This window comes from Rufibacter sp. XAAS-G3-1, from assembly GCF_013623775.1.
Classification (GTDB): Bacteria; Bacteroidota; Bacteroidia; order Cytophagales; family Hymenobacteraceae; genus Nibribacter.
The window spans coordinates 403,701-449,464 of record NZ_JABFAM010000004.1 but is presented as its reverse complement, the minus strand read 5'-3'; the positions used below and the strand labels follow the sequence as shown (position 1 = coordinate 449,464).

General features: G+C 52.9%; 34 protein-coding genes (1 of these 34 only partly in view). 14 read left to right on the top strand and 20 right to left on the bottom strand.

What is annotated here, in order from left to right; all coding sequences use genetic code 11:
* Positions 1-707: 707 nt before the first annotated feature.
* Positions 708-1,400, bottom strand: a complete 693-nt coding sequence (purQ, locus tag HHO50_RS04350) for a phosphoribosylformylglycinamidine synthase subunit PurQ (RefSeq protein ID WP_181304766.1) — start codon at positions 1,398-1,400, stop codon at positions 708-710.
* Between the two features lie 125 nt (positions 1,401-1,525).
* Here purQ and HHO50_RS04345 point away from each other — a divergent pair, with 125 nt between their 5' ends.
* Together HHO50_RS04345 and HHO50_RS04340 are read left to right on the top strand one after the other, a co-directional pair.
* Positions 1,526-2,407 (top strand): YicC/YloC family endoribonuclease, encoded by an 882-nt coding sequence (locus HHO50_RS04345; protein WP_181304765.1) that lies wholly within the window; start codon positions 1,526-1,528, stop codon positions 2,405-2,407.
* A 53-nt stretch (positions 2,408-2,460) separates the two neighbouring features.
* Positions 2,461-4,572: a T9SS-dependent choice-of-anchor J family protein gene (locus HHO50_RS04340; protein WP_181304764.1), complete on the top strand. Its 2,112-nt coding sequence runs from the start codon at positions 2,461-2,463 to the stop codon at positions 4,570-4,572.
* A 585-nt stretch (positions 4,573-5,157) separates the two neighbouring features.
* Here HHO50_RS04340 and HHO50_RS04335 read toward each other — a convergent pair.
* From HHO50_RS04335 to HHO50_RS21495, 9 genes are all read right to left on the bottom strand, one after another.
* The gene (locus HHO50_RS04335) at positions 5,158-6,429 is read right to left on the bottom strand and encodes a M28 family metallopeptidase (RefSeq protein WP_181304763.1); all 1,272 of its coding nucleotides are present in this window, start codon (positions 6,427-6,429) and stop codon (positions 5,158-5,160) included.
* Between the two features lie 10 nt (positions 6,430-6,439).
* On the bottom strand, positions 6,440-6,838 hold the full coding sequence (locus tag HHO50_RS04330; RefSeq protein WP_181304762.1) for a VanZ family protein: 399 nt from the start codon (positions 6,836-6,838) through the stop codon (positions 6,440-6,442).
* Between the two features lie 11 nt (positions 6,839-6,849).
* Positions 6,850-7,230: a glycine cleavage system protein GcvH gene (gcvH, locus tag HHO50_RS04325; protein WP_181304761.1), complete on the bottom strand. Its 381-nt coding sequence runs from the start codon at positions 7,228-7,230 to the stop codon at positions 6,850-6,852.
* Positions 7,231-7,378: 148 nt separating this feature from the next.
* Complete coding sequence (gene sprA, locus HHO50_RS04320; protein WP_255478587.1) at positions 7,379-14,404, bottom strand: cell surface protein SprA; 7,026 nt, start codon at positions 14,402-14,404, stop codon at positions 7,379-7,381.
* A 144-nt stretch (positions 14,405-14,548) separates the two neighbouring features.
* Positions 14,549-15,145, bottom strand: coding sequence for a Holliday junction branch migration protein RuvA (gene ruvA / locus HHO50_RS04315; RefSeq protein WP_181304759.1), 597 nt, complete (start codon positions 15,143-15,145; stop codon positions 14,549-14,551).
* A gap of 147 nt (positions 15,146-15,292) precedes the next feature.
* A complete protein-coding gene (locus HHO50_RS04310; protein WP_181304758.1) occupies positions 15,293-17,563 on the bottom strand; it encodes an NADP-dependent malic enzyme in 2,271 nt (756 codons plus the stop codon).
* Positions 17,564-17,782: 219 nt separating this feature from the next.
* Positions 17,783-19,351 (bottom strand): lytic transglycosylase domain-containing protein, encoded by a 1,569-nt coding sequence (locus tag HHO50_RS04305; protein WP_181304757.1) that lies wholly within the window; start codon positions 19,349-19,351, stop codon positions 17,783-17,785.
* Positions 19,351-20,787: an Asp-tRNA(Asn)/Glu-tRNA(Gln) amidotransferase subunit GatA gene (gatA, locus tag HHO50_RS04300; RefSeq protein WP_181304756.1), complete on the bottom strand. Its 1,437-nt coding sequence runs from the start codon at positions 20,785-20,787 to the stop codon at positions 19,351-19,353. The genes HHO50_RS04305 and gatA overlap by 1 nt, the downstream gene beginning before the upstream one ends.
* A 3-nt stretch (positions 20,788-20,790) precedes the next feature.
* Positions 20,791-21,171: a twin-arginine translocase TatA/TatE family subunit gene (locus HHO50_RS21495; RefSeq protein ID WP_219921434.1), complete on the bottom strand. Its 381-nt coding sequence runs from the start codon at positions 21,169-21,171 to the stop codon at positions 20,791-20,793.
* Positions 21,172-21,407: 236 nt separating this feature from the next.
* Between HHO50_RS21495 and HHO50_RS04290 the strand changes: the two genes are divergently transcribed.
* From HHO50_RS04290 to HHO50_RS04270, 5 genes are all read left to right on the top strand, one after another.
* The gene (locus HHO50_RS04290; RefSeq protein ID WP_181304755.1) at positions 21,408-22,514 is read left to right on the top strand and encodes an endonuclease/exonuclease/phosphatase family protein; all 1,107 of its coding nucleotides are present in this window, start codon (positions 21,408-21,410) and stop codon (positions 22,512-22,514) included.
* 644 nt (positions 22,515-23,158) lie between these two features.
* Positions 23,159-24,652 (top strand): cysteine--tRNA ligase, encoded by a 1,494-nt coding sequence (cysS, locus tag HHO50_RS04285; RefSeq protein ID WP_181304754.1) that lies wholly within the window; start codon positions 23,159-23,161, stop codon positions 24,650-24,652.
* Entirely contained in the window at positions 24,642-25,649 is a 1,008-nt protein-coding gene (locus tag HHO50_RS04280; protein ID WP_181304753.1) for a M28 family peptidase, read from the top strand. Before cysS ends, HHO50_RS04280 begins: the two co-directional genes overlap by 11 nt.
* A 300-nt stretch (positions 25,650-25,949) precedes the next feature.
* Entirely contained in the window at positions 25,950-26,183 is a 234-nt protein-coding gene (locus tag HHO50_RS04275; RefSeq protein WP_181304752.1) for a DUF433 domain-containing protein, read from the top strand.
* 74 nt (positions 26,184-26,257) lie between these two features.
* On the top strand, positions 26,258-26,434 hold the full coding sequence (locus HHO50_RS04270; protein WP_255478586.1) for a DUF5615 family PIN-like protein: 177 nt from the start codon (positions 26,258-26,260) through the stop codon (positions 26,432-26,434).
* A 113-nt stretch (positions 26,435-26,547) separates the two neighbouring features.
* Here HHO50_RS04270 and HHO50_RS04265 read toward each other — a convergent pair whose 3' ends face one another.
* Positions 26,548-27,459: an LD-carboxypeptidase gene (locus tag HHO50_RS04265; RefSeq protein ID WP_181304751.1), complete on the bottom strand. Its 912-nt coding sequence runs from the start codon at positions 27,457-27,459 to the stop codon at positions 26,548-26,550.
* 155 nt (positions 27,460-27,614) lie between these two features.
* Between HHO50_RS04265 and HHO50_RS04260 the strand changes: the two genes are divergently transcribed.
* Both HHO50_RS04260 and rlmN read left to right on the top strand, forming a co-directional pair.
* Positions 27,615-28,043, top strand: coding sequence for a thioesterase family protein (locus tag HHO50_RS04260; protein ID WP_181304750.1), 429 nt, complete (start codon positions 27,615-27,617; stop codon positions 28,041-28,043).
* Positions 28,044-28,064: 21 nt separating this feature from the next.
* The gene (gene rlmN / locus HHO50_RS04255) at positions 28,065-29,150 is read left to right on the top strand and encodes a 23S rRNA (adenine(2503)-C(2))-methyltransferase RlmN (protein WP_181304749.1); all 1,086 of its coding nucleotides are present in this window, start codon (positions 28,065-28,067) and stop codon (positions 29,148-29,150) included.
* Positions 29,151-29,244: 94 nt separating this feature from the next.
* Here rlmN and mscL read toward each other — a convergent pair whose 3' ends face one another.
* The 3 genes from mscL to HHO50_RS04240 form a co-directional block, all read right to left on the bottom strand.
* Complete coding sequence (mscL, locus tag HHO50_RS04250) at positions 29,245-29,664, bottom strand: large-conductance mechanosensitive channel protein MscL (protein WP_219921433.1); 420 nt, start codon at positions 29,662-29,664, stop codon at positions 29,245-29,247.
* A 202-nt stretch (positions 29,665-29,866) separates the two neighbouring features.
* Complete coding sequence (locus HHO50_RS04245) at positions 29,867-31,405, bottom strand: N-acetylmuramoyl-L-alanine amidase (protein WP_181304748.1); 1,539 nt, start codon at positions 31,403-31,405, stop codon at positions 29,867-29,869.
* Positions 31,406-31,883: 478 nt separating this feature from the next.
* Positions 31,884-35,072: a glycosyl hydrolase gene (locus tag HHO50_RS04240; protein WP_181304747.1), complete on the bottom strand. Its 3,189-nt coding sequence runs from the start codon at positions 35,070-35,072 to the stop codon at positions 31,884-31,886.
* A gap of 364 nt (positions 35,073-35,436) precedes the next feature.
* Between HHO50_RS04240 and HHO50_RS04235 the strand changes: the two genes are divergently transcribed.
* Positions 35,437-36,180, top strand: coding sequence for an AAA family ATPase (locus HHO50_RS04235; protein WP_181304746.1), 744 nt, complete (start codon positions 35,437-35,439; stop codon positions 36,178-36,180).
* Positions 36,181-36,337: 157 nt separating this feature from the next.
* Here HHO50_RS04235 and HHO50_RS04230 read toward each other — a convergent pair whose 3' ends face one another.
* The 6 genes from HHO50_RS04230 to HHO50_RS04205 form a co-directional block, all read right to left on the bottom strand.
* On the bottom strand, positions 36,338-37,063 hold the full coding sequence (locus HHO50_RS04230) for an IS1 family transposase (RefSeq protein ID WP_181304745.1): 726 nt from the start codon (positions 37,061-37,063) through the stop codon (positions 36,338-36,340).
* 154 nt (positions 37,064-37,217) lie between these two features.
* The gene (locus tag HHO50_RS04225; RefSeq protein WP_181304744.1) at positions 37,218-38,465 is read right to left on the bottom strand and encodes a DUF3999 family protein; all 1,248 of its coding nucleotides are present in this window, start codon (positions 38,463-38,465) and stop codon (positions 37,218-37,220) included.
* A complete protein-coding gene (locus HHO50_RS04220) occupies positions 38,455-40,917 on the bottom strand; it encodes a DUF2339 domain-containing protein (RefSeq protein ID WP_181304743.1) in 2,463 nt (820 codons plus the stop codon). Before HHO50_RS04220 ends, HHO50_RS04225 begins: the two co-directional genes overlap by 11 nt.
* A gap of 469 nt (positions 40,918-41,386) precedes the next feature.
* Positions 41,387-41,998 (bottom strand): superoxide dismutase, encoded by a 612-nt coding sequence (locus HHO50_RS04215; RefSeq protein WP_181304742.1) that lies wholly within the window; start codon positions 41,996-41,998, stop codon positions 41,387-41,389.
* Between the two features lie 67 nt (positions 41,999-42,065).
* Positions 42,066-42,512, bottom strand: a complete 447-nt coding sequence (locus HHO50_RS04210; RefSeq protein ID WP_370457520.1) for a nucleoside deaminase — start codon at positions 42,510-42,512, stop codon at positions 42,066-42,068.
* Positions 42,513-42,720: 208 nt separating this feature from the next.
* A complete protein-coding gene (locus HHO50_RS04205; RefSeq protein WP_181304741.1) occupies positions 42,721-43,281 on the bottom strand; it encodes a hypothetical protein in 561 nt (186 codons plus the stop codon).
* A gap of 441 nt (positions 43,282-43,722) precedes the next feature.
* On the opposite strand from HHO50_RS04205, the gene HHO50_RS04200 reads away from it, so the two are divergent.
* The 4 genes from HHO50_RS04200 to nuoD all read left to right on the top strand — a co-directional run.
* Positions 43,723-44,106, top strand: coding sequence for an NADH-quinone oxidoreductase subunit A (locus tag HHO50_RS04200; protein ID WP_181304740.1), 384 nt, complete (start codon positions 43,723-43,725; stop codon positions 44,104-44,106).
* Between the two features lie 104 nt (positions 44,107-44,210).
* Positions 44,211-44,765 carry an NADH-quinone oxidoreductase subunit B gene (locus tag HHO50_RS04195; RefSeq protein ID WP_304621522.1) on the top strand — a complete coding sequence of 185 codons (555 nt, stop codon included), beginning with the start codon at positions 44,211-44,213 and terminating at the stop codon, positions 44,763-44,765.
* Between the two features lie 2 nt (positions 44,766-44,767).
* Positions 44,768-45,274 carry an NADH-quinone oxidoreductase subunit C gene (locus HHO50_RS04190; protein WP_181304739.1) on the top strand — a complete coding sequence of 169 codons (507 nt, stop codon included), beginning with the start codon at positions 44,768-44,770 and terminating at the stop codon, positions 45,272-45,274.
* Positions 45,275-45,346: 72 nt separating this feature from the next.
* Positions 45,347-45,764: the beginning of an NADH dehydrogenase (quinone) subunit D gene (nuoD, locus tag HHO50_RS04185; RefSeq protein WP_181304738.1), read on the top strand. Its footprint extends 797 nt past the window's final position; the window shows 418 of its 1,215 coding nt (coding positions 1-418); its start codon is at positions 45,347-45,349; its stop codon lies beyond the right edge, outside the window.

The window sequence follows — 45,764 nt, the reverse complement described above, 5'->3', positions numbered from 1 at the left end:
CTCCCGAACCTGCCTGCTGCGGAGTTCCTACTCCGCCGTGAACCACGGGCAGGTGTTGCAGAAGAAGGGGAGTGGAACTCCCCAGCAGAGTGCTTCCGGAGTAGGAACTCCGGAAGAGCAGGTGAAACATCTGGCAATATTTGTACCCAACCTTTAGCCTTCTTGTTTTATGTAGAGGCCCTTTTTAACTAATCCAATTCCCGAGTTCACGTTAACTAGGTAACTGGCAGGACACATTCAACGATCTATGTTGTCCTCCTGAAAGGATCTCGGTGGCGAACGGCAATGGCGTTTAGTTACAGCTTTTCTAGTTCGCCCACAAGATCCTTTCAGGAGGACAGGAGAGAAAAAGATATCGTTCTTTTTGTCCATTTACTTGATTCGTTTCTAGGCTGATTTCCTGAAAACGCCTACAAAACAGAACGCCTCCTTTGAACAAAAGGAGGCGTTCTGTTTTGGATAGAGTATATCACATTAGAGCTTGTTTACATTTGAGGTTTGCAGGCGAAAATGGCTAGAGAAAAACGCTTTCGCAGGTTCTTTCTATGGCCGTTTGCAGCGCAAAGATGAAATGTAAACAAGCTCTTACAGTTACTTCTATAAGAAAGCCGTTTATGGCCTACTTTCCAGAAAGGAGGCCATAAACGGCAATGCCTCTCTAAACTAAGAGAGGCATTGCCGTGTAATAGGTTTACCAGAGAAAGATCTTACGCCTGAACCGCCTGCAAGAGAGACTCAAAGATGAGACGGCCATCTGTGTTATTTAATTCTGCGTCAACGGCCCGTTCTGGGTGCGGCATCATGCCGAATACGTTTTTGTTTTTATTGCTTACCCCGGCAATGTTCAGCAGACTGCCGTTGCAGTTGCAGACCTCGGTTACCTGTCCGTTGGCATCGCAGTAGCGGAACATGATCTGGCCGTTGTCTTCCAATTGTTTCAGCGTATCGGCATCGGCGTGGAAACGGCCTTCACCGTGCGCAATGGGAATCTGGTAGGCTTTGCCGGGCTCCAGCAGGGCGGTTGGCAAGGCATCAGTATTTTCTGGGGTGATGTAGACGTTCTGGCAAATGAACTGCTGGCTGGTATTCCGCAGCAGGGCCCCAGGCAACAGGCCGGCTTCGGTCAAAATCTGAAAGCCATTGCAGATGCCCCACACGTACCCGCCAGAATTGGCGAATTTCACCACTTCCTGCATGATAGGGGAGAACCGGGCAATAGCCCCCGAACGCAAATAGTCACCATAGGAGAAACCTCCGGGCAGCACTATGAAATCACAGTTCTGCAAATCATGGTCTTTGTGCCAAAGCCTTACAACTTCCTTTTGGGTGGTGTGTTGCAACGCATCAATGACATCCTGGTCACAGTTGGACCCTGGGAAAACGACAACTCCAAATTTCATAAGGCAAATATATAGAAAATACGCAGGTTATTAAAGGAACGCCCCACAGAAACCGCAGGCGGTAAGATAGGGAGCGAATGGGACTTTTTTCATAGATTTACCTTTTTCCACTTTAATTACGCAGTATGTTATTATCCATGACCGGGTTTGGGTCTGCCCACCTAGAGACCGAAGGCAATACCATTTCCATTGAGCTGAAGTCCCTTAACTCCAAATCCATGGACTTGAGCCTGCGAATACCGCGCAGTCTGTCTGACAAAGAACTGGAAATCAGGAATATGATAGGCAAAAGCCTGGTGCGCGGCAAGGTGAACCTGACCATTGAGGTGGCTAGAAGCAAGACCAGTTCTTCCCGCAGCAGAATCAACACAGAGCTGTTAAAGATCTACTTCAAAGAATTGGAGGCTGCCGCTATTGCGCTGGGCGCGAAATCCCCAGATTTGTTCCGGCTGGCGTTGCACATGCCCGAGGTACTGCAGACCGAAAGCACCGAAGAAAAAGGCGAAGAAATTTCCTGGGAGCAGGTAGCCCCGGTTTTACAGGAAGCCATTGACAAGTTTAACGTATTTAGGGCAGATGAAGGCAAAGCCCTTAGCAATGAAATTGTATCTTACATAGATCGTATTAGGATTTTGTTAGCTGAGGTAGACAAACATGACCCTAGCCGGGTAGAACACATAAAACAGCGCATACAAGGTCATTTAAGTGAAATAAGCGCCTCAGAGGGCTTTAATCAGAACCGCTTTGAGCAGGAGATGATCTACTATATTGAGAAGCTGGACATTGCCGAAGAAAAAGTGAGACTTGTCAATCATTTGCATTATTTTGCAGAAACTGTCTATCTTCCTGAACCAACTGGTAAGAAATTGGCGTTCATCTCGCAGGAAATAGGCCGCGAGATTAACACCATAGGTTCCAAAGCCAATGATGCCACCATTCAACACCTGGTGGTAGAGATGAAAGAGGAACTGGAGAAGATCAAAGAGCAGCTGAACAATATTTTATAAGGGTTCCGTTTTCAGCCTGTTTCCCTGAAAACCACCCCCAAGCGCAGATGCCAATGGCTCTAAGAGTACTCACTGTTTTTTTTATTTTCGCGCTCACCATTAGCCAAGCCATTAGCCAGACCCGGTCTTGCGGTACCATGGAGCATCTGAAGCATTTGGAGCGGGACAGACCTAATCTGCGTGTTCAGTTACAGCAGCAGGCCAAGGCAGCGGGCATCCGCTCCAAAGAGGCAAACGAGCTAAGGGTTTTGGGGAGTGTCATCACCATTCCGGTGGTGGTGCACGTGGTGTACAATACTGCTGAACAGAATATCTCAGAGGAGCAGATCGCGTCACAGATTACAGTCCTGAACAAAGATTTTCGGCGGCTAAACGCCGATGCCAGCAATACGCCCGCCCTGTTCAAAGACGTAGCCGCTGATACAGAGATAGAGTTCAAACTGGCACAGCGCACCCCAGACGGAGAACCCACCAACGGAATTACCCGCACCCAAACCACCCTTCCTGACTTTACCGTGAACGATGCCATGAAGTACGGCGCCACCGGCGGAAAATCGGCTTGGAATACAAGCCAATACCTGAACATCTGGGTGGTGAAATTCAACAAAGAGGAAGAAGTGCTGGGCTATGGGCAGTTCCCCAATACCGGTGCCCCTTCTTCAGACGGCGTAGTGATTGACTATCGGTACTTCGGGACTACCGGAGTGGCGGAGGCACCTTTTAACCAGGGGCGTACCACCACCCATGAAGTGGGCCATTGGCTTAACCTGTTCCATATCTGGGGCGATGAAGCATGCGGCGATGACTATGTAGCAGATACTCCCCCTCAAGAAGCTGAAAACACGGGTTGCCCTACTTTCCCCAAAGCCAGTTGTACCAATGAGGGTGATATGTTCATGAACTACATGGACTACACCAATGATGAATGCATGAACCTGTTCACCAACGGGCAGAAAAATGTGATGGAACAGGCGCTAACCAGATACCGGCCCGGTATTCTTACCTCGCCAGGTAATACGCCGGTGCAGGTGCCTGACCTGGACGCAGCTTTGATGGAGGTTAGTTCCCCGGCAAATGTTCTTTGTGCTACCTCATTCTCACCATCTATTGTGTTACGTAACCGAGGTGCGCAGACGCTTACTTCGGCCCAGATACAGTACAGGATTGACAATGGCCCCACACAAACGTATAACTGGACTGGTTCTGTTGCCTCTTTTCAAAGCACCACGGTTACTATTCCGGGTCTCACGGCTGCTCCCGGGGCGCATACCATTGCCTTTGCCATTACTTCCAGAAACAACACCGGCTCTGACAGTAATACCGCCAACAACACCATCAATGCTTCTTTCCAGGTACAGGGAACAGCCTTGCCTTTGCAGGAAAGCTTTGAAAACGCTACTTTTCCCTCTGCTGGCTGGGCTATCAACAACCCCAATACAGACCTCACCTGGGAGCGCACGACCAAAGCCGCCAAAACGGGCACTGCCTCAGCGGTCATGCGGAACATTGACTACACGGCCAACGGCCTGGTAGACGAACTTGTCTTGCCGCCCCTGGATCTGACTAGCCGCACTATGCCCAAGCTGTCTTTCCAGGTGGCCTACTCCCTGTTGTCTGAAACCAAGTTTTCTGATACGCTGGAAGTCTGGGTTTCTGCTGACTGCGGAAGCACTTACCAACGCATTTACCAGAAGTTTGACCAGGCATTAACCACCGCCACTCCCTACTTCACCACAGAGGAGTTCATCCCCACCGCTTCCCAATGGCGGCTGGAAACGTTAGATCTGGCAAGCTTTTCCACAGCTAAGACAGTGCTTATCAAGTTTCGGCACGTCACTGACTATGAGAACAACCTCTACCTGGATGATGTAAAAGTAGACGGGAATAATCCACTAGGGGCCGAAGAAGAACAAGCCCAACTGGCTGTAAACGTGTCGCCCAATCCTACCGCGGGGCTTATTTCCATCAGTTCCCCGGAGGCAAGTATCTCCAGCATCCAGGTTTGCACCACAGTAGGGAAGGTGCTTCAGGAAATGACGTCTCCCCGCCACGTGCGGAGCCAGCCGTTGCAACTCTCTCTCCAGCACCACGCCAACGGCCTCTACCTCATCAGAATGCAAACCGACAAGGGCGTAGTAGTCCGCAGAGTAATGCTCATGCAATAGTTTTGTTGTAACGATAGCAAGTATAAGGCCCCTGTAGCTTCATATAATGGAAAGTTATCGGGGCCGCTGCCTTTGGGGGATTATTGTTTGAATTCCTGCGTTTCTGTGCCTTCAAAGAGATTGCTGGAGATGTCATACCAACCAGTATTTACCTGCTTCCATTGGTTTTCTGGCGCAAGCGGACACAGGTGGACGCTTGCGCCAGAAAGTACTCTAATGCCAATATCAAATAATTGAGGCGTGTTAGGCCCGCATCTACTAACCGCTCTTCCGGAGTTCCACTCCGGAAGCAACCTGCCGGGGAGTTCCACTCCGCTTCTTTTGCCCGTGGTTCCCGGCGGAGTGGAACTCCGCCGCAGGCAGGTTCGGGAGTAGAACTCCCGAACAGCAAGGCAATGGTATAACAGTAGCAGAGGCAGTTTTATTTGTATTGCCCCTGTTCCCCTGCAAAGGCGTATTCCCCTCCTCAGATGGGCAGGAGTGGATTTACGTTACCAGATACCAAAACTAGACTTTCAAAGTGACTCCCTGCCTTTTTTGAGCCGTTTTTAGAAAAAGAGGGCAAAAACAGTAAGCCAACAGAAACTACAGAGCTTTAATAAACGCCTGTATCAGGGCGGTGACCTCTCTGAATTTGGTAAGCGGTAACGTGTCTGGTTTATCCTGCGGATGGTGGTATTCTGTGGTGGTGCCGCCTAAGGTATAGAAGAAAAAAGAAGGAACGCCTTTCTCAGAGAAAAAGTAATGGTCTGAATTAGCAGCTTTGCCCCGGCTCTTGACGTGGGGAAGGTAGCCGTGCTGTTGGTTCAATTGCTGTAAAAGCGAGAACTGCCTAGGGAAAACGCTGCCGTTCACCACCATCAGGCCTTCTTCGCCGGTGCTCATCAAGTCCAGGTTCAGCAGGAATTTGATTTTGTTCAGCGGGAAGAGGGGGTGTTCTGTATAAAAGTGGGAGCCCACCAAGCCCGCTTCTTCCCCAGCAAAGGCCATAAAAGCAATGGAATAATCAGGTGCGTTCTGGGGTTGGGCATAATAATGGGCCAGTTCCAGCAGCATAGCGGTGCCACTGGCGTTGTCATGGGCACCGGGAAAATAAAGGTCTTTGCCTTGATGTCCTAAGTGGTCATAATGGGCGGTCACTACCACAAAAGAATCTGGCTTGATGTTGCCGGGCACAAAGCCAATCACGTTTTGGCTTCTGTATTGCAACTCCAGCCGGGCATCTACGGCATAAGACACCTTTTTAGCGTTTTTTGGCCAGGATTTCTCCAGAACTTCCAGCACTGGGAACGGCAATTGCTCTCCGCGGACGGTGCCCATCAGTTTTGGGCCCGCTTGTCGTACCAGTAGGGCAGAAACACTCCTTAATTGCGGCTGAAAAGGCTCTGGCAAGGAAAGCAGTTCCTGGAAGTGCCGCTGGTGAACCACCAATACTTTGTTGCGCAGGTTATTGGTCAGGAATTGCTGGGCCACGTCTACGTCTTGCAGTACCAAGGTGTCAATGTCATACACTTTCCCTTCGCCCGCTCCGGCACCGGTAGCACCGTGGGCAATGAAATCAACGCCGGGAACCAGGGCTTTGCCGTCTATCTCTAACTGAAGACGATTTTCCAGAATGTTGATGGGAAGGGTGAATGGTTGCTTATAGGCGGGCGTGAAAGAACGCAAACCAATAGCCGCGTACTGCTTTTGCAGATAGCTGGCGGCCAGGCTGTCTCCTTTAAAAGCATACCCTCGGCCGTGCAGGGCCGGGGCAGAAAGATCAGTAATGGTCTGGCGTACCCGCGTCATGTCCTGGGCTTTGCCCCCAAGGCACAGCAAGAGAAGAACCAGGGAAAGCCAATGGTACCGCGCCATAGAAACGTTTTTAGCCTACTTTTCTGGAATTAGCCCATAAACGGCGGGAAACCAGAGACCACACCAGCAGACCGATCACGCCGCCAACAGAATTGCTGATGGCATCTACCGGGTCTGCTTGGCGCCCGAAGCCCATGGCACCCTGCAGAACCTCCACCAGAGTCCCAAAGAACACCACCAGCAGAAAGGAGGCCGTCATCAGGCGCTTATTCAACTGAACAGAAGGGTCGCGCTGTAAGCCATAGAGCAGGAGCAGCAACTGTACCCCGAAAAGCACGGCGTGCACCAGAGAATCAAAGGTGAGAAAGTCCCATTTAGGGCCGGGAGGTAACGCCTGGGCGGGCAGTAGCGTCAAGATTAGAATGACTACTGCCCACCCCAGCGCTAGTGCATGGTAAGAGAAGCGCACGCAGGAATAGCTTAAGCGCCTACCAGTTCGCGGTACGCGGCGGCAGAAAGCAGTTCGGCTACTTCGCCTTGGTCAGAAACAGACATCTTGATCATCCAGCCATCGCCGTAAGGATCAGCGTTCACCAACTCGGGGCTGCCGTCCAGTTTCTCATTGATTTCCAAAACCTGGCCCGATAACGGGCTGAACAGGTCAGAAACGGTTTTCACGGCTTCTACCGTGCCAAACACTTCATCTTTCGCCACGTCTTTGTCTAAGGTGTCAATGTCTACATACACAATGTCACCCAGTTCGCGCTGCGCGAAATCTGTGATGCCTACGTACGCTACGTCGCCTTCAATCCGGATCCACTCGTGGTCTTTGGTGTATTTCAGCTCCTCAGGGAAGTTCATAAGTGATAAAGTTAAGTTCGGGTCAAAAATACATTCTTTTTAGCACCTGCCGCAAGTCTAGCGCGTGAAACTGTTTCGGGCCTGTTTAAAATCCGTTTTGGGGCTGTTTTAAAGAAATCAGCCCCAAAACGTTTCCCTAATCCTATTATTACTCAGACAAACTGAACCTGAGTTGGATGCCGCCCTCGGTAACGGTGTTCCGGAAGGCGTTGGCGACCTTGGGTTCGTTGATGTTCTGCGTGAAGTAGAACTGCAGGTTCAGGCGCTGGCTTACCACGTAATCTATGGTAGGCCGTATCTGCACTTGCAAAGCCCCGGCGGTGGTCAGGTTGTTCTGGTACTCGCTACCGTTAGCGTCTACGGCAATGGTGCGCTGAATGGTTTCATTGTCCCGAATGGTGAAGTCCAGCCGCATGGTTAGTTCGTTCTCCAACGTCCGCTTACCGCCCATCTTGAACGGAAGCTTGAAGTTGGTGGCGCTATAGCCAATTCCCACTACCACGTCTTTGATGCCATTCTCGGTTACTTGCGCGTTGGTCATGTTCAGTAAGAGGTTGCGCTGGGTTCTGTACTCCATGCGTCCGGTAATTTGGCCTTTGGTACGGAAGTTAATGCCAATGAGCGGTGACATGCTTTCTGTGATGGACACCTGGCTCACAATGTAGTACGGAATCACGTCTCCGGTTCGTTCATCTGCCAGGTTCGGGAAGCCCGCCGGTTTAAAGCTGTAGTCCAGCGCCGTGCTGAAGTTGGCCACCGTGAAGGTTGACTGGTAGGCGTGGTTCAGGGTGAAGGAGCTGAAATACTGCTGGAAGAACGGCAGGGCCGCCAGGCCGTTGTACACCACGTTCCAGTTAGGCAACGGAATGGCGTCAAAGGGCCCCGATGGTTTGGCTTTGTACCCGTTTACATCTTTGCCCTGGTAGGCGCGCATGAACGAAGGAATCAAGACATCCTGCGAGTTCAATTGGTAAACCCCGGGGCCGCCACTGGCCGCATTCAATCTACTGGCGATGGTGGCGCGGTTCCGGATAAAGTTCTCAAACGCAGCTGAACTACTTCCAGACCTAGACTCAAACATGGTTTGCAACGAGATAAAGGAAACGCGGTAAGAACCGGTGGTGAACGGGTTTTGCCGCTGCACTACCAACGCAGAGTCGCGGCGGTAGTACACCTCATCAATCTCAGATTTGTTCATGACCCCGTCTAACGTAATAATGAAGTTTTTGAATGGTTCAATGGTGGCGCGGGCCGTTAAATTCACCGATTTGAGGGAGCTCAAGGGCGTGTTCAGGTACTGGCTGCTATCGGTGTACCAGTTTTCCCGTTCAGCGCGCGCGTAAAGGTCATGTAACTCAAACTGTTTCCCTAACACGAAGTCCAGACCCGGGGCCCCAAAGCCATCGGCTAAGCCGAAGTTTTGGGTGGTAGGTAGGAAGCCCGGGAGCAAAGTGCCCTCCGTTTGCGCATAAGTGAAGTTGATGGAACGCGCCGACATAAGCGCCCGCAGGATTCCTTTGAGCACTTTATTCTCGCGCTGCTGCGTGGAGTCCAGAACGGCGGTGGTGCCAGTGGTCTGCTGCCGGACACCGGGGTTTGGCGACGCTTCATTGGCGGCTTTCAGGATTTTCACTTTGTTGTACAAGCGCACCAAATCCAGTTTCCCGCTCAGGCTGGTTTCTGTGCTGTTTTCAATGGTATTGCCCAATTGCAGCGTGTCATTTCTGCTGAGAGCCGTGGAGGCTGAAGTCCACGTAAAACCGGCCTGATACCGCGCATCCGCCGAAACCCAGTCGGTCAGCGGGAATTTGTCCAGCGGCAAGCGGTACGTGGCGGCTACCACCTGGTTGAAGTTGGTGTTGCGGCCGAAGCGTCTCAGGTTGTGCCAGATTTCCTCGTTCTTCCAACGCAACGTATCTACCTCTTCGTTGATGCGGCCGTTGGGCTCGTCTATGACTGCCCGGTTGGTGGCGGTATAGTCTAAGGTGAGGCTTTTGGTTAAGTCCCACTTCACGTCATAGATACGGTTAAAGAAGAACGCTTTCTGGAAAGTAGGCAGGAAACCGGCCGTATCTGGTAAGCTGTACGGCGAGGTACGGCCTTGCAGGTACGTCTCATTGTACCGGCGGTCCAGGTCTGCTCTAACAGAGATTCTACTAGGCAAGAGCGAGAAGTTGAATTCCTTCAGCCACCGCAGGTACGGCGACTGGAAGGCTTTCACCTGGGCAAAGGGGGTGTAGCTCTTAGGCGCGTTGTTGTAGTTGTAAGCGATGCCGCCATTATAGGTTTTAGAGAAGTTGCGGTCGGTAGAGATGTCGGTGTGCAGCACCTCGGTATAGGCATAGGAGAATGAGAGGTTTTCTATGTCATAGAGGCGGCTCTTCGCCTCTGGATTGGTTTTCTCTTTCCGGACGTTCAATAGGTTGATGCTCTTGGTAGTCGTTTGGCTAACGACTTCCTTGCGGTATCTTTCCTTTTCTGTACCTTCTTCAAACTTCTCTAAGGAGAGGTCTAGTTCAGTGTCACGGTCTAGGGGGTCATAGCGTGGTTCGCTTATGGTGGTTCCGTACTGCACAGACAAAGGGATTACTAACCCTAAGTTGGAAGGAAGCAGTTTCTCTGCGGCTACGTTAGCGGTAATGTCAAACTGACCCGTGGTTTCCCGTGCTCTCTGGGCCGCCCGCTGCTGAATGCCGCCAAAGCCTACGGTGGTATAAGAACCGGTAGCCGTCAGGTTCGCAAAGTCGGCCAGTTTCACGTTGGCGCGGGCGGTGGCTGCCCAACCGGCGGTGCGGTCAAAGTCAGATACGCGCAACTCATTCACCCAAAGCGTAACCGAATGGGCCGCTTTGTCTGGCGTGGCCGGGTTTTCCAGACCAATCATGAGGCTTTGCACATCACTGAAATCTGGGTTACCCACTACTCTGAACACTTTTCCGTCTTCGCGGGATTCGGTGAACACTTGATTCAAGGGGAAGCCGGCCTGGTTTCGCCTTGATTTCAACCGGACAAACTCATCAAACGCCACGTCTATGAAGTTTTGCTCGTTCCAGATCTGGTACGGGTCACGGCTGCCCTGCGGTGTCATTTTCAGCGGAATGGAGAACTCATAGTAGTTCTGCGTAAAGTCAGTACCAATTCTGATGAACGCGTTTACTTCATTGTCCTGGGTTCCGCTGGGGCTCTGGGCGTGCACGTACATTTTCAGGCGCTTGTAGATAAGCATGTCCTGGGTTACGTTCTTGTACACCGCCTTGCTGAAAGAGTCTCTCAGGTTTTCCACGTTCAACTGCAAAGACTGCTCATTCTGGCGGCGGTTGTTGGCCGAGGAGTAATCGCGCTGGCGTTCTACCCCCGGTGGCACCACGTACGGAATAGTACCGGGGTCTACCTCGCCGTTTTCCTCAATACTTACTGAAGAGACACTAAATGCTGAGGCATCAGAATCACAGTCGCCCACGCAGGGAGCGCCGTTAGAGAGAATGGAATTGTACGTACGCCACTGGTTGGACACAAACTGCATCTGCACCATCCGCAAGACCACCGGCTGGGCAAACTGGGTCATGTACATCCGCATGAACCGGATGGACTTAAAGCCCTGCATGTTGTTCACATTGCCAGTAGGCTTTCTTACCGGAATTCGGAACTGGTACCATCTTACTCTATTGCCACCGTTATCTGTGGAATCAACTTTGTCTACAATGTAGTTGTTGCCTACTTCCAGACGGTTGGGCCGCAGGTCAATACTGTATTCATAGTACTGCTCGGTGTCACTGATGACGTTGTCTTTGTTCAGGTCTTCTTTGTCTGGGAAGGCGTTTGAAGAAAGATTGCTGTTGACCGGTGAGTTGCCTTCCATGCCGTTGAAGTTTTTGTAACGACCCAACACCCCCACATTGGCAGCGTCATACGACCCGTCTAAGTGGTGCCGGAAATTATCGGCCGATGGATCTTCCATGGTGCTGTAGATGCCCTGGAAGAAAGCGCGTTCGTCATTGTCATTCAAACCTTCTAACCCTATGTCCTGGTATTGGCGGGAGCCGGGTTCGCTGTCAAAGGCATCGGTCAGGAACTGGTTGCGGGTCACGCGGCCATAAGGCGTTTGCTCGGTGTTCTGGAGGTTGCCGTCTGTTGGCAAGCCGTTCTCAAACTCGTACCGCTGGTCTTTCAGAAGGTCTTCTGAGATGTTCCCTAAGTTGAAGACCAGTTTACCGTTTTCGTCCTGGCTGTTCTGGGCATCGTCTAAACCTGTGATAATGCTCCGGCCCCGGTCACCTTTAATGAAGGGATCCAGCATCCAGAACTCTAGGTACTCAATGTTGGCATTGTCAAAGTTGTTGTCAAAGGAGATCTCCCGGCTGATACCGGCATAGTTAGTACGGGGGTCAATGTTGGGAGTGAAGAAACGGCCATCAGGTTGAACGTTGGGGGTATAGTTGTACTGGCCACGTTCTCTGGGGTAATACGCCAGGTCAAAGGTGTACTCAAATGAGTTATTGGTCTCAGGGTCACGATTAGGAAAAATCTCGCGCCGCTGCACGCCCCGTACATAATGGTTCTCCAGTTCTTCCTTGGAAATGTTGTTGGGGCGCAGCCCGTTGGAGGTGTAGTAAATCTGGTCAATGGTGTACCAGGCCAACTTGGCGCGGTTATAGGCATAGGCCAGCCCAGTGGCACCGTTCACCAACGTGGCCGGAGTGGCCGACAAACGCCAGGCATTGGTATTGAAGCCTCCTAAAGAATAAGGCGTCTTGGCGTTTTCAAAGTCATCTATGTAAGAAACCCCGTCTTCGCCCTCAAAGGCTGTTTTCTGAGGCACCAACTGGGCTATCTCGGCTCCTAAGGTAATGGAAGAAGGCTCCTTGGTTTCTAAGAACGGCAGTTTATCTGTAAGCGTGGTGAGCAAGCGGGAATCACGGCGGTAATTGATGTCAAACCCGTAGATGGTGTTGTTGCTGGGCTCATCGCCAATGTTCACGCGCTGAATGAACGGGCGTTCTCCCTGGTGCAGCACCGTGGCCCCAAGAATCAGGTCATTGTCAACCCTATAATCAAAGCGGGCACCCAGAAGCGTTCTGGGTTGAACACTCAGAATGTCAGCTTTCTCAAAAGTGACACGCAAATTGCTGGCACTGTTCAGGTAGCTGGGGTTGAGGATTTTCACCCGGCCCAAATCATAGAACACCTGGTAATCCTGGCCTTCTACCAGGCGCGTTCCGCCGGAATACACGGCCACCGATCCTTCAGCAATCCTGATACCGGGTAGCGTGATTTCATCTGTACTGGAGGCTTGGTAACGGCCCTGAATGAAGAACTTGTTTTTCTGGGCAAACTGCTGGGCATCGGTCTGGATGGAGTCATACAGTTCCTGGAAAACGTATTTGTTGATATATTGGTCTTCCTGGCCCGGCGTGAAACGGGAGCGGAGGTAAGACCCGAACGGCTCTACCTGCGGGAAGAAGATGCGGCCAGATTCTGGGTCAATGGTGATACCAGATAAAAAGTCAAAGTTACCATCGCGGGGCGGGTCATTGTTGGTGTTCACGTTGTCCAGGTTGAACACCTGGATCAGCGGAATACCTTTCAAGCTGGATTCATCCTGTAAACTGGTCAGGTCTCCGCCGGTGGCATCGTCTTTATAGGCAATGTTCAACTGGAAGTTCTGCCGCTCAATCTGGTTGGCGTTGAGGGCGTAGACGTTTTTCATCATCAAATCCCAGGTAGGCGTGTTCAGCCCGGGATTGGTGCCGCGCAGCAACTTCAGGAAAATCACCTGGTCTTCCGGCACGTTCTGGTAATCTTCCTGTAACTCGCCTACTTTATAGGTACGGCCATTCAAGGTGTACTCAAACGCTACCCCCAACACCTGTTCTGGCAGCAAGGTGGTATTTAGGGAAATATAACCCAATTGCGGGTTGAATTTATACTCATTCTGGTCTAGGCGCCGCGCCCGTACGTGTTCAAAGTCAACGGTTTTCTGCAAACCGAATCCTTCCAGAAAATTGTCTATCTGCGTATTGCTGCGGTTGCCTAGTCTGCCGTAGAGATTGTTCTGGTTGTTACCAGCACCCGAGGTAGTAGGTAAATTGTTGCTGAAGGGTGCTCTGAAAGGATTCGGCTCGCCCAAATCCATCAAAGCCACCACGTTTCTCAGGTTTTGGGTGGCCCGGTTGTCATTAGTGATGTAGACTTCAATACGTCTGATGACAATGCCGGAATTCACCAAAGGCAGACTACGGAGGGCCTGATCATAGCGGTTCCGGAAGAACTGGGCCAGGAAGAAGTGGCGGTCGCGGTCGTAGTCATCGGCACGTAACTCAAAGCGGCGGTTTTGGGCTCCGTTCTGGATATCTACTGCATCAATGCTCCCGCGTTGGTTGGCGGCAATGGCTGTCACCGATAGTTTTCCTAGCTGTAACTGCGCTTTTAACCCGAAGAGGTTCTGCCCACCCGAGATAAGGGAGTTGTTGAGCGGCAAGCTTACGTTACCGGCTTCTATTTTCTGGATGATTTCCTCAGGATAGCCCGTATACTCCAACTTGAGGTTATTCTCAAAGTCGAAGTTGGCTTTGGTGTCCCAGTTGGCCGTGATGCGCATTTTCTCGCCAATGCGGCCGTCAATGTTTAGGGCAATGCTCTGGTCGAACTCAAAATCCCCGATGCTCTGCTGACGCAACGGAATAGCCGGGTTTTCGTTTTTGTTGAAGAGCGCCCCAAACTTTAGCGTAGCCAACCCGTTAGGCCGTATATCTACGGTGTTTCCGCCAAACAAGCGGTCAAACGTACGGCCCCCTATGTCAATGGTAGGAACCAAACGGCGGCTGGGCGCGGCCGGATTCTGCTCGTCCAAACTCGCCGATTTGGCGCGCCAGTAGTCTTTGATGGCTCTCTGCTGTTGGTACCTGGAATATTCCTCAAAGGTCATGGTGCTGGGATCGCGGTAATCATACCCGCCAATCTGCTCTGTGATCTGGTACCGCTTTAAACTGTCATCGGGCACAACGTTGAGCTGCACGTTTTTAGGCAGCGGCAACAAAAGCGGCGACAACGTGGTTCTGTTGGAAAAAGGGTCTCCCCGGCGGTCATCAAAAATAAGTTTTGGACGCCGGGAAGGAATGTAACCCTGGTTTTTTACTGTGTCTTGTACTACTTCTTCATCTTCTCCTTCAGACAACGTCCTGAGTGAGGTACTCACTCCTTTCATGGACAAACTCATAGGCTCGGCCTGAGATAGCCAAGCCATCAACGACACCAACCCTACCGCGGCTGCAAGAATGTGAGGCTTCTTTTTATAAAACACAAATAATGGGGAAGTTACTTAGGAAGACTTCAAGGCAAACTTAATCATTTCTTCAACGGTTAAGGTAGAACCTTCCCGTTTAATGATCGTATCCAGGGTTTTTTCGGCGACATTCTTGGCGAAGCCTAAGGTTACCAGTGCTGATAACGCCTCCTCGCGGGCGGTATTGTGCGCCCCAAATGAGACATTTACCGCATCTGCGCCGGTGCCTAGCCCTTTCCGGAATTTATCGCGCAGTTCCAGAATAATCCGCTGGGCGGTTTTGGCCCCAATGCCTTTCACCTGCTGGATGGTGCGCACATCTTCCCGCACAATGGCCTGCTGCACTTCCTGCACGGTTAAAGAGGAAAGAATCATAAGCCCGGTGTTAGGCCCCACGCCCGAAATGGAAATCAGATGCAGAAACGCGCTTTTCTCGGCCAGGGTGGCAAAACCATACAGCGTGTGCGCATCTTCCTTGATGTGCTGGTGCGTGTACAGACGGCAGCGCTCGCCCTCCGGCAATTGTCCAAAGGTGTTGAGTGAAATACGAAGCTCGTAGCCCACGCCTCCCACGTCAATAATGACAAAAGTTGGATCTTTCTGGGCCAGGCGACCGTCTAGGTATGCAATCATAAAATGGTAAGTGAAATCAGCTTACAAAGATATCCTGTTTTTAGGACGTTTTTTAGAAAACGACCTAAAAACAGGATATGAATTTTAGAGGATAGCCCATAAAGTTGCCTTCGGCGGAAATATGGGTTGTATGTTCGCTCTGTTAGTCTACAGTTTTGCCTTGCAGGTTTGGGCATCTACCACGGCAATGGCTACCATGTTGATGATTTCCCGCACCGAGGAACCTAGCTGTAAAATGTGTACTGGCTTCCGCATGCCCATCAAGATTGGGCCAATGGCCTCGGCCCCGCCGATTTCCTGCAAAAGTTTATAGGCAATGTTACCCGCTGCCAGCCCCGGAAAGATAAGGGTGTTAGCCCCCACGTTGGCCAGTTCACTGAACGGATAGTGTTCGCGCAGCAGATCTGGGCTTAAGGCGGTGTTGGCCTGCATCTCGCCGTCAATGATCAGGTCTGGGTAGCGAAGTTTGGCCAGGCGGGTGGCCTCGCGGGTTTTGGTAGGTACTTGCCCAGAACTAGACCCGAAGTTGGAGTACGAAAGCACCGCCATGCGGGGTTCGCGGTCAAAGAAACGTACGTAACGGGCCGTTAACCCAATGATGTCTACCAGTTCCTCGGCACTGGGCTGCAAGTTCACCGTGGTATCTGCGAAGAAATAAGGTTCTTTTTTGTTCTGGATAATGTACATGCCCGCCACTTTGTTCACGCCTTCCTCTACGCCAATGACGTGCAGCGCCGGCTTGATAGTAGAAGAGTATTCGCGGGTAAGCCCGGAGATAAGAGCATCGGCCTCGCCGGTTTCCACCATCATACAACCAAAGTAGTTGCGGTCACGCACCAGTTTGCGGCAGTCAAACAAGGTCAAGCCTTTGCGTTTGCGTTTCTCATACAGCAAGTGGGCGAACTTCTCGCATTTGGCGTCTTCTTCACGCGGGTCAATGATCACGCTGCCCGTCAAGTCCATGTTAAACTCGGTGATCATTTCCTGGATGCGCGCCCGCTCGCCCAATAGAATAGGGTAGGCCAGCTTCTGCTCCAGAACGGTTTGTGCCGCTTTCAGGATTTTGTAATGATCGGCTTCGGCGAAGACCACCGTTTTAGGATTCTGACGGGCCTGGGTGAGCACGCGGTTCATCAGTTTCTGGTCAATGCCAATGCGGGCCTGCAGTTCCTGATGGTAGCGCTCCCAGTTCTGGATAGGATGGCGCGCCACGCCAGAGTCCATGGCCGCTTTGGCCACCGCCGGACTGATGGTAGTGATCAAACGTGGGTCTAATGGCTTAGGAATCAAGTACGTGCGGCCGAAGGCGATGGAGTTATCGCCGTATGCTTTGTGTACGATGTCCGGCACGCCTTCTTTGGCCAATTCTGCCAGGGCGTACACGGCGGCCAATTTCATGGCTTCGTTGATTTCAGTGGCGCGTACGTCCAAAGCACCTCTGAAGATGTAAGGGAAACCCAGTACGTTGTTCACCTGGTTAGGATGGTCTGAACGGCCGGTGGCCATGATCAGGTCTTGGCGGGTGGCCATGGCGGTTTCATAGGCAATTTCGGGGTCTGGGTTGGCCAGCGCGAAAATGATGGGGTCTTTTGCCATCAATTTCACCAATTCGGGCGCTAAAACGTTACCGGCGCTTAAGCCCACAAACACATCGGCCCCGTCCATAGCCTCGGCCAGCGAGGTGATTTTGCGCATGGTCACAAACTGGGCGCGGTAGATGTCCAGGTCATTGCGCTCTGGGTTGATGATGCCGTCTTTGTCAAACATGACAATGTGGTCAATCTTCACACCCAGTTCCAGGTAGAGCTTGGTGCAGGCAATGGCCGCAGCCCCTGCGCCGTTCACCACCATCTTAATTTTGGAGATGTCTTTGCCCACTACTTCCAAAGCGTTCAACAAAGCCGCGCTGGAGATGATGGCGGTACCGTGCTGGTCATCATGCATGAGCGGAATGTTCATCTGCTCGCGCAGGGCATTCTCAATCTTGAAGCTTTCTGGGGCCTTGATGTCTTCCAGGTTGATGCCACCAAACGTAGGCTCCAGGGATTTTACAATCTGGATGAATTTCTCGGGGTCGGTTTCGTTTATCTCAATGTCAAACACGTCAATTCCCGCGAATTTCTTGAAAAGAACGCCTTTTCCTTCCATCACTGGTTTGGAGGCCTCTGGGCCTATGTTGCCTAAACCTAGTACGGCGGTTCCGTTGGTGATGACGCCTACCAGGTTGCCTTTGGCGGTGTATTTGTAAACGTCGTCTTTGTTGGCGGCTATTTCTTTACAAGGCTCTGCTACGCCCGGCGAGTACGCCAGGGCTAAGTCCATCTGCGTGCTCACCATTTTGGTAGGCACCACCTCTATCTTGCCGGGTTGTCCCTGGCTGTGATAATTCAGCGCGTCTTCCTTGTTTATTTTAATCATGTCCTTTTGGTCGTGTTGTAGTGGTCTATGGGATTCTGCCGCCAAACCAACGCTTGCCTGGCGGTGAATAATTTCAAGTTGCTATCTTTTTTCCAGTTGCGCAAGTAAGCTTCTGGTTTCTATCTTTTCTGTTTTAGGCCTGATTTAAGCAAAACACCTTAAAAACAAATAGCATCCCAAGCCTGAGCCAGAGATGCTATCTTTCTAGTGGGGGCATAATCAGCCTACAATCAGCTTCATGCCGGGTTTTAGGTCGTCGCCTTTCAGTTTGTTCGCTTTCTTGAGTTCCTCCACGCTCACGTTGTTGTAACGCTTAGAAATATTCCAAAGGGTGTCGCCGGGTTGCACGTGGTGTACAGTCTGTGGTTTCTCTACTACTGCCTTTCTCCCTGCGTTTTTCTTTGCAGAAACAGTTGGGATGGAAGCGTTGCTCTTAGGCATACCTTCTGCGTTAGGGCCCGCGTTTTTGCCAGCAGTGGCAGGATAGGCTTCCGCCGAGGCCAGAAGCGTTGTTTCTGAGGCCGGAGCCTCATGCGTGTCTTTCAGTTCTTTGTTTTCTGGTTTGAACATCACCAGCTTTTGGTTTGCCACCAGCATATTCCCCGAAATCTTGTTCCAGGCTTTCAACTGCTCTACCGTTACGTTCTGCTCTTTCGCGATTTTGGAGAGATTGTCGTTGCGGCGCACCGTGTAGAGGATTTTAACAGTGCTGTCCCCAGAGATCGGTTCGGCTTTGGCCAGCAGGGTGTTGGGTGCTTCCTGTAAGGCGGGTAGTTTGGTTCTGGCCGGGGCTCTGTGAGGGGCCACGTAACGGGCCGAGTCCAGGATCGCCATTCTGTTTTCCGCCAGGAAAGGGCGAACATCGGCCGGAATGCGCAACGGGAAGTTGGAAACGTTGGCTGGAATGTGCTTCAGCTTCAGGGCTGGGTTCAAGTTGGCAATCTGGTCTTCGGGCAGGTTCAGTTGCAGCGCCAGCAGTCTCAAGTCTACGGGCTGACTGATGAGCATGGTGTCCACGGCAATAGGCGTCTGCACGTTGGCCGGGTGCAGGTTGTGGTCTTCGGCGTGGTTCAGCGCGTAGACCAGGGCGGTGAAAGAGGGCACATACGCCCGCGTTTCTTTGGGTAAATACGGGTAAATGCCCCAAAACGTCTTTTTGCCTCCTGATCTCGCAATCGCTTTCCTAACGTTGCCCGGGCCGCAGTTGTAGGCCGCCAACGCCATTTCCCAACTCCCGAACATGCGGTACAGCTGTTTCAGGAACTTGCAGGCAGCCTCGGTGGATTTCTCAGGATCCATGCGCTCATCCAGGTAATGGTTTTGCACCAGTCTGAAGTCGTTGGCCGTGGGCGTCATGAACTGCCACAGCCCCACGGCTTTGGCCGAGGAAACCGCTTTGGGCAATAACGCAGACTCCACCACCGCCAGATATTTCAGCTCGTCAGGCATGTTGTGCTTGGCCAGGTACTTCTCAAACATGGGGAAGTACATCGGCTTGCGCTCCAGCACCCGGCGGGTGTATTTCCGGTTCCGGATAGTGAAATAATCAATCAACCCTCTTACCTGCTTGTTAAACTCCAAGGGAATCTCCTGTTCCAGGCAGCTCAAGCGATCCTGGATAAGTTCATCGGTTTCTACCGGAATGAACTCTACGGAGTCTACGGGTGCCTTGAGAGAGTCTTGGAGGGGCATTACTGGTAAATCCTGGACGGTGGCTTGGCGGGCCTGGGCGGCAGAGCCAAGGCCAAGCGAAAGAACAAGGCCAGCAAGAAAGGTAGAGGTGCGCATTAGGCGGTTACGTGTGGTGGATGGTTCATCAGGTGTTTGGAGAAGGCGAAAAGCTGCTCTTCCCCAAAAGCTTTGGTCATCACTTGCACCCCAATCGGTAGCCCTGCGGCGTCATGCCCGATTGGTAACGAAATAGCCGGAATGCCCGCCAAATTCGCCTGTACTGTGTAGATATCCTCCAGGTACATGGCCAGCGGGTCTTTGGTGTTTTCCCCTATCTTGAAAGCCGTGGTAGGGGTGGTAGGTAAAATCAGAAAATCATATTGGCTTAAAAGCTCATCGGTTTTCTCTTTGATGAGGCGGCGTACCTGTTGCGCCTTGGTGTAGTAAGCGTCATAGTAATCAGCAGAAAGCACAAACGTGCCCAGGATAATGCGGCGCTGCACTTCCTTCCCGAAGCCTTCGGAACGGGTTTTCTTGTACATAGAGGCCAAATCTGTCGCGTTCTGGCTCCGGAAACCGTACTTCACCCCGTCGTACCGGCCCAGGTTGGAACTGGCTTCGGCGGTGGTGAGAATATAGTAAGTAGGTACAATATAGTCTAAGAAATGGAATTCTACCGGCTCAACGGTATGGCCGTCAGTCTGTAATTGATCTAGGACACCCTGTACGGCAGTTTTTACCTCATTATTCAGACCCGGGCTCTCAAAAGAGTCACGGATGAACCCGATGCGGGCCGGGCGGTCAAAGGTCAGGTTCTGGCTGTAAGCGGGAACCGGGCGCTGGCTTACGGTGGCGTCAAACTCATCAGACCCGGCCATCACTTCCAAAAGAAGCGCGGCATCTTCCACGCTCTGCGTGATCACGCCAATCTGGTCAAAAGAAGAGGCGTAGGCGATAAGCCCGTAGCGCGAGATGCGGGAATACGTAGGTTTCATGCCCACCACGCCGCAATACGCCGCCGGTTGGCGCACAGAACCACCGGTATCAGACCCGATGGAAGCTAAACAAAGGTCGGCTTGCACGGCCACGGCCGAACCTCCCGAAGAACCGCCCGGTACGCGGGTAGTATCTACTTCATTAAGGGCAGGGCCGAAAGCCGAGTTCTCGTTGGAACCGCCCATGGCAAACTCGTCGCAGTTCTGGCGGCCAATGATGATGGCGTCCTCGGCCAGCAGGCGTTGCACAGCGGTGGCGGTGTACAAAGATTTGAAACCATTCAGGATTTGGCTGGAGGCCTGGAGCGCGTGACCCTCGTAGGCCAACACGTCTTTGATGCCAATCACCATACCGGCCAGTTTGCCGGCGGTACCGGCTTGTAATTTGGCATCCACTTCTTCGGCTTGCCGAAGGGCCTCTTCTTCAAACACCTCCAGAAACGCGTTGAGATGGCGCTTGGTGTGGATGTTCTGGAGGTAACGCTCCACCAGTTGACGGCAAGAGAGTGCGCCTCGGCCTATCTCCTCGCGGATAGCGTCAAGGGAGGTATAACGCATGTATTAAACGTTGGGGTTGTTGGGGGTTGGGTTCGGGTTGACAGGCGCGTTGGTATAAGGCGCATTGTCATTGTTGTAGGGCGCGCCGCCGTTGTTGTACGGGGCGTTGTTGTTATAACTGGGGTTCGGGTTGGTGTAGCCCGGGCCGTTGTTATGAGTGTTTCTGTTCTGGTTTGTATTGGAATACCGGTCATCATTGGCCGAGTTCTCAATATCATTCTTGATCTCTTTGGTGGCGTCTTTGAACTCCCGGATGCCTTTCCCTAAGCCGCGGGCCAGGTCTGGAATACGCTTGGCGCCAAACAGCAGCAGAACGATCACCAATAAAGCGATAATTTCGCCGGTTCCTAAGTTGCCGATGAATAATAGGCTGGATAACAACATAGCAGTACTAATAAGGTGTTAAGAGTGTAAAATTAGGGTATAATTTTCAATTACTAGGTACATCAGGGCAAGTTTAAAACGGAGAGGCGGGTGGGCTATTTTAAAACCCGTGGAATATTAATAATCCGTTTTTGCGCTGTTTTCCTGAAAATGCCCGCAAAGGAGCCAGAACCTACGTTTTTTTAGCGGCTTCCGGTTTTTTGCGTAGGTTTACTACTGCGATTAAATTTTTCTCTGTGCTCCGGAAGATTCTCTTTTTTCTTACGTCTCTCTCTACCCTTTGGCTATTGCTGGGCGTAGCCTGCCAGTACGTGCCACCGCACATTTTCTGGCCCGCCGGGTTTGTGGCCTTGTCCTTGCCAGGTGCCTTGGTGCTGAACGGAGTCTTGTTGTTGCTCTGGCTCTGGCACAAGCCGCTGTGGGCATTGTGGTCGGCCATGCTCATTTTCCTGTTCTGGGGGCAGCACACCCGGTACTTCAACCTGGGTGGCTCAAAAGCGAGTCTGGCCCCCCAGGCGCAGCAAATCAAAGTGCTCAGCTACAACGTGCGGGTATTTAATGTTTACAAGCATTTGCACGAGGCAGACCCAGGCCTGCCGGAAAAAGAAATGCAATGGGTAGCTGAACACCCCGCCGATATTCTCTGCCTTCAGGAGTTCTACCATGATAAAACCGAAAACGCCTATAACAGCCGTAAGCGGATAGGCAAACAGCAGAACCGGGAAATCTACGTTGGGAAAGCCCTCACCAACAGCATTGGCGCTGAGTTTGGCCTGGCTATTTTTTCCAAGTTCCCCATCATTAATAAAGGCACCGTCACCTTTGAGCGCCCCACCAAAAACCAGGTGATTTTTGTGGATGTGAAACTGCCTTCCAAAGATACCCTGCGCGTCTACAACATGCACCTGGAGTCCATGGCCATAGAGGAGAAAGATGTGGCCGAGGCCATCCAAAGCGAAGCAGGTCTTAAAACCAAAGGCCGCAACGTAGCCCGAAGGCTCAAAGGAGGGTTCATTGCCCGCAGCCACCAGGTAGAACGACTGCTAGAGCATATCAAATCCAGCAAACACCCGGTACTGCTCTGCGGCGACTTAAACGACTTGCCTAGTTCCTATACGTACCAGCAATTACGCCGGCACCTGAAAAATGGCTTCGAAGAAGGCGGCAGCGGTTTTGGGTTCACCTACAACGGCAAACTCCCCATCAGAATAGACAACCAATTCTATAGTGACCGCCTGGAACTTCTCCAATTTGACGTTCTTAACCAAATCCAGTTCACCGACCATTTCCCGCTGGAGGCGACCTATGTGTTGAATGCGCCTTCTGCAGAGGAAGGAGATTGATTGTTTTGAGGCTAATTTTTGAGAAACAGGCTAAAAATAGCAGTTGGCGTAGACACTCGTAGGTCTGAAGACACTACGAGGTCTTTTGAGTTGGCGGTATTGCTGAGAGAGACAGCAATGCGTGTGACCGGCAGGTGTAAACATCCCCCTTCGCCCCCTTCAAAGGGGGAGTATCTGCTTTAGTGGGGTAGATACTTAAAAGGTAAAGTTAAGTCAATTCACTCTGCTACTTTCCCCCGTTCCAGTCTTCCCAGAGCGCGCCTCGCTTTTGGCCCTGTTTTGGCGAAACTAAGCGAAAAAGGCTTCCCGGGCTGAAAGGGCAGTGCGAGAGGGGAAGACGGGGCCTCGCGGCCGTGAGCGCATACCGGCAAAGATGAAACAATACAGCACTTGAACCCACGCAACAAGCGCACAAGCCAAGGGAACAGCATAAGGCGTGCACCAACTAATACCTACGCAAAAAGCCGCCACGCCAGCAACAGCAAACGGCATGCACAAAGAGAACTTCCGTTTCAACCCTGTTTTCCAGAAAACAAGCCTAAAACCGCTAAACCCTCCTCATCAGCATAAAAGAAAAAAGCAGCTTATACCCACTAACGCCGTACCGTTACCACAAGTACCAGTAAGTTTTATAATTTTGCCGCATGAACCACCCATTGTCTTTATATAATACGCTCACCCGTACCAAAGAACCGTTTACCCCACTAGAGAGCCCGTTCGTGGGCCTGTACGTCTGCGGGCCTACCGTCTACGGCGATGCGCACTTGGGCCATTCCCGGGCGGGTGTGGTGTTTGACGTGCTTTCCCGGTACCTGCGGTACGTAGGCTACAAAGTGCGTTACGTGCGCAACATCACCGATGTAGGCCATTTGCAGAACGATGCCGACTCGGGCGAAGATAAAATCCAGAAGTTCGCGAAGGCCCACCAACTGGAACCCATGGAGGTGGTACACCATTTCACCAACCGCTACCACGAAGACCTGGCGCAACTGAACGTTATCTCCCCAGACATTGAGCCCCGCGCCTCTGGCCACATCATTGAGCAAATCCAGATGATTGAGGAGATTCTGGAGAATGGCCTGGCCTACGTGTCCCACGGGTCGGTGTACTTTGACGTGCCGGCTTATAACCAGCAGCACAACTACGGAAAACTCTCCGGCCGCGTGATTGAGGATTTGATGACCAACACCCGCGAAGACCTGGAAGGGCAGGAGGAGAAACGCTCACCGCTGGACTTCGCCTTGTGGAAAAAAGCCTCCCCTACGCACATCATGCGCTGGCCTTCGCCCTGGTCAGAGGGTTTCCCGGGCTGGCATTTGGAGTGCTCGGCTATGAGCCGGAAATACCTGGGCACGCAGTTTGACATCCATGGGGGCGGATTGGATCTGATGTTCCCGCACCACGAGTGCGAGATTGCGCAGAGCCAGGCCAGCCACAACCACACCGATGCCGCGCGCTACTGGGTACACAACAACATGATCACCATGAACGGCAAGAAGATGGGCAAGTCGCTGGGCAATTTTATCACCCTCCGCGAGTTATTCACGGGCGAGCATGAGTTGTTGCAGCAAGCGTATTCGCCTATGACGGTGCGGTTCTTCGTGTTGCAGGCGCACTACCGCAGCACCCTGGACTTCAGCAATGAAGCCCTGCAAGCCGCGCGCAAAGGCTACCTCAAAGTAATGAACGGCCTGCGCATTTTAAACCAGTTGACGTATCCGGCCGGGGCCGAAAACCTGGACGCCAAAGCCGAAGAGGAAATCAAGAAACTGACCGCGGAGTTGTTCGTGCCCTTGAACGATGACCTGAACACGGCCAAATCCATTGCGTCACTGTTCAATCTGCTCAAGAAAATCAACAGCATGCATACCGGAGGTTTCAAGCTGGAGACCATTTCCCAAGAGACCTTTGAGCAGATGCGCACCCAGTACCGGGCCTTGGTGTTAGACGTGCTGGGCCTGAAAATAGAACAGACCGCCGATGCCCAATCGCTGCTGGAAGTGGTGCTGGGCTTTTACAAAGAAGCGAAAGAAACCAAAGATTACGGCAAGGTAGATGCCATCAGGGCGCAACTGAAAGGGCAGGGCATTGTGATCAAAGACATGAAAACCGGTATAGACTGGGCTTATGAAGAATAACATGAAAGTTCTGGCTTTAGGCCTGTTCCTCGCCGCCGCGCTGCCCGCCTGCGACAAAAAGACGAACTCAGACACCGCTACCGTTGAGCAACCGGCGGCTGCGGAAACCGTGAACGTGTCGGCGTTCAACGCCGATTCGGCGTACCAGTTTGTCGCCAGGCAGGTATCGTTTGGCCCCCGCGTGCCTAATACGCCCGCGCACCGCGCCTGCGGCGATTATCTTATAGGTAAACTGGAAGGCTACGGCGGTACCCTGCAGGTGCAGTCTTTTACTGCCAAAGCCTATGATGGCACGACGCTTGATCTGCGCAACATCATGGCACAGTTCAACCCCCAAGCCAGCAAGCGCATTTTACTGGCCGCCCACTGGGACACCCGGCACGTCGCCGATAAAGACCCGCAGAACCCCACCACCCCCATAGATGGCGCCAACGACGGAGCCAGCGGGGTGGCCGTTTTGCTGGAGATTGCGCGGCAGTTACAGGCCAACCCGCTGAAAGGTGATGTGGGCGTAGATATCATGCTCTTTGACGGCGAAGACTACGGCCAGCCCGACAATGCCGGAGATTACATTCCTGATACCTGGTGTTTGGGTTCGCAGTACTGGGCTAAGAACCTGCTGCCCAAAGGCTACACCGCCAATTACGGTATTCTGCTGGACATGGTAGGGGCGAAAGGGGCGCGTTTTGCGCGGGAAGAAACCAGCCGGGTCTACGCCGGCGATGTGGTGGAGAAAGTCTGGAAAACCGCCCACCAACTGGGTTACTCAGACTATTTCCCGTTCCAGGATAGCCCCGGCATTACCGATGACCACACCTACGTGATCCAACACGCCAACATCCGGATGGCCGACATTGTGGCCTATGACCCTTCCAGCCCAGACGGCTTCTTCGGGCCGTACCACCATAGGCATACTGATAACATGGACATCATTGACCGCAACACTTTGAAAGCCGTGGGCCAGACGGTGTTGCACGTGGTCATGACCGAACAGTAAGAAATAAGAGCTTGTTTACATTTGAGGTTTGCTGGCGAAAACGGCCAGAGAAAGGTTCTGCGGAAGCGTTTTTTGAGCTGCGTAGCAGCGCTACGGGGCGAGAAAAAGGCGAACGCAGGTTCTTTTTATGGCCGTTTGTAGCGCAAAGATGAAATTTAAATAAGCTCTAAGCTGTCAACCGTTTTAAAGCCGTTTTCCGGAAAAGAGCCGGGAAACGGCTTGGTGTTTTTTAAGGCTTCAGGAAAGAATTAGCTGTCTTGCGTATCACCCGTGATGAACTAAGAAAGGAGAGGGCTTTGTATGGAATACCTCACAGACAGAATCACGCTTGATGAAAGCATCTGTAACGGCAAGCCTACCATTAGGGGGAAGCGAATTGCGGTGCAGACCATTCTGGAATTCCCTTCAGCCGGGGAAACGCCCGCGGGAATCCTTCGTCAGTTCCCGTCTCTGGAGAAAGAGGATATCACGGCATGCCTTCAGTTTGCCACAGCCCCAATGAACAGGAATTACGTGCTGAAAACGGTAGCCTAACCTGCCAGACGTGAGCTTGCCTTATTACTTTTCCCTTTGGAAGACGGCAGACTACATCCATCAAAAAGACATCAATGATAACTTGGGCAGACGCCCAAATCTGGCGCTACGCCCAAGAAAACAACCTGACCATTGTCTCAAAAGATGCAGATTCCTCCAGCCGTCTCCTCCTGAGGCAACCGCCGCCAAAAGTGATCCACCTCCGGTACGGGAACATGAAAATGCATGAGTTCTTCCTGGCCACCGTCTAGGTTTGGGAACAGGTGCTAGCCTTAAACCAAACCCATAAACTGGTGAATGTTTTCAGAGATCGCCTGGAAGGAATTAACTAAATCTGTTTTAAGCCCGTTTTCCCAAAAATAACCTAAAAACGAGTTGGGGTATAGTGCAGTGAAACGCTTTCTGCGGTGACCTGCAGCATCGCTTCGCGGCCAACCACCAGCGCCAGGTTACGCTCTACGTGCCCTACGGGGAAATCAAAGCAGATGGGGTAGCCATAGCCTCCGCAGTGCTCCAGAATAATCTGCGGCACATCTCTCCCGAACGGAACGGCCGTGTCCTTCATATCTGAAAATTGACCCACTACCAGCCCAGCTAGTTTCTCCAGTTTTCCCAGGCGGCGCAGATGCACCAGTACGCGGTCTATGTTGTAGTAGTGTTCGCCCACGTCTTCCAGAAACAGAATCTTACCGGTATACTCTACCTCTGACGCCGTGCCCGTAATAGTGTCCAGCAGAATCAGGTTGCCGCCCACCAGTTGGCCGGTGGCAGCACCCAGCACGTTGAGCGGATTGGCCGGAGTGGCGTAGGAAAGCGGTTCCCGGAACAAGATCCGGCGCAGTGATTCATCGGCTTCCCCCGTTTCGGGCTTACCCATGAGCAGGGGCATGGTGCCGTGTACGCTTTCCAGGCCCAGCGTGTGCAAGTGGCAGAGCATGGCGGTGATGTCACTGAACCCAATCACCCACTTCGGGCTTTTCTGGAAGCCGCTGAAATCTATCTGATCCAGGATGCGGGTGGTGCCGTAGCCGCCGCGGGCCGAGAAAACCGCTTTGATTTCGGGATTGTCCAGCATCTGTTGGAAATCGGATCTCCGCAGTTCATCGGCCCCGCCCAAGTAGCCGTCTTCCGCGCCCACGCTTTTGCCCAGCACCACGCGCAATCCCCAGGTTTCCAGTAACCGAACGCCATCCTGAATGTCTTCTAAACTTACTTTTCGGGCTAAACAAACAATGCCAACGGCATCTCCTTTCTGGAGGGCAGGGGGTGTAATCACGGGTAAACTCGGTTTGAAATACAAGCTTCCAAAGTACTCAATATTTTTGAGCGACAACGGTTTTAAGCTTGTTTTTGAGAAATCAGCCTTGAAACGCTCCCGGTGTCTCCGTATACCCTATCTTTCCTTCTCCATTCCTAATTCGTAAATATAAAGTGGCCCGCATCAAGATAGACCTTCCCGCGCATTTCGCTTTCCAGACTGAACTCCCCATCCGTATCACTGATCTCAATTATGGCGGGCACTTGGGCAACGATGCGCTGCTGAGTTTGCTGCATGAGGCCCGCATGCGGTTTCTGCAGACGCACGGCTACTCAGAGATGGATTTTGCCGGGGCGGGGCTGATCATGTCTGATGTGGGCATCGTTTACAAAGGCGAAGGTTTCTACGGCGATGTACTCACCGTGCAGGTACAGGCCACCGAGTTCAGCAAGTACGGCTTTGACCTGGTGTACCGGCTTTCCACCCAAAACGGCAAAGAGATAGCCCACGCCAAAACCGGAATGCTGTGCTTTGATTACCAGTTGCGCAAGCTGAAAACTATTCCGCCGGAAGCGCGGGAGCGTCTGGAAACTAAAGCGTAAGATATTTTGTACCTTTGTAGTATGAGTACCACATTGATCCCAGACATAGAGATTCTGAACCGGCAGGACATCCGGAAACTGTCTTTAGACCAGCTCAAGGCCTGGATGACGGAGCAGGGCGAAAAGCCGTTCCGTGCCAAACAGGTCTACGAATGGGTCTGGAAACTGACGGCCACCTCGTTCGCGGAGATGAACAACATCAGTCTGCCGCTGCGCGAGAAGCTGGAGCGTTCCTTCACCATCAACAGCGTGGCCGTGAACACCAGCCAGCTGAGTTCAGATTATACCATAAAATCCACGTTCCGGCTTTATGACGGAAATATAGTAGAAGGGGTCTTGATTCCGCACCCTAAACGGATGACCGCCTGCGTGAGCAGCCAGGTGGGTTGCTCCTTGACCTGCTCTTTCTGCGCCACCGGCAAGATGGATCGCATTAGAAACCTGAACGCCGACGAGATCTATGACCAGGTGGTGCGCATCAAGGAGCAAACTGAGAGCAACTACAACCGTCCGTTGACCAACATTGTGTACATGGGCATGGGCGAACCGCTCCTGAACTACGCCAACGTGATGAAGAGCATTGAGCGCATCACCGCGCCCGATGGCCTGAACATGGCGGCCCGCCGCATCACGGTCAGTACCGCCGGCATTGCCAAGATGATCAAGAAAATGGCCGATGACGGCATCAAAGCCAACCTGGCCTTGAGCTTGCACGCCGCCAATGACACCAAGCGCAACGAGATCATGCCCATCAACGAGACCAACTCATTGGAAGCCCTGAAAGAAGCGTTGGTCTATTACCATGAGAAAACCGGCCGTAAGGTGACCTATGAGTACATCCTGCTCAGCCACTTCAACGATAACCCCGAGGATGCCCAGGAACTGCTTCAGTTCTCCAAGATCATCCCGTGTAAGGTGAACATCATTGAGTACAACCCCATTGACGGCGGCCAGTTCCAGAAATCAAGCGATGACCGTCTGGAGCCGTTCATGCGCTACCTCGCCGACCGAGGCGTACAGGTGAACGTTCGGCGCAGCCGAGGCAAGGACATTGACGCCGCCTGCGGGCAGTTGGCCATCAAGGATAAGAAAGAAGCTGAAGCATAAAGGTCAACGGCTAGTATAAAACAGAAAGGGCACCGATCATATCGGTGCCCTTTCTGTTTCTGGCCCGTTTTCTGTGAAATAGCCTTAAACCAGTTTACAGCGGTTTGGAGCGCAAGGCATCCCTGATCTCGGTGAGCAGTACTTCTTCTTTGGTGGGCGCGGGCGGAATATCGGGCGAGGCCGCTTTCTTGCGTTTTAGGGAGTTCATCAGTTTGACCACCATGAAAATAGCTACGGCGATGATAAGGAAGTCAATGAGCGTCTGGATGAAGTTACCGTAGTTCAGGGTCACATCGGTCAGTTTGCCGTCGGCGTCCAGCACGCCTTGTTTCAATACCAGTTTCAGGTCTTTGAAGTCCACGCCGCCCAACATGATCCCGATGGGCGGCATGAGGATGTCGTCTACCAGGGAACTCACGATCCTCCCAAAGGCGGCCCCAATCACCACCCCTACGGCCAGATCCACCACGTTGCCCCGCATGGCAAACTCTTTGAACTCTTTGGTCATTGACATAAGGTATTTTTTTAAAGGTTCGGTGAAATAGAGATTAGTGTGTATTCACTACCAGTGTGCTAGCAATCGTGTCGGGCAACCTTTGCCTGCGCGCTCAAAATGCAAGGGTAGTGGTGTTCTCCATAGGAAGCAAAGAGACTTAATTTTAGCTAAATATATAATAAAATCTACATAAGTCAATAAGAAGCACCCTTACGCTCCCTTATTTCCGCTGGCGGGTTTCCTTCAGGAACCGCTCCAGCCCTTTCCTGATCTGCTGGGCCATGTCTTCCTGGAACTGCGGGTTGATGAGACGCTGCTCGTCCTCGGGGTTAGAGGCGAAGGCGGTCTCCACCAGCGCGTTGGGGTATTCGGTGGGGGCGTTGAGGGCGAAGTTGAAGCCGCCGATGTTCCCGAACTCCTTCAAGTCCAGCTCCAGCACTTCTTCATACAACGCCTGCGACAACGGCCGGAACGCCAGGTGGCGGTAATAGGTGCTGGTGCCCTGCACCTCGGGGCGGCCGGACGAATTCACGTGGACGCTTACCAAGATATCGGGCTGCGCTTTTTTCAGCATACGCACCCGTTCCATGGTGTCAAAGGTGACATCGGCCTCGCGGGTCATGAGCACGGTGGCGCCTTTCCGCTGAAGTTCCTGCTGGAGGAGTTTGGCAATCTTGAGCGTGATCTCCTTCTCTGGAATGCCCGTTTTGCCGGTGGCCCCGGTGCTGGTGCCGCCGTGGCCCGCGTCTACGGCAATGGTGAGGTGCTTCAATTTCAGTTTCTCCGGCTGGCGTTTTATCTTGACCACCAAGGATGTGCCCTGATACCCCACACTGTAGCCCCAGGCCTGCGGATGCTTTAAGTCGATAATCATGCGGTACACGTCTGAGGCCACCTGTTGGTACTGCACGTTCTTGACTTCGCGCAGCGTGCGGTGCAGCGTCATCCAGTTGGTGTTGGAGACGGCTCCGTAGATGTCCACGATGATGCGGGATGGATTCACGTCCAGGTACGAGGTATAAGGCAAGCGTTGGCCTACCGCCACCCGTACGTAGTCATATTTGCCGTTGGCATCATCGCCGGTCACGCTCCAAGAGCTGGTGAGGCTCTCGCCGGGGTAGGCGGTGGGGCCTTCCAGTTGCACCTGCTGCACCGGCATGTAGGCGTTGAGGGTATTGGACAGTTTAATCTTATAATCCCGCCCACTCTTGCCGATAATCTGCACGCGCACCAGCGAGTCTAAAAAGCCCATCTTGGCCCCGCCCAACCGGTCTTCGCCCAGGCCATAGTTCATGTACGGCATCTTGCCCTGCGTTAAACCATAGAGAGGCTGGGCCGGGTTAAGGATTGTGACTTTGCTGGCGGTGCCGAAGACGGTGTACGGGTACAGATCGGTGGTGTCATCTACCAGCACCGGCACATTGAGGTTGGGGAGTTTATCGCCGGGCTGCACAACGTAGGTGCCCGCGTATACCCCCGCCTCGCCTTTGTTCTGCGCCGCCGGCAGTTCTGGCAACGGGTGTTTGTTCCAAAGACTCACCTTGAGGCCCGTTCTCGCTTTCACCCGCACATTCAGCCGGTCGCCGGGTTGGAGCCAGAGTTCAGCGTCGGGTTGGGTGCGCACGTATTCCACTTTAAGGGAATCAACCGCCGCGGGCGTAATGGTTCTGGTAGCCGGGGCTGATTTTGCCGGAACGGTCTGCGCCCCGGCCCACTGGGCGAAGAGGCAAAAAAGAAGGAGGAAAGTGAAGGGTTTCATAAGCGGGAAATGGTCTAGCGGCCAAGATAAGGGTTCTGCGATGTTTCTGGCAACAATTTGTCAAAGAGGTTCTGCTGTTTTTAGGCCGATTTCTTGAGAAAGGACTTAAAACAGCAGAACCTCACCCCCAGCCCCGTCTCCCGCGTTTTGGGGCTGTTTTACGGAAAATAGGCCGGAAACGCGGAAATTAAATTCCGGTAGAGACCAGGCACTGCCTTGCCTCGGGCACGCATTGCTTTCTAGGGTTGGTTTTTCCTGCGGGTGCAAGTCTCCTTGCTTCGTCCCAGCGTTTTTGGGCTGTTTTGGGGGAAACAGGCCCAAAACGCGGAAACCTGTGAGGTCTCCAAGACCTCACAGGTTTAGAGTAAACTGGCGCGAGACTTTAGTCTCGTGACCTAGGATGAAGCGAGTCTCCGGACTCGCCGGGAACCATCGGCAGGAGGGCGTAACATTGGTTGGCAAGTTTTAGACCTTTCTTCTACTCCGTCTCTTTCTTTTCCTTCAGCATGATCGCATCCACGTTCTTGCTGCGGATGAGCTGGTTCAGGGCCGGCAGGTCGGTGGCGAAGACTTGGTTGAGTTTCTGTAGTTGGGTATCTATTTGGGCCGTCACTTCCTTCTGGAACGCATACATCTGGTCGGTCGGCCGGAAATCCCCTACGGAGGCTTGGGAGGCCAGGTTTGCCAGTTTGTTGTTCAGCCGGATAGGGTAGTTCAAAGGGTCCTGGCCGCTGCGGTTCTTGGTTTGGTACAGCGTCTCTTCCACCTCGGTCATTTTCTGGTTCATCGCCTTGGCGGCATCCAGCACGTCTTTCATGTCGGCGCGACCTGCAAAACGGGCGGTGACGGCGTTCATCTGGGTACGGGCTTCGCGTATTTTGCTGATGGCGTCGTGCGTCTCGGTGAGTTTGTCGCGCACGCTGAGCAGGAAGGCCTGTTGCGCCTGCAAATCGGCGAGCGGCGTTTGGCTGCGCGGGTCTTGCAGAATCTCGAACTCGGTTTCCTGCGGTTGGCCGTTCACGGTGAGGCGGGCTTGGTAGGTGCCCGGAATGGCTTTAGGGCCTTGCGTGCCGCCGCCCCACAGAATCATGCCCTCAAAGCGCGATGCCTCGGGGTAGGTCATGTTCCAGACAAAGCGGTTCAGGCCGGTTTTCGCCTCCAGTTTGTCGGCGGCTTCTTTGGCGCCGTAGGTGTATTTCTTGATCGGCTTACCGTCTTTCTCCAGAATCTCCAGGGCTATTTTAGAAGTGGTATCTGGGGCGGTAGGCAAATAGAAATGCACCATCACGCCCCCCGGGTGGTTCTGGCCCTCAAACTTGGTATTGGCGGCGTTACTGCCCAAGGTTTTGTAGGTAGGCATGGGTTTGAACAGGTGAAACTTGCTGTCGGCTAACTGAGGCGTTAACTGGTGCAGTAATGTTAAGTCATCCATGATCCAGAAACCCCGGCCCTGGGTGGCAGCAATGAGGTTGTCGTTCTTGATGGTCAAATCGGTGATGGGCACCAACGGAAGGTTCAGGCGGAACGGCTTCCAGGAAGCACCATCGTTGAACGATACGTACATGCCGTACTCGGTGCCGGCGTACAGCAACCCGGCTCTTTTAGGGTCTACACGCACCACACGGGTAAAGTGCGTGGCCGGAATACCGGAGGTGATTTTAGTCCAGGTTTTCCCGTAATCTGCCGTTTTGAACAGCAGCGGCTGGAAATCGCCGGTTTTGTAGAGCGTGGCCGCCATGTATAGCACGCCTTTTTGGGTGGGGTGCGGGTCTACGCTGTTAATCATGCTCCACTCGGGCAGGGCCTTGGGGGTGACGTTGGCCCAGGTTTTGCCCGCATCACGGGTCACGTGTACCAAACCGTCATCAGAACCCGTCCAGATCACACCTTCCTCGGCGGGAGATTCCATGGCCGCGAAGATGGTGCCGTAGTACTCCACGCTGGTATTGTCTTTGGTGATGGGGCCGCCCGATGGGCCTAGTTTGGTTTTGTCGTTGCGCGTCAAATCCGGGCTGATGACTTCCCAACTCTGGCCTTCGTTGGTGGTCACGTGCAGGTGGTTGGACGCGGTATACAGCCGGTTCGCAGTGTGCGGTGAGAAGAAGATGGGGAAGTTCCACTGGAAGCGGTACTTCATGCCCTCGGCGCCATGGCCCATGGGGTTGTCTGGCCACACGTTGATGGTGCGCTCAAAACCGGTTTTATGGTCTAGCCGCCCGATGAAGCCGCCGTAGTTTCCGCCGTACACAATCTCGGGGTCTTTGGGGTTCACGGCAATGTGCGCGCTTTCAGAACCCGCGGTTTCCTCCCAGTCGTGCAGCCCGATGCTGCGGCCGCTGGTGCGGCTGGCAATTCTCACGGCGCTGTTGTCCTGCTGGGCTCCGTAGATGCGGTACGGGAAAGCGTTATCCGTCACTACGCGGTAGAACTGACCCGTAGGCTGGTTGTCAGGCGTGCTCCAGTTCTCACCGCCGTCAAAGCTTACCTGCGCGCCGCCGTCATCGGCCAGAATCATGCGTTTGGGGTCTTCGGGGGCAATCCAGAGGTCGTGGTGGTCTGAATGTGGCGTAGGAATGGATTTGAACGTCTTGCCGCCGTCGGTGGAATAATGGTGGCCTACGTTGAGCACGTACACACCGTCTACGTTCTGCGGGTCGGCGGTGAGGCGGGTGTAGTACCAGGCCCGTTGGCGCAGGCTGCGGTCTTCGTTGACCTTCGTCCAGGTTTCGCCGCCGTTCTCTGAGCGGAACAAACCGCCGTCTTCGGCTTCCACCAAGGCCCACACGCGCTGGTTGTTTACCGGGGAGACGGTGACGCCAATGATGCCCAAGGTGCCTTTTGGCAAGCCGGTGGCGCGGGAGATTTCTTTCCAGGTATCGCCACCGTCGGTGCTTTTCCAGATACCGGAGCCGGGGCCGCCAGAAGAAAGGCTGTACGGCGTGCGTTGTATGCGCCAAGAGGTGGCGTACAGGTTCCGGGGGTTCACCGGATCTATGGTGAGGTCTACCACGCCCACCTCGTTGTTCACGAACAGCACGCGTTCCCAGTTCTTGCCGCCGTCTTTGGAGCGGTACACGCCGCGCATGTCGTTGGGGGCGTAGATGTTGCCCATTGCCGCCGCGTACACCAAATCAGGGTTCTTGGGGTGGATGCGCACGCGCGAGATGTGCTTGGAATCTTTCAGTCCGATGGATTGCCAGGTCTGGCCCGCATCCACGGATTTCCACATGCCAAAACCCGAAGACACGTTGCCGCGCACGGTTTTCTCGCCTTCGCCCACGTAAATCACATTGGGGTCGGCCTCGCTCACGGCCACCGCGCCAATGGAACCCCCGAAGTACTTGTCCGAGATGTTCTCCCAGCTGGAACCACCGTCTTTGGTGCGCCACACGCCGCCACCCGTCGCCCCAAAATAGTAGAGGTTCGGTTTGCCCGGTACGCCGGTCACGGTAGCCGAACGCCCGCCCCGGTACGGCCCAATGGAGCGCCAAGTCATCCCGTTGTACAGTTTTTCGGGATACGGGTCTTGCGCCGCTTTCTTGTTTTTGGCCGTACTGGCTTTCGGCTTTTTCTGGGCCTCAGCGGCGAAGGGCGTTAAAAAGGTCAAGCCGCCCAGCAGCAAGGGAAGGCACTGCCGGAAAAACCGGGTGGAGTAGGGGTGTTGCATGTGGTTCTGTTTGTTAAGGTGGTGTTTGGAAGGTGGCGGGTAAGCTGATGAAAGGTACTAAATAAGCCGAAAAGCGCCTCGTTTTCTGCCTGTTTTCTGGTAAACGGCCCTGAAACGGAAGGTGCGTTTATCCTCTCAAGAAAGGAATATCAAGAAAAGTAAAAATTTATGCCAAGGCTTTTCCCGATGCGCCTGCTCTGCGGCAAACATAGTCGCAGCCTAGGTGAGGACGTTTATGGTTGTATAGAAACACCACCTGCTTTAGCACTGACTTGACCTGAGCCGACGAGGATACCTGTCGGTGACTCAGGTGCTTCTAAATAAAGCCTCTATATTTAAAGAAACTTTATTATCATATTTAATCATGGTCTCAAATGCTTATTTACAGGAATTAAGGTTCAGACAGGATTCTGAAACGAACCCCAATAAATACCCCTTTGATTTGCCGGCTTTCAATAATTTTGACGGGATTAGATTTGGAGATGAGGTAACGTACCTAGTCGGAGAAAATGGCATGGGTAAATCAACTGTTTTAGAGGCCATCGCCCTTTCCTGTGGTTTCAACCCGGAAGGGGGAACAAAAAACTTCAGTTTCTCCACAAGGGCTTCCCATTCCGATCTTTATAAGTATATTCATTTATCTAAAGGTTATAAGCAACCAAAGGATGGGTTCTTCTTACGCAGCGAGAGCTTCTATAATCTAGCGACTCAGATTGAAGAGTTAGACAAAGGCGGCGGCGGGAAACCTATAATTGATTCATACGGAGGCAGGTCACTGCACGAACAGTCCCATGGGGAATCATTCTGGGCTCTTTTCATGAATAGGTTCAGCGGGAATGGGATATATATCTTAGATGAACCTGAGGCTGCCCTTTCACCCACACGGCAGATGGCGATGCTTGTTCGTATGAAAGAACTAATCAGCAATAAATCTCAGTTTATCATTGCCACGCATTCGCCAATCGTTTTAGCATATCCCGGCGCGGTTATCTATGAACTGTCAAGTTCCGGGTTTAAGGAAGTTGCTTATAAGGAGACGGAATTGTATTCCGTCACAAAAGAATTTATTAACAATACCGATAACATGCTGAATATTCTATTGCAATAAGATAGTAGTGAGATGCTTTACTTATTCCGTCGGGAAATCTACAAAAGATGGTGGTAAGCCTACACACTAAGAGCAACTTGGAACTGGTGCGGAAGCGCTGAAAATTGTCAGTGAAGAAATTATAAATACGGCAAGACTTCTATTATAGGTAGTGTGTTTAAAGTAAGGATGGCATTTTTGCCAATTTCTCAAGGTTATAGCTGTAGAGGAAGTATCGTATTGCCAGCCGGTGGTTCTCCCATGACCTGGAGAAGGAGAGTGTCTTCCTCACCAGCCTGGCGCACCTTTGGCGCAGGGTGTTGTTGAGCCGCTCCATCTTCGTGGTCTCCCTCTTTCCCTCCGGCTGGTGCTGCCCTTTTGCGAACACAGCCCCGTAGGCCTCCAGCCCATCCGTGAAAACCAGTGCCTTTTCCCGTAGCTTTTGCGGGATGCTCAGCCACAGGCCCATCGCCCCTTCCGTGTCCCGCTCCCCCAGGTGGAAGCCCACCACCAGCCCCGTGCGCCGCTCCATGGCCAGCCACAGCCACACGGGGCAGTCCTTGGCGCCCACGAAGCCCCACTGCTCGTCGGCCTCCACGCACAGCAGCCCCACCTCCGTCTCCTCCAGCCTGCCCTGTGGCAGACGTTCTGCGGCCCCCTGCCACAGGGCCTTCACGCGCGGCACCAGCCAGCCTACGCTCACCTTGAGCAGGCGGGCTATGGCCCGCAAAGAGAGCCGCTCCAAAAGCAGCCCCCTTAGCAACTCATCGCGGCTGAAGAGCCTTTCCGGCTCACGTTCTACCGCCTGCCTGCGGCAGTGGCGGCACTTGTAGTTCTGCTTTGAGTGGTAGCTCTTGCCGTTTTTCACTATCTTCGGACTATGGCAGTGGGGGCAGGTGGTCATAGGAATAAAGGTTTGGCGATCTCTATTCCTTAACGCCTGCTCCTCATTGCTGATTCCGCAATAAGCCCATCCTTACTTTAAGTAAACTACCCTATTATATAGCAATAAAATAATTATATAATTTACAAAAACGGCCTCGAAACGAAAGATGCGTTTATCCTTTTTTCTCCATGTCGCGCAGCAGGCGCACCGTCATATAGCCTAACCCAACCGCCAGCACGGCAATGGCCGCCCAAATGAGCAGCTTGGAGTTTTGGGCCTGTTTCGGCGTTTTCGGCCCCGAAACGGACTGCAGGTTCTGCACTTGGAGAACAGGAATATCCTGCGGAATGCTGTCCTGGAAGAACTGCAGGTCATAGTCGGGGGCGTTCAGTTTCTCGTTCCCGAAGCGCAGGGTGTAGGTTTGGTGGGGTTCCAGCGCGGCCACCAGGTACCGGTTCAGTTGCAGCACTTGGACGGAGTCAATGGTCAACGGCGGATTGTCGGCGTTCTCAATCTGGATAGTCAATTCCTCTACTTTTTGGCGCGGCAACTCCAGCACGGCGGGCGCGTTGGAATGAAGCAGCAACGGCACAGAAATCTCCTCCATCCGGGCGCGGCGGCGTCTTTTTCTGCGGCGTTCCTGCCCCTTCTGCTTGCCCATAATTACCTGCCCCGACCGGAAGTACAGATGCGGCGCCGAGATGTGGAAAACGATTTGCTCGGGGTACACCGGTTGCCCGAAACGCAGGTGCAGATACGTAGTCTGGTTCTGGGTGCTGTCTACGCGGGTGAGCGATTGGATAGGAATGCGGGTGTACTTGCCGGCCTCTGAATACGTGTCATAGTAACCGGCCTGCAGGATGTTGAGCGGGGCACTGGCAGAGTCGTTCAGTTGAAGCCGGAAATACCGGTAATCGCTTAATGGGAAATCCAGCAACTTGACCTCGGCGGTGCTTCTGGGGTTCCGGATGGCGTACAGCACGTCCTGTTCCTTGAGCACGTACCAATTCTGCTGGTCATCGCTGCCGCTCAGAGAAACCTGTTTCCGGACTTCGGCATTGCCAATCTGGAGGCTGATGTTGTTTATGCGCCTTTTTTCCGGATTGTGCACCAAAAGCTCAGACACGCCGCCCGGCTGACGAGTATAACGCAGGATTTGGTAGGGCTTGAACAAGGTGCGGTACTGTACAGGAGACTCTGTGCGTACCAAATACGGAACCGCTTGCCCCTTGCCTTGGAACAACCGCAGGTCTTCCAGATTAGGTTGTGCGTGGCCCGTGACCTGCGGAGAAAGCAGAATACGGTGGTAGCCCGGCTGCGGCACGGGGCCCAGTTGGGCTTGCCAGGCAAACTCCTGCGCCTGGCTGGGGAGAACGCGCAAAAGCAATCCAACTAAAAGGAACAGCAATTTACGCGTCATCGGAAACAGGGCTAGCATCCACGGGTTTGGTTTCTCCTTCTAATATAAGGTTTTTGAGCTTCTGGTACATAAACGAAATCACCAGTAGCAGGACGCCCAGACAGATAAACGCGGCAATCTTGCCACCCTCCGACATATCCCGCACATCAAACAGGAACAGTTTAAGCAAGGTCAGGAAGAACAAAGTAAGCGAGATGATGCGCAGCGTTTTGATTTTCCGGGACATGCCGAGCATCATGAGCGCAAACGAAATCACGCCCCAGAGAATAGGAAAACCAATCTTCCGGATGTGGCTCATGGAGTTGTACAGCTCGGCGGAAGTGGGGTGCGACTTCAACAGCCAAAGATGCACCAACTCATAGCTCAGCAGAAACACCCCGGCGGCGCTCGCCAGCCACAAACTTATTTTTCCCAGTCTGCTGCCAAACCCGAACTGCTGCTGCACTTTTCTGAGCACCATCGCCAGCAACAGCACCAGCGTGAACAGCGGGAGGTAGTGGGTGAGAAAGGCTGATAAGGTCTCCGTTTGGTTGAACAGATAGCCGTTCCGGAGGTAGCTCGCCGAGGGTTGCAGGTTGGTGAGATACGCCAACAATCCCACCACCGACAGGCCCATGACAATTCTGCCGTAGACAGGATTGGGTAAACGGCCGCTCCACCACAGCAGGCCCAGCAAAAACAGGTAATGGAAGAAGCCCAGTACTTGAATCTGAACATCAACGCTCAGGGTAGAATGAGTCAGTTGGTGCTGTCCTTCCAGCAGCAGCACTAAGTACAGAAAAACCACCAGTAAAATGCCTACCACCGTACGGTACGAGGTCATGAACTTGCCTTGCAGAGAATCGGGGTTTTCGCGGGCTAAAAGCCACCAGGTTCCCGCCAGCGAGGCGACCACTACTACGCCGGTGACAAAAAGCTTGTTCAGGAGCAGTGGCAAACCTTCGCGGGAAATGGAATAATCCAGCCAGTCCATGCTCAGGCTTCCCAGCATCAAAAACAGCACCAGCACCGAGGCGTATTTGATGAGCTGAATGCCGGAACGCTGCGACAACCAGAGCAACAAGACCGCCTCCAGTGCCCAGAACAGCGTGATGTAATTCCCCTCTAACTGGATTGGCGCCGATAAACTCAGGAACGTCAAAACCAACCCAATGAGCAGGTACACCAGATTGCGGTCTACACGGTTGCTGCGATACAGCCCGTACGCAAACACGAAGTTGAAAACGCCTAATAAGATGGTGAACAAGCCCCGGTAACTGCCCCCGGCCACCTGCGACATCACGTACATGCCCACGCCGTAATACAGAAACGTGTTGCTTAACAGCATCAGAATCTCGGGCCCGGTGAATTTCCGGCGCTCCTTCACGTTGTAAATGATGGTCATCCCGAAGAACACCAGGTAAAACAGCGTTGCGAACACCAATGCGCCCACGTACGGCGGATTGACCATGCCCACCACCCGCGTGCCAAACCAACTGCCGAACAGCAGAATGGTAAACCCGTAGGCAATCAGGTTGAGCAGGTTCCACTTCTTGAAGTACGCCAGCACCAGAATGCCTACGTTCAGCAGCAAAATGAACACGAACAACACCACGTAATTGCCTTCGCCGGTACTCACCATGAACGGACTCCCAAACCCGCCAATCAACGCCAGCACCGCCAACTCCATGCGGTCATAGGCCACGGCCAGGAAAATGGTAACCCCCGTAATAGCCGCCATCAACAGAAACGCGACCGTCTGGCTGAAAATCTGGTACTCATGAAACGCAATAGCGATGGTAAAATACAACACCGCCATGCCCCCGCCAATCAGCACCGAACTGAACGCCTTGTACTCCTTCCGTAACCGATGCGCCACGCCCAACAAAGCCCCGCCCGCCAGCAAACCAATGGCTACGCGCCCCACTTCGTTTATCCAGTCCTGGTCAATGGCATACTTCACGAAGAACCCGATGCCCAGCACCAGAATCGCAATCCCCAGTTTGTTGATGAGGTTCTCGCCGATGAACTTCTCCCAATCCAGCTTGCGGGTGAAGATGGAAGGCTTGGCCGGTTCAGACTCCTGGAAAACAGAAGTCTCCTGAGTTGAGGTGAAAGCGGCCACCGGCACCGGTTCTGGAACGGGCGTTAGGGTAGATTGCTCAACTGGTGTTTCAACCAGAACCGGAATAGTTGGCGTGAAAACCGGCGGAGGTGTAGGAACAGGTGGCGCGGAAGGCTGCGCCGAAACTTGGGGCGGTGCCGAGGCAGCCCGGGAATCAGCATCCCTGCGCATCGCGGCGGCGGCATCTACCGGCGGGCGAACGGTGGAGCGGCTGAGTTGTTCGCGCAGGCGGGCCAGTTCCTCCCGTACGTCCTGCAGGTCGCGGCGGTGTTCCAGCAAATGGTTTGAGATTCTGGTGCCAAACCAAAGCGCTAACCCCACCAACACCAAAAGCAGCAATACCTCCATACAAGCCTGTTTAGTCCAGAGGCTATATTACAATTTTATCTTGTAAATAAGTAGGAGGGCTACATTGCTATTGCCAAAGGAAATGGGCCAGAATGCGTTTATTGCCTGTTTTCAAGAAATCAAGGCTGAAACAAAGTATTTATAACGTTGTCAGCTAGCGCGAGCTTGCAGCTCGTGTCCGGACTCATTATTGTTCCTCTTTTTTAAAATAATCAGCAGAAGTATTCCTTGTATACGTGTGGACACGAGCTGCAAGCTCGCGCCAGCGGAAGTTACTTTGGGGCAGTTTCCTGAAAAACGGCTCTGAAACAGATTAATCCACTACTATGGCTAGTATGCGCGGATTCTGCATACTAAAAAGGAACGCTGTTTTAAAGGCGTTTTTAGAGAAACAGGCTCAAAACGAAAGCCACAAAAAAAGGCCTTCCCAATCAGGAAGGCCTTTCATCTTATTGAAATCTTTACTCGCTTAGCCGTTGGCTTGGGCGTAACGGCGGTTCACTTCGTCCCAGTTAATCAGGTTGAAGAACGCCGCGATGTACTCTGGTCTGCGGTTCTGGTATTTCAGATAATAGGCGTGTTCCCACACGTCCAAGCCCAAGATGGGAACGCCACCGCAAGAATCAACACCTTCCATCAAAGGATTGTCCTGGTTCAGGGTAGAGCAGATGGCAACAGAACCACCTTCCACGGCGCAAAGCCAGGCCCAGCCAGACCCGAAACGAGTGGTAGCGGCTTTCGCGAATTCCTCTTTGAAGGCATCATACGACCCGAAGGCTTTGTCAATCGCCTCCGCTACCGGGCCGGTGGGGTTGCCACCCGCGTTAGGGGCAAGGATAGTCCAGAACAGGTTGTGGTTGTAGAATCCGCCGCCGTTGTTGCGGATGGCCGGCGTTTTAGCCGCATCACGCAAGATTTCCTCAATAGACTGATTTTCTTTCTCAGTGCCCTGGATGGCGTTGTTCAGGTTAGTGGTGTACGCCTGGTGGTGCTTGGTATGGTGGATTTCCATGGTCTGACGGTCGATGTGCGGTTCTAGCGCATCGTACGCATACGGAAGTTGCGGAAGTTCAAATGCCATAGTTTTAGGTGTTTTAGGTTAGAAATACAAAGGTTCTGCTATTCATACGGAACGGGCCAAAGATAAACTAAATTCTTTTCGCTCTAAAGAACTCGGTCATCAATTGCGCACACTCATGGGCCAGAATACCGGTGGTCAGTTCGGTCTTGGGGTGCAGCAGGTTCACACCCGTTCTCCGGTAGCCGCGTTTCTCGTCTGCGGTGGCATAGACCACGCGTTTCAACTGCGACCAGTAACTCGCGCCGGCGCACATCACGCAGGGTTCTACGGTTACGTACAGGGTGCAATCGTGCAGGTATTTGTTGCCTAGGTGGTTAGCGGCGGCGGTGAAGGCGAGCATCTCGGCGTGGGCCGTCACGTCGTTCAGTTTCTCGGTTTGGTTGTAGGCGCGCGCGATGATTTTGTTTTGGCAGACCACCACGGCCCCAATGGGAATTTCGCCTTCTTCCAGGGCGTATTGCGCCTGCTTGTAGGCCTCGCGCATAAAATGTTCGTCTGAATGGATGCTGAGCACAGGTTGGGGTTCTATGAAATGGAAACGGGTGGCTCTTTTCTACTGCCACTCGTTCTGCAATGTTACAAATGACCTCACCCCCAGCCCCTCTCCCACGGAGAGGGGAGGCAATGCGATTGCGTTTTTGATTCGTTTTCTGGGAAAGAGGCTCAAAACATGTTAATGGGAACGCTCCCCTCTCCGTGGGAGAGGGGTTGGGGGTGAGGTTTTACTTCACACTGGCGCTGGCCATGATCGCCCGGGCCGTTTCCTGCCACTCTTTCTGCAGTTGTGCCGGGGCATTGAAACTGAAAATCAGCATCTGGTCTTTCTGGAACGTGTACTGGATAAGCGTGTACTTGCGGATGGGGGCCATGTTGCGGGTGCGGCGTTCGTCCCGTACGGTAGACACAAACTCATACACCAGGAAATCGCGGCCGTTGATGGTCTGTTTCTCCTCGCGCAGGAACTGCACCTCGGTGAACATCCGTTGGATAGATGCTTTGTAGAATGGCAGCAGGATGTTGATGTCATCGGCGGGGAACGTGCTGGGGCGTTGGTTCACGCTGATGTCCACGTTGCCGTCGGGGCTGGTGAACACGCCCAGCGGCTTGCGGGCCGCCGGGTATTCGCGGGCGATGCCGTCATCGGGCATCACGTCAAAGTTCTGCGGAATGGACAAGGTCACGTTTTTGGCGACCGTCACCTTCTTCAGTTTAGGCGGGGCAAACGCCAGCAGGAAGGTGAGGGGTAATATAAACGCAAAAAGATAGTTTCTCTTCCTTTTCATAAAAACACGTCTAAAATGGCGTAACAGGCCAATGCAAATTCTGGGCCGTTAAGTCCTGACGGAGGCAAAGGTAACGCCGAGCCCATTGATTTCAAGCGTTGCCTGCATGGAAAAAGCCCAGCTAAAATAACCGGGCTTTTATCAGTGTGAAGAAAACTTACTTAAAAAGCAAGCGGGGGAATGGAGGGACACTTCTCCGCTTGCTAGAGTGTAATTCCAACACTCGTTCCCATTAAGTGTCTAAATTTTATGAAATATTGCAAGAATCACTAATTAATTCTAATTAATTTAAAAATTACAGGTTGCAGACTGTTGATTTTGTAAAATATTCAGAACGGCTGTTCGTTTGTTTAAATAGTGGCTCCAACCAAAAGTGCAAACTTCTTTTTAGTTTGAATCTTAGGTTTAAGTGTCTAATTTTGCACCAAATATCTGTATACTATGGAAACAACAATCCCTGCTCAATATTTGCCCAGTGACTACCTGCCCATCGTGATTCAGTTTCTGGCGGCCCTTGGTTTTGTGGTTTTCGCCATGGTGGTCACCCACAACATTGGCCCCAAACGCAAGAGCGCGGTGAAAAACGCCTCCTGGGAATGCGGCATTGAATCCAAAGGCGATGCCCGGGCCCCCGTCTCTATCAAGTATTTCCTGATCGCCATCCTGTTCGTGCTGTTTGACGTGGAGGTGATTTTCCTCTATCCGTGGGCAGTGAATTTCAGAGCGTTAGGGCTGGATGGTTTCGTCTGGATGCTCATGTTCATGGGACTGCTTCTGACCGGCTTCTTCTACGTGATCAAGAAAGGCGTTCTTAAGTGGGAATAGCATCTGAATTCGCGGGAATACCAGCAAACTTTTACAGGCGATAAGGTGTTCAGGAAGAGGCCGGTTTCTGGCCTGTTTTTCTGAAAACTAAGCGAAAACGACTCATGAGCGATAACAATAGCAATTTAACCATGGTAGACGCCCCAGAAGGGGTTGAAGGAACCGGCTTTTTCGCCACTTCCCTGGAGAAAGTAGTAGGTCTGGCCCGTAAGCACTCTTTGTGGCCGTTGCCGTTTGCTACTTCCTGCTGCGGTATTGAGTACATGGCTACCATGGGCTCGCACTATGATATTTCCCGTTTCGGGTCTGAGCGCCCCAGTTTCTCGCCCCGCCAGGCCGATTTGCTGATGGTGATGGGGACAATTGCCAAGAAAATGGGGCCGGTGGTGAAACAGGTGTATGAGCAGATGGCTGAGCCCCGTTGGGTAATCGCCGTAGGCGCCTGCGCTACCAGCGGTGGTATCTTTGACTCTTACAGCGTGTTGCAAGGCATTGACCGCATTATACCGGTAGACGTGTACGTGCCCGGTTGCCCGCCGCGCCCTGAGCAGATTCTGGATGGTTTGATGCGCATTCAGGATTTAGCCGAGAACGAGTCTATCCGCCGCCGGAACTCCCCGGAATATCAAGCATTACTGGCTTCTTACAACATTAAATAAGCATGGCCGAACTAACCAATGAACTGCTGGTACAAACGCTGCAAGAGAAATTTGGCGACCAGTTGTTTGATATGCATGAGCCTTACGGGCTCGTGACCGTGACCACTACCCGGGAAAACATCATCCCAATGCTACAGGCCTTGTATGATGATGCTTTCCTGCAATTCCAGTTCCTGACCACTTTATGCGGTATCCATTACCCAGATAGCAAAGGGCAGGAATTAGGCGTGATTTACCACCTGCACAGCCTGGTGCACAACGTGCGGCTGCGTATCAAAATCTTCTTCTCGGAAGACGATGCCGTGGTGCCAACGGCCACCAACCTGTACCAAACGGCCAACTGGATGGAGCGTGAAACCTTTGACTTCTACGGCATCCGCTTTGAGGGCCACCCCAACCTTATCCGCATTCTCAATGTGGAGGAGATGGAGGCGTTTCCTATGCGCAAGGAGTTCCCGCTGGAAGACCAGACCCGCGAAGACAAGATCAATACCTTCTTCGGAAGATAAACTTCATAAATGCCCCCGGCTTTGCTCTAGAGACAAGGCCGCCGGCGTTTCTGCTCTCTACTAAGTTCCCACATGGAGTTAGCCAAACAGAATACCCAGATAGTTACCCCAGATTCCTACATGCAGGAGCTAACTACTCTGAATTTAGGACCTACGCACCCTGCCACGCACGGCATCTTCCAGAACATCCTGCAAATGGATGGCGAGAAGATTGTGTCTGGCGTGCCGACGATTGGGTACATCCACCGCGCCTTCGAGAAAATCGCGGAGCGCCGTAACTTTTACCAAATCACCCCGCTTACCGACCGCATGAACTACTGCTCCTCGCCCATCAACAACATGGGCTGGTGGATGACAGTAGAGAAGCTGTTGGGCGTGACCGTTCCCAAACGTGCCGAGTACATCCGGGTAATCGTGATGGAACTGGCCCGTATTGCCGACCACTTGATTTGCAACTCTATCTTGGGTGTGGATACCGGAGCCTTCACGG

Excerpts from the sequence above, each read along its gene's own strand:
- purQ (WP_181304766.1), bottom strand. The coding sequence starts at position 1,400 with ATGAAATTTGGAGTTGTCGTTTTCCCAGGGTCCAACTGTGACCAGGAT.
- HHO50_RS04345 (WP_181304765.1), top strand. The coding sequence starts at position 1,526 with ATGTTATTATCCATGACCGGGTTTGGGTCTGCCCACCTAGAGACCGAA.
- HHO50_RS04340 (WP_181304764.1), top strand. The coding sequence starts at position 2,461 with ATGGCTCTAAGAGTACTCACTGTTTTTTTTATTTTCGCGCTCACCATT.
- HHO50_RS04335 (WP_181304763.1), bottom strand. The coding sequence starts at position 6,429 with ATGGCGCGGTACCATTGGCTTTCCCTGGTTCTTCTCTTGCTGTGCCTT.
- gcvH (WP_181304761.1), bottom strand. The coding sequence starts at position 7,230 with ATGAACTTCCCTGAGGAGCTGAAATACACCAAAGACCACGAGTGGATC.
- ruvA (WP_181304759.1), bottom strand. The coding sequence starts at position 15,145 with ATGATTGCATACCTAGACGGTCGCCTGGCCCAGAAAGATCCAACTTTT.
- HHO50_RS04310 (WP_181304758.1), bottom strand. The coding sequence starts at position 17,563 with ATGATTAAAATAAACAAGGAAGACGCGCTGAATTATCACAGCCAGGGA.
- HHO50_RS04305 (WP_181304757.1), bottom strand. The coding sequence starts at position 19,351 with ATGCGCACCTCTACCTTTCTTGCTGGCCTTGTTCTTTCGCTTGGCCTT.
- gatA (WP_181304756.1), bottom strand. The coding sequence starts at position 20,787 with ATGCGTTATACCTCCCTTGACGCTATCCGCGAGGAGATAGGCCGAGGC.
- HHO50_RS21495 (WP_219921434.1), bottom strand. The coding sequence starts at position 21,171 with ATGTTGTTATCCAGCCTATTATTCATCGGCAACTTAGGAACCGGCGAA.
- cysS (WP_181304754.1), top strand. The coding sequence starts at position 23,159 with ATGAACCACCCATTGTCTTTATATAATACGCTCACCCGTACCAAAGAA.
- HHO50_RS04280 (WP_181304753.1), top strand. The coding sequence starts at position 24,642 with ATGAAGAATAACATGAAAGTTCTGGCTTTAGGCCTGTTCCTCGCCGCC.
- HHO50_RS04275 (WP_181304752.1), top strand. The coding sequence starts at position 25,950 with ATGGAATACCTCACAGACAGAATCACGCTTGATGAAAGCATCTGTAAC.
- HHO50_RS04270 (WP_255478586.1), top strand. The coding sequence starts at position 26,258 with ATGATAACTTGGGCAGACGCCCAAATCTGGCGCTACGCCCAAGAAAAC.
- rlmN (WP_181304749.1), top strand. The coding sequence starts at position 28,065 with ATGAGTACCACATTGATCCCAGACATAGAGATTCTGAACCGGCAGGAC.
- mscL (WP_219921433.1), bottom strand. The coding sequence starts at position 29,664 with ATGTCAATGACCAAAGAGTTCAAAGAGTTTGCCATGCGGGGCAACGTG.
- HHO50_RS04245 (WP_181304748.1), bottom strand. The coding sequence starts at position 31,405 with ATGAAACCCTTCACTTTCCTCCTTCTTTTTTGCCTCTTCGCCCAGTGG.
- HHO50_RS04240 (WP_181304747.1), bottom strand. The coding sequence starts at position 35,072 with ATGCAACACCCCTACTCCACCCGGTTTTTCCGGCAGTGCCTTCCCTTG.
- HHO50_RS04235 (WP_181304746.1), top strand. The coding sequence starts at position 35,437 with ATGGTCTCAAATGCTTATTTACAGGAATTAAGGTTCAGACAGGATTCT.
- HHO50_RS04230 (WP_181304745.1), bottom strand. The coding sequence starts at position 37,063 with ATGACCACCTGCCCCCACTGCCATAGTCCGAAGATAGTGAAAAACGGC.
- HHO50_RS04225 (WP_181304744.1), bottom strand. The coding sequence starts at position 38,465 with ATGACGCGTAAATTGCTGTTCCTTTTAGTTGGATTGCTTTTGCGCGTT.
- HHO50_RS04220 (WP_181304743.1), bottom strand. The coding sequence starts at position 40,917 with ATGGAGGTATTGCTGCTTTTGGTGTTGGTGGGGTTAGCGCTTTGGTTT.
- HHO50_RS04215 (WP_181304742.1), bottom strand. The coding sequence starts at position 41,998 with ATGGCATTTGAACTTCCGCAACTTCCGTATGCGTACGATGCGCTAGAA.
- HHO50_RS04205 (WP_181304741.1), bottom strand. The coding sequence starts at position 43,281 with ATGAAAAGGAAGAGAAACTATCTTTTTGCGTTTATATTACCCCTCACC.
- HHO50_RS04200 (WP_181304740.1), top strand. The coding sequence starts at position 43,723 with ATGGAAACAACAATCCCTGCTCAATATTTGCCCAGTGACTACCTGCCC.
- HHO50_RS04195 (WP_304621522.1), top strand. The coding sequence starts at position 44,211 with ATGAGCGATAACAATAGCAATTTAACCATGGTAGACGCCCCAGAAGGG.
- HHO50_RS04190 (WP_181304739.1), top strand. The coding sequence starts at position 44,768 with ATGGCCGAACTAACCAATGAACTGCTGGTACAAACGCTGCAAGAGAAA.